43 protein-coding genes and 3 tRNA genes (1 of these 46 only partly in view) are annotated in these 44,835 nt (G+C 66.5%); 31 read left to right on the forward strand and 15 right to left on the reverse strand.

Going from position 1 to position 44,835, the window contains the following annotated elements:
• Positions 1–89 precede the first annotated feature (89 nt).
• The 4 genes from AC5JLE_RS09210 to AC5JLE_RS09225 all read left to right on the forward strand — a co-directional run bounded on the left by AC5JLE_RS09210 (position 90) and on the right by AC5JLE_RS09225 (position 4,442).
• Positions 90–1,226, forward strand: a complete 1,137-nt coding sequence (locus AC5JLE_RS09210) for an ABC transporter ATP-binding protein (protein ID WP_032960935.1) — start codon at positions 90–92, stop codon at positions 1,224–1,226.
• Positions 1,223–2,155 (forward strand): ABC transporter permease subunit, encoded by a 933-nt coding sequence (locus AC5JLE_RS09215; RefSeq protein ID WP_100449701.1) that lies wholly within the window; start codon positions 1,223–1,225, stop codon positions 2,153–2,155. The genes AC5JLE_RS09210 and AC5JLE_RS09215 overlap by 4 nt, the downstream gene beginning before the upstream one ends.
• The gene (locus tag AC5JLE_RS09220) at positions 2,152–2,994 is read left to right on the forward strand and encodes an ABC transporter permease subunit (RefSeq protein ID WP_005415928.1); all 843 of its coding nucleotides are present in this window, start codon (positions 2,152–2,154) and stop codon (positions 2,992–2,994) included. The genes AC5JLE_RS09215 and AC5JLE_RS09220 overlap by 4 nt, the downstream gene beginning before the upstream one ends.
• An 83-nt stretch (positions 2,995–3,077) precedes the next feature.
• On the forward strand, positions 3,078–4,442 hold the full coding sequence (locus tag AC5JLE_RS09225; protein ID WP_496065237.1) for an NAD-dependent succinate-semialdehyde dehydrogenase: 1,365 nt from the start codon (positions 3,078–3,080) through the stop codon (positions 4,440–4,442).
• 192 nt (positions 4,443–4,634) lie between these two features.
• Here the strand turns inward: AC5JLE_RS09225 and AC5JLE_RS09230 are convergent, their stop codons facing one another.
• From AC5JLE_RS09230 to AC5JLE_RS09260, 7 genes are all read right to left on the reverse strand, one after another.
• Entirely contained in the window at positions 4,635–5,657 is a 1,023-nt protein-coding gene (locus AC5JLE_RS09230; RefSeq protein ID WP_014646569.1) for a magnesium and cobalt transport protein CorA, read from the reverse strand.
• A gap of 6 nt (positions 5,658–5,663) precedes the next feature.
• Positions 5,664–6,923, reverse strand: a complete 1,260-nt coding sequence (locus tag AC5JLE_RS09235; RefSeq protein WP_496065238.1) for a lipoprotein N-acyltransferase Lnb domain-containing protein — start codon at positions 6,921–6,923, stop codon at positions 5,664–5,666.
• Complete coding sequence (locus AC5JLE_RS09240) at positions 6,920–7,801, reverse strand: CorC family transporter (protein ID WP_014036584.1); 882 nt, start codon at positions 7,799–7,801, stop codon at positions 6,920–6,922. The genes AC5JLE_RS09235 and AC5JLE_RS09240 overlap by 4 nt, the downstream gene beginning before the upstream one ends.
• Before the next feature lie 64 nt (positions 7,802–7,865).
• Positions 7,866–8,432 (reverse strand): hypothetical protein, encoded by a 567-nt coding sequence (locus tag AC5JLE_RS09245; RefSeq protein WP_414614163.1) that lies wholly within the window; start codon positions 8,430–8,432, stop codon positions 7,866–7,868.
• 77 nt (positions 8,433–8,509) lie between these two features.
• Complete coding sequence (locus AC5JLE_RS09250; RefSeq protein ID WP_496065239.1) at positions 8,510–9,085, reverse strand: hypothetical protein; 576 nt, start codon at positions 9,083–9,085, stop codon at positions 8,510–8,512.
• 77 nt (positions 9,086–9,162) lie between these two features.
• Positions 9,163–9,648: an rRNA maturation RNase YbeY gene (gene ybeY / locus AC5JLE_RS09255; RefSeq protein ID WP_014036587.1), complete on the reverse strand. Its 486-nt coding sequence runs from the start codon at positions 9,646–9,648 to the stop codon at positions 9,163–9,165.
• Positions 9,645–10,631, reverse strand: a complete 987-nt coding sequence (locus AC5JLE_RS09260) for a PhoH family protein (RefSeq protein WP_032960924.1) — start codon at positions 10,629–10,631, stop codon at positions 9,645–9,647. The genes ybeY and AC5JLE_RS09260 overlap by 4 nt, the downstream gene beginning before the upstream one ends.
• A gap of 523 nt (positions 10,632–11,154) precedes the next feature.
• On the opposite strand from AC5JLE_RS09260, the gene AC5JLE_RS09265 reads away from it, so the two are divergent.
• The 3 genes from AC5JLE_RS09265 to AC5JLE_RS09275 are packed head-to-tail and all read left to right on the forward strand — an operon-like array spanning position 11,155 to position 14,164.
• Positions 11,155–12,111 (forward strand): HlyD family secretion protein, encoded by a 957-nt coding sequence (locus AC5JLE_RS09265; RefSeq protein ID WP_496065240.1) that lies wholly within the window; start codon positions 11,155–11,157, stop codon positions 12,109–12,111.
• Between the two features lie 20 nt (positions 12,112–12,131).
• Positions 12,132–13,055 (forward strand): ABC transporter ATP-binding protein, encoded by a 924-nt coding sequence (locus AC5JLE_RS09270; protein ID WP_032960918.1) that lies wholly within the window; start codon positions 12,132–12,134, stop codon positions 13,053–13,055.
• Positions 13,052–14,164, forward strand: coding sequence for an ABC transporter permease (locus tag AC5JLE_RS09275; protein WP_032960915.1), 1,113 nt, complete (start codon positions 13,052–13,054; stop codon positions 14,162–14,164). The genes AC5JLE_RS09270 and AC5JLE_RS09275 overlap by 4 nt, the downstream gene beginning before the upstream one ends.
• 88 nt (positions 14,165–14,252) lie before the next feature.
• On the opposite strand, the gene miaB is transcribed toward AC5JLE_RS09275, so the two are convergent.
• Together miaB and AC5JLE_RS09285 are read right to left on the reverse strand one after the other, a co-directional pair.
• The gene (gene miaB / locus AC5JLE_RS09280; protein WP_262217283.1) at positions 14,253–15,671 is read right to left on the reverse strand and encodes a tRNA (N6-isopentenyl adenosine(37)-C2)-methylthiotransferase MiaB; all 1,419 of its coding nucleotides are present in this window, start codon (positions 15,669–15,671) and stop codon (positions 14,253–14,255) included.
• A 187-nt stretch (positions 15,672–15,858) separates the two neighbouring features.
• Positions 15,859–16,476 (reverse strand): glutathione S-transferase family protein, encoded by a 618-nt coding sequence (locus tag AC5JLE_RS09285; RefSeq protein ID WP_014646578.1) that lies wholly within the window; start codon positions 16,474–16,476, stop codon positions 15,859–15,861.
• A gap of 80 nt (positions 16,477–16,556) precedes the next feature.
• On the opposite strand from AC5JLE_RS09285, the gene AC5JLE_RS09290 reads away from it, so the two are divergent.
• The 7 genes from AC5JLE_RS09290 (at position 16,557) to AC5JLE_RS09320 (ending at position 22,605) form a co-directional block, all read left to right on the forward strand.
• Positions 16,557–17,525: a helix-turn-helix transcriptional regulator gene (locus AC5JLE_RS09290; RefSeq protein ID WP_100449708.1), complete on the forward strand. Its 969-nt coding sequence runs from the start codon at positions 16,557–16,559 to the stop codon at positions 17,523–17,525.
• A 46-nt stretch (positions 17,526–17,571) separates the two neighbouring features.
• Positions 17,572–18,477 (forward strand): lytic transglycosylase domain-containing protein, encoded by a 906-nt coding sequence (locus tag AC5JLE_RS09295; RefSeq protein ID WP_046429799.1) that lies wholly within the window; start codon positions 17,572–17,574, stop codon positions 18,475–18,477.
• 199 nt (positions 18,478–18,676) lie between these two features.
• On the forward strand, positions 18,677–19,297 hold the full coding sequence (petA, locus tag AC5JLE_RS09300) for a ubiquinol-cytochrome c reductase iron-sulfur subunit (protein WP_004151998.1): 621 nt from the start codon (positions 18,677–18,679) through the stop codon (positions 19,295–19,297).
• On the forward strand, positions 19,297–20,556 hold the full coding sequence (locus AC5JLE_RS09305; RefSeq protein ID WP_014646581.1) for a cytochrome b: 1,260 nt from the start codon (positions 19,297–19,299) through the stop codon (positions 20,554–20,556). The genes petA and AC5JLE_RS09305 overlap by 1 nt, the downstream gene beginning before the upstream one ends.
• On the forward strand, positions 20,549–21,298 hold the full coding sequence (locus AC5JLE_RS09310; protein ID WP_032960911.1) for a cytochrome c1: 750 nt from the start codon (positions 20,549–20,551) through the stop codon (positions 21,296–21,298). The genes AC5JLE_RS09305 and AC5JLE_RS09310 overlap by 8 nt, the downstream gene beginning before the upstream one ends.
• A gap of 134 nt (positions 21,299–21,432) precedes the next feature.
• Positions 21,433–22,068: a glutathione S-transferase N-terminal domain-containing protein gene (locus tag AC5JLE_RS09315; RefSeq protein WP_005408842.1), complete on the forward strand. Its 636-nt coding sequence runs from the start codon at positions 21,433–21,435 to the stop codon at positions 22,066–22,068.
• Positions 22,069–22,152: 84 nt separating this feature from the next.
• Entirely contained in the window at positions 22,153–22,605 is a 453-nt protein-coding gene (locus tag AC5JLE_RS09320; RefSeq protein ID WP_014646584.1) for a ClpXP protease specificity-enhancing factor, read from the forward strand.
• Positions 22,606–22,709: 104 nt separating this feature from the next.
• Here the strand turns inward: AC5JLE_RS09320 and AC5JLE_RS09325 are convergent, their stop codons facing one another.
• From AC5JLE_RS09325 to AC5JLE_RS09340, 4 genes are all read right to left on the reverse strand, one after another.
• Positions 22,710–23,060, reverse strand: a complete 351-nt coding sequence (locus tag AC5JLE_RS09325; protein WP_496065241.1) for a DUF3301 domain-containing protein — start codon at positions 23,058–23,060, stop codon at positions 22,710–22,712.
• 67 nt (positions 23,061–23,127) lie between these two features.
• Positions 23,128–24,129 (reverse strand): DUF2272 domain-containing protein, encoded by a 1,002-nt coding sequence (locus tag AC5JLE_RS09330; RefSeq protein ID WP_496065242.1) that lies wholly within the window; start codon positions 24,127–24,129, stop codon positions 23,128–23,130.
• Positions 24,130–24,309: 180 nt separating this feature from the next.
• A complete protein-coding gene (gene nadC, locus AC5JLE_RS09335) occupies positions 24,310–25,161 on the reverse strand; it encodes a carboxylating nicotinate-nucleotide diphosphorylase (RefSeq protein ID WP_014646586.1) in 852 nt (283 codons plus the stop codon).
• Positions 25,158–25,427 (reverse strand): Trm112 family protein, encoded by a 270-nt coding sequence (locus tag AC5JLE_RS09340; protein ID WP_014036599.1) that lies wholly within the window; start codon positions 25,425–25,427, stop codon positions 25,158–25,160. The genes nadC and AC5JLE_RS09340 overlap by 4 nt, the downstream gene beginning before the upstream one ends.
• A 58-nt stretch (positions 25,428–25,485) precedes the next feature.
• On the opposite strand from AC5JLE_RS09340, the gene purE reads away from it, so the two are divergent.
• The 3 genes from purE (at position 25,486) to AC5JLE_RS09355 (ending at position 27,588) form a co-directional block, all read left to right on the forward strand.
• Entirely contained in the window at positions 25,486–25,989 is a 504-nt protein-coding gene (purE, locus tag AC5JLE_RS09345; protein ID WP_005412808.1) for a 5-(carboxyamino)imidazole ribonucleotide mutase, read from the forward strand.
• Positions 25,986–27,134, forward strand: coding sequence for a 5-(carboxyamino)imidazole ribonucleotide synthase (locus AC5JLE_RS09350; protein ID WP_032960908.1), 1,149 nt, complete (start codon positions 25,986–25,988; stop codon positions 27,132–27,134). Before purE ends, AC5JLE_RS09350 begins: the two co-directional genes overlap by 4 nt.
• 112 nt (positions 27,135–27,246) lie before the next feature.
• Positions 27,247–27,588, forward strand: coding sequence for a carboxymuconolactone decarboxylase family protein (locus tag AC5JLE_RS09355; protein WP_004152082.1), 342 nt, complete (start codon positions 27,247–27,249; stop codon positions 27,586–27,588).
• Positions 27,589–27,663: 75 nt separating this feature from the next.
• On the opposite strand, the gene AC5JLE_RS09360 is transcribed toward AC5JLE_RS09355, so the two are convergent.
• Entirely contained in the window at positions 27,664–28,242 is a 579-nt protein-coding gene (locus tag AC5JLE_RS09360; protein ID WP_496065243.1) for a superoxide dismutase, read from the reverse strand.
• 120 nt (positions 28,243–28,362) lie between these two features.
• Between AC5JLE_RS09360 and grxD the strand changes: the two genes are divergently transcribed.
• From grxD to AC5JLE_RS09415, 11 genes are all read left to right on the forward strand, one after another.
• Complete coding sequence (grxD, locus tag AC5JLE_RS09365; RefSeq protein ID WP_005415957.1) at positions 28,363–28,683, forward strand: Grx4 family monothiol glutaredoxin; 321 nt, start codon at positions 28,363–28,365, stop codon at positions 28,681–28,683.
• Positions 28,680–29,456 (forward strand): SDR family NAD(P)-dependent oxidoreductase, encoded by a 777-nt coding sequence (locus tag AC5JLE_RS09370; protein ID WP_049419100.1) that lies wholly within the window; start codon positions 28,680–28,682, stop codon positions 29,454–29,456. The genes grxD and AC5JLE_RS09370 overlap by 4 nt, the downstream gene beginning before the upstream one ends.
• A 233-nt stretch (positions 29,457–29,689) precedes the next feature.
• Positions 29,690–32,908, forward strand: a complete 3,219-nt coding sequence (locus tag AC5JLE_RS09375) for a TonB-dependent receptor (protein ID WP_462458799.1) — start codon at positions 29,690–29,692, stop codon at positions 32,906–32,908.
• A 253-nt stretch (positions 32,909–33,161) separates the two neighbouring features.
• Positions 33,162–34,550 (forward strand): nucleotide 5'-monophosphate nucleosidase PpnN, encoded by a 1,389-nt coding sequence (gene ppnN, locus AC5JLE_RS09380; RefSeq protein ID WP_014036604.1) that lies wholly within the window; start codon positions 33,162–33,164, stop codon positions 34,548–34,550.
• 161 nt (positions 34,551–34,711) lie between these two features.
• Complete coding sequence (locus tag AC5JLE_RS09385; protein ID WP_496065245.1) at positions 34,712–35,227, forward strand: GspH/FimT family pseudopilin; 516 nt, start codon at positions 34,712–34,714, stop codon at positions 35,225–35,227.
• Positions 35,224–35,721, forward strand: a complete 498-nt coding sequence (pilV, locus tag AC5JLE_RS09390) for a type IV pilus modification protein PilV (protein WP_046429810.1) — start codon at positions 35,224–35,226, stop codon at positions 35,719–35,721. The genes AC5JLE_RS09385 and pilV overlap by 4 nt, the downstream gene beginning before the upstream one ends.
• Before the next feature lie 8 nt (positions 35,722–35,729).
• On the forward strand, positions 35,730–36,887 hold the full coding sequence (locus AC5JLE_RS09395; protein WP_049407947.1) for a PilW family protein: 1,158 nt from the start codon (positions 35,730–35,732) through the stop codon (positions 36,885–36,887).
• A 5-nt stretch (positions 36,888–36,892) separates the two neighbouring features.
• A complete protein-coding gene (locus tag AC5JLE_RS09400) occupies positions 36,893–37,414 on the forward strand; it encodes a pilus assembly PilX family protein (protein ID WP_046429812.1) in 522 nt (173 codons plus the stop codon).
• Positions 37,415–37,427: 13 nt separating this feature from the next.
• Positions 37,428–41,195: a pilus assembly protein gene (locus tag AC5JLE_RS09405; RefSeq protein ID WP_049407951.1), complete on the forward strand. Its 3,768-nt coding sequence runs from the start codon at positions 37,428–37,430 to the stop codon at positions 41,193–41,195.
• Positions 41,196–41,218: 23 nt separating this feature from the next.
• Positions 41,219–41,626, forward strand: coding sequence for a type IV pilin protein (locus AC5JLE_RS09410; RefSeq protein WP_014646597.1), 408 nt, complete (start codon positions 41,219–41,221; stop codon positions 41,624–41,626).
• Positions 41,627–41,673: 47 nt separating this feature from the next.
• Positions 41,674–41,750, forward strand: a tRNA-Asn gene (locus tag AC5JLE_RS09415).
• Between the two features lie 52 nt (positions 41,751–41,802).
• On the opposite strand, the gene AC5JLE_RS09420 is transcribed toward AC5JLE_RS09415, so the two are convergent.
• On the reverse strand, positions 41,803–42,348 hold the full coding sequence (locus tag AC5JLE_RS09420; protein ID WP_197556761.1) for a GspH/FimT family pseudopilin: 546 nt from the start codon (positions 42,346–42,348) through the stop codon (positions 41,803–41,805).
• 128 nt (positions 42,349–42,476) lie between these two features.
• On the opposite strand from AC5JLE_RS09420, the gene uvrB reads away from it, so the two are divergent.
• From uvrB to AC5JLE_RS09435, 3 genes are all read left to right on the forward strand, one after another.
• Entirely contained in the window at positions 42,477–44,501 is a 2,025-nt protein-coding gene (gene uvrB, locus AC5JLE_RS09425; protein WP_014646599.1) for an excinuclease ABC subunit UvrB, read from the forward strand.
• Between the two features lie 106 nt (positions 44,502–44,607).
• Positions 44,608–44,682 (forward strand) — tRNA-Val (locus AC5JLE_RS09430).
• Between the two features lie 98 nt (positions 44,683–44,780).
• Positions 44,781–44,835, forward strand: a tRNA-Val gene (locus AC5JLE_RS09435) (it continues 120 nt past the right edge of the window).

The following is a 44,835-nucleotide window of genomic DNA, read 5'->3' on the forward strand; positions in this document are numbered from 1 at the left end:
GGTGGGTGCCACCCGTCGCCGTCATATCCCCTGCAGCCCCCGGCCGTTAGAATGGCGGCCGCTGTCCACCGCCCGCTCCCGGAGCCCCCATGCCCGTTGAAGCCCAGCCGGTAGCCGCCGTCGTCGACACGACCGGTGCGCCCGGCTATCTCTCCATTCGTGATTTGCGCAAGGAATTCGACGGTTTCGTCGCCGTCGACGACGTCAATCTGGACGTGCGCAAGGGCGAGATCTTTGCCCTGCTCGGAGGCTCCGGCAGCGGCAAATCGACCCTGCTGCGCTGCCTGGGCGGCTTCGAGACGCCCACCAAGGGCAGCATCACCGTCGATGGCCAGCGCCTGGACGCGCTGCCGCCGTACCAGCGGCCGGTCAACATGATGTTCCAGTCCTATGCCCTGTTCCCGCACATGACGGTGGAGCAGAACATTGCCTTCGGCCTGAAGCAGGATGGCCTGGGCAAGGACGCGATCAGCAAGCGCGTCGGCGAGATGCTCGACCTGGTGCAGATGGGCCACCTGGGCAAGCGCAAGCCGCACCAGCTGTCCGGTGGCCAGCAGCAGCGCGTGGCGCTGGCGCGGTCGCTGGCCAAGGGGCCGAAGCTGCTGCTGCTGGACGAGCCGATGGGCGCACTGGACAAGAAGCTGCGCTCGCAGATGCAGCTGGAACTGGTCAGCATCATCGAGTCGTCGGGCGTGACCTGCGTGATGGTCACCCACGACCAGGAAGAAGCGATGACCATGGCCACCCGCATCGCGGTGATGGATGCCGGCTGGATCCAGCAGGTCGGCAAGCCGGACGAGGTCTACGAGCAGCCGGCCAACCGCTTCGTCGCCGAGTTCATCGGTTCGGTCAACCTGTTTGACGGGGTGATCGACGAGGACCTGCCCGAGTACGTGACCGTGCGCTCGCCGCTGTTCCCGGCACCGATCTACATCGCCCATGGCATCACCTGTTACGAAGGGCAGCCGGTCGCATTCGCGCTGCGCCCGGAGAAGGTGATGATCGGCAAGGACGAGCCGGATGGGCACACCAACAAAGCGCAGGGCGTGATCGAGGACATCGCCTATTTCGGCAGCCATTCGGTCTACCACGTGCGGCTGCCCAGCGGCGCCAAGGTGCTGGCCAATTTCGCCAATTCGCAGCGCTGGGCCAGCGATGGCCTGACCTGGGGCGACAGCGTGTGGGTGCACTGGCGCGACAACGACGGCGTGGTGCTGACCTCATGAGCGTCGCCGGCCTGAAGCGCTGGCGGCCGGGGCTGCGTGCCACGGTGATCGGCATTCCGTACCTGTGGCTGCTGCTGTTCTTCGCAGTGCCGTTCCTGATCGTGCTGATGATCAGCTTCTCGCTCAGCCGGGTCGGCTCGCCGCCGTATACCTGGCTGCTGCAGTACGCCGACGGCGGCTTCTCGCTGAAGCTGAACCTGGAGAACTACCTGGCGCTGTTCCGCGATTCGATCTATGCGCAGGCGTTCCTGAGCTCGATCAAGATCGCGGCGATCTCCACCTTCTTCACCCTGCTGATCGGCTATCCGATGGCCTATGCCATCGCGCGCCTGTCGCCGGCCGCACGCAACGTGGCGATGATGCTGGTGGTGCTGCCGTCGTGGACCTCGTTCCTGATCCGCGTGTATGCGTGGAAGGCAATCCTGGACCGCAATGGCCTGCTTGACCAGTTCCTGCAGTTCACTGGCCTGCAGACGCTGATGACGTCGATGGGGCTGCCGAAACTGCAGCTGATCGATACGCCGACCGCCGCCTATATCGGCATCGTCTACTGCTACCTGCCGTTCATGGTGCTGCCGCTGTACGCCAACCTGGTCAAGCATGACCACCGCCTGCTGGAAGCGGCCTACGACCTCGGCGCCAAGCCGTGGCAGGCGTTCCTGCGCATCACGTTGCCGCTGTCGAAGGCCGGCATCATCGCCGGCTGCATGCTGGTGATGATCCCGGCGGTGGGTGAGTTCGTGATCCCGGAAATGCTCGGTGGTTCGGAGACGCTGATGGTCGGCCGCCAGTTGTGGAACGAGTTCTTCAACAACCGCAACTGGCCGGGCGCTTCGGCGATGGCGGTGGCGATGATCCTGTTGCTGCTGGTGCCGATCCTGCTGTTCAACCGTTCCCAGCAGCGCCTGCTGGAAGGGAAGCAGGCATGAGCCCGCGTACCGCCAAGGGCCTGGGGCTGGGCGTGCTGCTGCTCGGCTTCGCCTTCCTGTACCTGCCGATCCTGTTGTTGATGTTCTACTCGTTCAACAGCTCGCGGCTGGCGATGGTCTGGGCCGGGTTCTCCACCCGCGCCTACAGCGACCTGTTCGCCGACCGCGCGCTGATGGACGCGATGTGGACCAGCCTGGTGGTGGCGTTCTGGACCGCCTGTACCGCCACCGTGCTGGGTACGCTGGCGGCGATGGTGATGACCCGCTTCAAGCGATTCCGTGGCAAGCCACTGTTCGGCGCGCTGGTGACCGCGCCGCTGGTGATGCCGGACGTGATCCTGGGCTTCTCGCTGATGGCGCTGCTGGCATCGATGGGCGCGATTCCCGGCTTCCCGGCGCGTGGCCTGGCCACCATCTGGATCGCGCACGTGACCTTCACCCTCTGCTTCGTCACCGTGGTGGTGTCCTCGCGGCTGCAGGAAATGGACCTGTCGCTGGAAGAAGCGGCGATGGACCTGGGCGCCAGCCGGTTGACCGTGTTCACCCGCATCACCCTGCCCATCATCGCGCCGGCGCTGGTGGCGGGTTGGCTGCTGGCCTTCACCCTGTCGCTGGATGACGTGGTGGTGGCCAGCTTCGTGGCCACGCCGGGCTCGACCACGCTGCCGATGAAGGTGTTCGCCTCGGTGCGCATGGGCATCAGCCCGAAGATCAACGCATTGGCCACGCTGCTGGTGTCGGCGGTGTCGATCGCTGCGGTGATCGGCTGGTACATCAATGCCCGCGCCGAGAAACGGCGCCAGCGCGACCTGCAGCTGGCGCGGCAGGACAACGGCTGAGCACACGGCCTGTCGACAGCGCCGGCAACACCCGGCTCACGGACAGCGGCGCACAATGGGGGTCTTCCAGATGGAGATCCCCCATGACCGTCGAGATAATCGACCCGGCCACCGGCCAGGTGACCTACCGCCATGAACTGATGGGCGCTGCTGACATCGAGCAGCGCCTGCAGGCCGCCGCCGATGCCTTCCCCGGCTGGGCCGATCGCTCGCTGCAGGATCGCGGCGCCGTCCTTCGCCAGATCGCCGCGCAGCTGCGCACGCGTCGCGACGACCTGCAGCAGGCGATGACCCATGAGATGGGCAAGCTCAAGGCCGAGGCGCTGGCCGAGGTCGACAAGTGCGCTGCCGCCTGCGAGTACTACGCCGACCACGCAGCCGACTATCTCAAGCCGCAGCTGATCGACACCGAAGCCCAGCGCAGCTACGTGCGTTACGAGCCGATCGGCTGCGTGTTCGCGGTGCTGCCATGGAATTTCCCGATCTGGCAGGTGTTCCGTTTCCTGGCCCCGGCGTTCATGGCCGGCAACGTGGCCCTGCTCAAGCACGCCAGCAACGTGCCGCAGTGCGCCGACCTGATCCTGGCGGTGTGTCGTGACGGAGGCCTGCCTGATGGCGTGTTCGACGTGCTGCACATTGACAACGACCAGGCTGCCGAGGTGCTGCGCGACGCACGGGTGAAGGCGGTGACGCTGACCGGCAGCGAACGGGCAGGGCGCTCGATCGCGTCCACTGCAGGCAGCCAGCTGAAGAAGTCGGTGATGGAGCTGGGTGGCAGCGATGCCTTCGTGGTACTCGACGATGCCGACCTCGACAAGGCCGTGGCGGCGGCGGTGAAGTCGCGTTTCGACAACAGCGGGCAGACCTGCATTGCGGCCAAGCGCTTCATCGTGGTCGATGCGGTGGCCGATGACTTCACCCGACGCTTCGTTGAAGCCGCGGGCCAGCGCCAGTATGGCGATCCCAGTGAGCGTGGCACCACGCTGGCGCCGATGGCCCGTGCCGATCTGCGCGACGAACTGCACAAGCAGGTGCAGGCCAGCGTCGCCAAGGGCGCGCGCGTTCTGGTCGGCGGCGAGCCCATTGCCGGCACCCATGCGGGCTATCCGGCGACCGTGCTCGATCAGGTCGGCCCAGGCATGCCTGCCTACGACGAGGAGCTGTTCGGGCCGGTGGCTGCGGTGATCCGGGTCAAGGATGAGGCCGAGGCGCTGCGCGTGGCCAACGACACCCGCTTCGGCCTGGGCGGCAGCGTGTGGACGCGCGACCCGGTGCGCGGCGAAGCCTTCGCGCAGCGCATGGAATGCGGCGCCGCGTTCGTCAACGCCATCGTCAAGAGCGACGCTCGGCTGCCGTTCGGTGGCAGCAAGCAGTCCGGCTTCGGCCGGGAGCTGGCCGACCACGGCATCCACGAGTTCATGAACATCAAGACCGTCTACGTGGCTTGATGCCGAACGGTAGTGCCGGCCACTGGCCGGCATTGCCCTGGTTGCCGGCCAGGGGCCGGCACTACCAGAAGCGGGGCATGTGCCACGACCAACGGTCGCGGCCTACCGGATTGCCGGGTATCGACGCCTCCCGTGCGTGGTGGGTATCGACACCCCCGTGCATGGTGGGTATCGACCGTTGGTCGATACGCGCTACAACCACTTCGCGCGCTTGAACAACCGGTACAGGCCCACGCACACACCGCCCACGCCGACAATCATCAGCGGATACGACCACGGCTGGCTCAGCTCGGGCATGTGGCTGAAGTTCATGCCGTACCAGCTGGTGATCAGCGTCGGCGCTGCCAGCAGTGCGGCCCATGCACCCAGGCGCTTGACCGTCTCGCCCTGCGCCAGCGTCACCAGCGACAGGTTCACGCTCAGTGCGGTGCCCAGCATCTCGCGCAGGGTGTCGATCACATCGCTGATGCGTACCGCGTGGTCATGCACGTCGCGCACGTAGAGCTTCACTTCATCGGGAATCAGGTCACCCTGGTAGCGGCGCAGCTGCGCCAGCACATCCTGCAGCGGTGCCACCGCCATCCGCATCTTGTTCAGTTCGCGCTTGAGCTCGTAAAGCCGTACCACCGTGCTGCGCTTGTAGCTGTCGGCAAAGATGTCCTTTTCCAGCAGGTCCAGGGTGTCGCGGAAGCGGTGCACGATCGGCAGGTAGTTGTCGACCACGAAGTCGGTCACCGCGTACAGGCAGTACGACGGGCCCATCTTCAGCAGCTGCGGTTCACGCTCGACCCGTGCACGCACCGGGGCGTAGGACAGCGAGGCGCCGTGGCGCACCGTCACCAGGAAACGCGGGCCGAGGAAGGCGTGGGTTTCGCCGTACTGGATGCGTTCGTCCACCATCTGCGCGGTGGTCACCACCACGAACAGCGAATTGCCGTAGGTCTCGACCTTGGGCCGCTGGTGCGCATTGCGCGCGTCCTCGATGGCCAGGTCGTGCAGGCAGAACTCTTCCTGCAGTTTCAGCAGCACATCGTCGTTGGGGTCGTACAGGCCGACCCAGACGAAGCCGTTGCCACTGGCAATGACATCGCTGATGGCATCCAGGCTGATGTCGTGGCGTTTGCCGTCGTCATCGTAGTGGACGCAGTTGATGACGCAGGCGGGGTTGGCCGAGGCAGGGGCGGAAGCGGAGGCGGGCAATGACATGCCCGCCATCGTGCGTCAGTGCCGTGTTTCGGACAAGTGAGGACGGCGCCCCAGTACCCATGCCAGCGCGACGTGGACGGGCAGCAGAAGCACGATCCACTGCACGTTGTACTGCGCCTGCAGGCTCAGCCAGTGCAGCACCAGCGCCGCCACGGCCTGCACCGCCAGCAGCCACAGCACGACCCTGAACATGCGGCCCGGCGCGCGCCGGCGCAGCAGCGCGATCGCGCCTGGCAGCAACAGCACGGCCAGTGGCGAAAGCAGCAGCAGGTTGCGGTTGGCCCAGGCGGCGTAGTGGGTGCTGAAGCCCCACAGGAACACCAGCAGGCTGCCGGCGATGGCACACAGCAGCCAGAACGGCAGGGCCAGCCCGGCAAGCAGGCGCGGCCGGCTGCGCAGCGCCAGCACGCCGCCGGCCACGACCAGCCCAAGCAGCAGCCACGGCCACCAACGGCGTGCGAACTCCTTCGGCTCCGGGTCGATGCGGTGCGGCAGCAGTTCCTGTTCGGACTGCACCAGCGGCCGGCCGTCGCTGTTGCGCGCCTGGCGCAGCGCGTCGGCCAGGCGCATCGGCACGAAGGCTTCCTGCCATCGCGACAGCGGCTGGTCGGCGAACGGCCCGAGGCCGACATCGAAGCCCAGCCACATCCATGGTGCCGGCGAGGCCAGGCGCACCGATTCACTGCGATAGGTGTTGCCACGCGAGCGCCCCGACAGCTGCGACTGCAGGCCGCCGCCGAGCGCCTTGTCCAGCGTGTCGCGCACCATCGTCGCGCAGTTGGCGGTGTAGTAATCGTAGTGGTAACGCGCGTTTTCCGGCTTGGCCCGCTCGGCCAGGCCGGCGGCCAGCGAGCGCGCCTGGTCCGGGCGCAGGTCCAGCCATTGCACGCTGGCGCCACGGCCGGTCTCGTCGTAGTACGACAGGTCCTGCTGCAGCGGCAGCGCCACCAGGTAGTACATCATGTCGCCGCGCACGAAGCGGCTGATGAAGTCGTCCTCGGACGGATCGAAGTAGCCGAAGTTGTACGAGGTCGCTTCGCCACTGAGCGGATCGATCACGACGATGGCGTCATGGCCGAAGCGCTCGAAGAACACGGTGCCCGGCTGCATGGTCACCACCCCGATGCGCGGGGCGGGAGCCTCGGCGCTGGTGGCGGGTGCAGCAGGTTCGGGTGCCGCCGGCTGCGCGAAGGCGGCCAGCGGCAGGGCCGTGGCCAGCACGCACAGTGCCAGCCACAGCCTCAGGCGCAGTGCCAGGAGGGCGCCGCGCTTCAAGCGTCGTCCTGCGCGTCCGGCGGCAGCACGGTCACGTGGAAGGCCTGGACCCGGCGCGCATCGGCGCGGGCCACGCGGAACATGAAGCGGTCCAGCGCCAGCTCGTCACCGACTTCCGGCAGGTGGCCCACGGCCTCGGTGACCAGGCCACCGATGGTGTCGTAGTCCTCGTCGGAGAAGGTAGCGCCGAAGCGTTCGTTGAAGTCGCCGATCGGGGTCAGCGCGTCGACCACGTACTGGCCGTCGGACTGGATGGCGATCTGCGCCGACGGATCCTCGGCCTCGTCATGCTCGTCGTCGATCTCGCCGACGATCTGTTCCAGCACGTCCTCGATGGTGACCAGGCCGGCGACACCGCCGTACTCGTCGACCACGATGGCCATGTGGTTGCGTGACAGGCGGAATTCCTTCAGCAGCACGTTGAGCTTCTTCGCCTCCGGGATCAGCACTGCCGGGCGCAGCAGCTCGCGCACGTTGGCCGGGCCGTTGTCGGCGACCACGCCGCGCAGCAGGTCCTTGGCCAGCAGGATGCCAAGGATGTCGTCCTTGTTCTCGCCGTGCACCGGGAAGCGCGAATGGCCGGATTCGACCACCTGCTTCATCAGTTCCAGGAAGGGCGCTTCGACCGGCAGCGAAACCATCTGCGAGCGCGAGATCATCACGTCGCCCACGGTCAGCTCGGCCACCGAAATGGCGCCTTCCATCATCTTCAGGGTATCGGCGGCGATCAGGCCCTCTTCCTGCGCGGTGTGCAGGACAGCGACCAGCTCGTCGCGGGTATGGGGTTCGCCGGAGAAGGCGGAGGTCAGGCGTTCAAGCCAGCCGCGCTTCTTTTCACTGGGCTCCTGTGCGGAGCTACTACTGTCGTCTTCTGACATCTCTGGAAAAAGGGCACCCGGCAAGCCGGGCGTTGGCCCAAGTCTAGCAGGATGTGGCGGCCTGTCAGTGACCGTCGCTGCCCGGTCCGGTGATCGGCGGCGGGGCCAGTTCAGGCCGGGCGGGGGCTTCTTCCTCGGGCAGGTCCAGGCTGTAGGTGCAGCCGGCCAGGGTTTTGCCGGGATGGGAGGCCACGGTGGAGACGCTGAGGATGATCGACTCGATCCGGGCCTCGCCGGTCTTCGGATCGGTCACGTCGCGGCTGACCAGCTCGCGGCCGGCCATGAACTTGCCGTCCTGGTCGTAGCCGGTCTCCAGCCCCAGCCGCCCGGCCAGCGGCCGCGGATCGGCCTGGTCGAGGATCGCCATGACGCTGGACCCGGCCACGGCGACCCGTTCGGTGCGGGCGCCGAACACGCTGATCGGCTGGGCCAGCCGGTACTCGCTCATGAACTGGTTGCCCTGCGGCAGCGGCTGCAGGCCGTGGGCGACGGCTTTCAGCGGATCAGCCAGCAGGGGCGCCAACGCGGCCTGCTCGGCCACGCCCTGGCGGCATTCAATCAGGGCCGGCAGGTCCAGGGCAGCGGCCGGGGCGGACACGGCGAGCAGCAGGGGCACGGCAATACGCAGCACGGGCACGGGATCCGCAACGGGAGGCAGGCCGGTGATCGTACCGGTCCCGGCCAGCCATCGCGAGCGCTCCAAGGCAATCAGGGCGGATACCGGCGCGTGGTCGCTGGGTACCAGCGCAGCCTGACCGGGTAGCCCAGTTGCACTTGCAAGTGGTCGCGCACGGCCGCCGCCGTCGCGCGGTTGGCCGGGGTATCCCGCAGCTCAACCTCCAGTTCCCCGGTCGTGACATCCAGGCTATAGCCGAACAGGTCGGGCAGCTGGGCCAGCAGCCAGTCCCGCTGTGCGTGCAGGCGGCGCTGCATCTCCGCTTCGGTCATCGCGGCGCCGGTGATGTAGCGCACGCGTTGTGGGCCATCCGCCCCTGGATGTGTCTCATCGGCCGCGGGTGCTGGGCCAGTCAGTCGAACGACGACGTTCCAACCTGCCGCGTTGTCCACCCAGGTTCCGGCGAGGCGTGCCGCGTGGCGCGCTTTCAAACGTTCCATCAATGCGTGCTGCTGCGCCTCGGCGACCGCCTGGCGGGCCGTCTGTTGGCTGACGTCAAAGAACGCCTGCACCTCGGCGACCTTGGCGGCAATGTCGGCGGCGCTGTCGCTGGCCGGGAACGGCGACGGTCGTTCCCGGCCGGGGTCGATGCCCGGGGCAGTGGTCACCTGCAGAAGAGCGGCGATGAGTGCGGGCAGCAGCGCGATGGGCGCGTCCTCCGTGAAGATCCCGGTGTGCGTGGGCCTCAGCGCTCGCCGGCGTAGGGGTCGGCGATGCCGAGCTCGGCCAGGATCTCGCGCTCCAGCTGTTCCATGGCGTCGGCTTCCTTGTCGTCCTCGTGGTCCCAGCCGAGCAGGTGCAGCACGCCGTGCACGGTCAGGTGTGCGTAGTGGGCGTTGAGCGCCTTGCCCTGTTCATCGGCCTCGCGGGCCACCACCGGTGCGCAGATCACCAGGTCGCCCAGCAGCGGAAACTTCACGCCCTTGGGCAGCCCTTCGGGCACTTCGGCCGGGAAGCTGAGCACGTTGGTCGCGTAATCCTTGCCGCGATAATGGCGGTTCAGTGACTGCCCTTCCTTGGCATCGACCACGCGGATGGCCAGGTCGGCTTCGCGGATGCGGCCTTTCAGCGCAGCAGCCACCCACTTGCGGAAGCTGACCGCCGCCGGCAGGCCGGTGCGCGGCAGGGCATAACTGACGGCGACGTCCAGTCGCACGGGACCACGGGTCATGGAGTTGCTCCAGGTTGGATCTGATGCAGGTCACGGCGATCGTAGGCGCTGACGATGCGCGCCACCAGCGGGTGGCGGACCACGTCGCGCGACTCGAAGAAGGTGAAGCTGACGCCCTCGACCTCGCGCAGCACGTCGATGGCATCGCGCAGGCCGGACTTCACGTGCTTGGGGAGATCGGTCTGGGTCAGGTCGCCGGTGACCACGGCGGTGGAACCGTAGCCGAGGCGGGTCAGGAACATCTTCATCTGCTCGATGGTGGTGTTCTGTGCTTCGTCCAGGATCACGAAGGCATCGTTGAGCGTGCGGCCACGCATGTAGGCCAGCGGCGCGATTTCGATGACGTTCTTTTCCAGCAGCTTGACCACCTTCTCCACGCCCATCATCTCGTAGAGGGCGTCGTACAGCGGTCGCAGGTAGGGGTCGACCTTCTGGCTCAGGTCACCGGGCAGGAAGCCCAGCTTCTCGCCGGCCTCCACCGCCGGGCGCACCAGGATCAGGCGCTGCACCCGTGATTCGTTCAGCGCTTCGACCGCGCTGGCCACGGCCAGGAAGGTCTTGCCGGTGCCGGCCGGGCCGATGCCGAAGTTGATGTCATGCGTGGCGATCTGGTGCAGGTAGCGGCCCTGGTTGGCACCGCGGCCGCGCACCGTGCCGCGCTTGACCTTGATCGCCACCTCCTGCGCTTCGTAGGAGCGTTCGGCGATCTGCTCGACGTTGGCCTGCGCCAGGCGCAGGTGGATGGCGTGGTTGTCGAAGGTGGTTTCGCCGGCTTCGGCGTACAGCGCTTCAACCAGCTTCTGCGCCTCGACGATGGCTTCGTTGGGCCCGCTGATGCGGAACACGAAACCGCGGTTGGCGATCTCCACGCCGAGCTTCAGCTCGATCTGGCGCAGGTGCCCATCGAAGGGGCCGCACAGGTTGGCCAACCGCTCGGTGTCTTCCGGCGACAGGGTGAAGTCTCGATGTTCGATGCTTTTCATTGCCTTGGGTGGGGCGGAAGCCTTCCACCGCAGTGTATTCAGGGAGGACAAGGGTAGCGCGCGCAGCGGGCGCGCGGCCAGCACGGGGTCGATACATGCTTTTCCACACCCGGTGTGGACGGGGGCTGCGGAAACCTGTGGATAGACCTCTACAGTGCTTGTGCCACAAGCGTCATGAGGGGGTGGTGAAAAAATCGTCACGGACCCGGGCGTGCCGGCACCCGCAGGACGGGCGGACCGGGAGGGAGGGCACGTCGCAGCGCGTGCCGAGAACTTCCCGGGCGCGCCGGCGTTCTTCGTGATCGCAGCGCAGGTTCCGCTGCCAGGCGAGCAACAGGATCCCGTGTTGCCGGTTTTCCACACCGGTTGTGGAATGATGCCGAATCAACCTGTGGATAGGTGGCGAGGAGCCTTGCAGCCAAAGGCTCGCCAACGCGTGGTGAAAAAACCGTCAGGGCTGATCGGAATCATAGAGGGTGCACGGGGCGGATGGCACCGTGGCGCCGTCGCAGGAGGGGATGGCATGGGCATCGGCAATGGGATGCGTGGAATCGGATTGGTGGGTATCGGCCTGCTGGCAGGGTGTGGGCAGGCACCGCCTGCAGCGCTCGGCACGCTGGAGTGGGACCGGATCACGGTGCCGGCGCCGGCGTCCGAAGTGATCGCCGCGGTGGAGGTGCGCGAGGGCCAGCAGGTCAAGGCCGGAGCAGTGCTGATGCAGCTCGACCCCGCCCGCGGCGACGCGCAGTTCGCCGCGGCGCAGGCCGACACGGTGCGCGCGCAGGCCCAGCTGGAAGAGCTGAAGATCGGCCCGCGCCAGGAACAGATCGCACAGGCCCAGGCGCAGCTGGCCGCGTTGCGCGCGCAGTCCGCCGAAGCCAGTGCCTACTACCGTCGGGTGCAACCGCTGGCACGCCAGCGCCTGATCGCCGCCGCCGAGCTGGACCGTGCACGGGCGGCTGCCGGCAATGCCGAGGCCAGCGTGCGGGCCGCCGAGCAGGTTTGGCTGGAACGGGTGCACGGCAGTCGCGCGCAGGACATCGCCCAGGGCCAGGCGGCCGCCGACGCCGCACAGGCGCAGCAGGTGGTGCAGGGCGTCAACCTGCAGAAGCTGCAGCTGCGCGCACCGCGCGATGGCGTGGTCGATGCCTTGCCCTACCGGCAGGGTGACCAGGCACCGATCGGGGCGCCGCTGGCGGTGATGCTGGTTGGCGAGCGCCCCTATGCACGCGTCTACCTGCCGCAGCCGCTGCGCCTGCAGGTCAAGGTCGGGCAGGCCGCGCAGGTACAGCTGGAAGGCGGCAGCACGGTGCTGAAGGGGCACGTGCGCTCAATCCGCAGCGAGCCCTCGTTCACCCCGTACTACGCACTGACCGGTGATGACGTCGAGCGCCTGAGCTATCTGGCCGAGATCGAAGTGGACACGGCCACCGACATGCAGAAGCTTCCGGCCGGACTGCCGGTGCAGGTGCGCTTCTGAACACCGGCGACGACATCGCGGTGCATGCGCAGGGCTTGACCCGCCGCTTCGGCGATCTTCTGGCCGTGGACAATGTCGACCTGACCGTGCCGCGCGGGCAGGTGTACGGCTTCCTGGGGCCGAATGGATCCGGAAAGTCGACCACCATCCGCATGCTGTGCGGCCTGCTGGAACCGAGCGCTGGGCAGATCGAGGTGCTGGGGCTGCAGGTTCCCGAGCAGGCCGAAGCACTGCGCCGGCGCATCGGCTACATGACCCAGCGCTTCTCGTTGTATGAGGACCTGTCGGTGCGCGAGAACCTGGAATTCCTCGCCGCCATCCAGGATCTGCCACGCGCGCAGGCCCGGCAGCGGGTCGACGAGCTGCTGCAGCAGTACCGTCTGCTGGACCGGCAGCCGCAGCTGGCCGGAACCCTCAGCGGTGGCCAGAAGCAGCGCCTCGCCCTGGCCGGCGCCGTCGTGCACGCGCCCGAGCTGCTGTTCCTGGACGAGCCGACCAGCGCGGTCGATCCGGAATCGCGCCGTGATTTCTGGGAAGCCCTGTTCGAACTTGCCGACGCCGGTACCACCGTGCTGGTGTCGACCCACTACATGGACGAGGCCGAGCGCTGCCACCGGCTGGCAATCCTGGACCGTGGTGCACTGGTTGCCGATGGCACGCCGTCTGAGCTGTGCGCACGGCTGGACGGCCGCACGTTGCAGGTCACGTCGTCGCAGCCGCGGCAGGCCAGCCGCGCACTGTCTGAGCTGCCCGGTGTGCTGAGCGTGGCGCAGATCGGCACCCAGCTGCGCGTGCTGTGCAATGAGGGCGCAGCGGACGTCGCAGTGCTGGCCCGTGCACTTGCCAACGCTGACCCGCAGGCCCGCATCGAGACAGTGGCGCCGAACCTGGAAGATGTGTTCGTGGCCGCCACCCGTGGCCGCGGCCGGGAGCCGGCGGCATGAACCTGCGCCGGCTGTGGGCGATCATGCTCAAGGAGCTGCGGCAGCTGCGCCGCGACCGCATCACGCTGGCGATGATCGTTGGCATTCCGGTGATGCAGCTGTTGCTGTTCGGCTATGCGATCAACCTCAACCTACGTCATCTCGATGCGGGTGTCGCCGATCAGGCCAACAGCGCCGCTTCGCGCGCGCTGGTGCAGGACATGGTGGCCACCGGCGTGATCACGCCGCGCAGCGAAGCCTACACGCCTGCCCAGCTGATGCAGGCGCTGCGCCGTGGCGAGATCAGTGTCGGCATCGTGGTGCCGGCCGACTTCGAGCGTCGCCGCTTCGATGGACGCGAGGCGGTGCAGGTGTTGGTCGATGGCAGCGACACCGTGGTGCAGAGCGCGGCGATCCAGCTGGCGCAGGTGCCGCTGGACACGCGCCCGACCAGCAACACCCGTCCCCTGCGCGAAGGCAGCATCGCCAGTGGTCCGGTCAGCGTGACCAGCTTCTACAACCCGCAGCGGCGCTCGGCGGTGAACATCGTACCGGGCCTGATCGGGGTGATCCTGACCATGACCCTGGTGATGTTCACGGCGGTAGCGGTGGTGCGCGAACGCGAGCGCGGCAACATGGAACTGCTGATCGCCACGCCGGTGTCGCGCAGCGAGCTGATGGTCGGCAAGGTGCTGCCCTATGCGGCCATCGGCCTGCTGCAGACCACGCTGGTGCTGGTGCTGGGCACCTGGCTGTTCCAGGTACCCATTCGCGGCAGCCTGCTGGACATCTATCTGGCCGCGGTGCTGCTGGTGCTGGCCAACCTGGCGCTGGGCCTGCTGATCTCCACGCGTGCGCGCTCGCAGTTCCAGGCGATGCAGATGACCCTGTTCCTGTTCCTGCCGTCGATCCTGCTGTCGGGCTTCATGTTCCCGTTCGCTGGCATGCCGCGGCCGGTGCAGTGGCTGGCCGAGGTGCTGCCGCTGACCCACTTCCTGCGCCTGGTGCGCGGCATCATGCTGCGCGGCGCCTCATTGTGGGAGCTGTGGCACGACGCGCTGGCGCTGCTGGCCTTCATCGTGGTGATGATGACCCTGGCCATCCTGCGTTTCCGCAAGCGCCTGGATTGAAGGCAGGGGGTCGGATCCCCGCAGGGGCTCCGACCCCAATTTATCGGGCCGGCGGGTCGGAGCCCCTTTGGGGCTCCGACCCGAAGATTCATTCCGCCACCACCCGCGCGCGCAGCGAATTGGTCAGCGCTTCGGTGATCACCACATCCACGAACTGGCCGATCAGGCGCGCCGGCGCCGGGAAGTTCACCGAACGCATGTTCTCGGTCTTGCCGGTCAGCTCGTTCGGGTTCTTGCGCGAGGGCCCTTCCACCAGCACGGTCTGCACGGTGCCGACCATCTTCTCGGAAATGCCGGTGGCATGCGCATTGATGCGCTCCTGCAGGCGCGACAGGCGCGCGTGCTTTTCGGCATCGCTGATCGTGTCCTCCAGGTCCGCGGCTGGCGTGCCCGGGCGCCGCGAATAGATGAAGGAGAAGCTGTGGTCGAAGCCGATGTCCTCGATCAGCTTCATGGTCTTCTCGAAGTCGGCATCGGTCTCGCCGGGGAAGCCGACGATGAAGTCCGAGCTGATCGAGATGTCCGGGCGCACCGCACGCAGCTTGCGGATCTTCGACTTGAATTCCAGCGCGGTGTAGCCGCGTTTCATCGCTGACAGCACGCGGTCGCTGCCGGCCTGTACCGGCAGGTGCAGGAAGTTGGCCAGCTGTGGCACGTCACGGAACGCATCGATCAGCGAATCGCTGAACTCCAGCGGATGCGAGGTGGTGAAGCGGATGCGGCCGACGCCATCGATCTCGGCGATGGTGCGGATCAGCAGGCCGAGGTCGGCGAACTCACCGTCACCATAGGGCCCGCGATACGCGTTGACGTTCTGCCCGAGCAGGTTGATCTCGCGCACGCCCTGTGCGGCCAGCTGCGCCACCTCCACCACCACGTCCTCGAACGGGCGGCTGACTTCGGTGCCGCGGGTGTAGGGCACCACGCAGAACGAGCAGTACTTGGAACAGCCTTCCATGATCGACACGAATGCCGAGGGACCTTCGGCGCGCGGCTCGGGCAGGCGATCGAACTTCTCGATCTCGGGGAAGCTGATGTCGACCTGCGGGCGCTTCTGCTCGCGGCGTGCACGGATCAGCTCCGGCAGCCGGTGCAGGGTCTGCGGGCCGAACACCAGGTCGACGAACGGCGCACGCTTGATGATCGCTTCGCCTTCCTGCGAGGCGACGCAGCCGCCGACGCCGATGATGACTTCACGGCCCTTGTTCTTCAGGCCCTTCCACACGCCCAGCTGGCTGAACACCTTCTCCTGCGCCTTCTCGCGGATGGAGCAGGTGTTGACCAGGATGACGTCGGCGTCCTCCGGGCTGTCGGTCAGTTCCAGGCCATCGCTGGCGGCAAGCACGTCGGCCATCTTGGCCGAGTCGTACTCGTTCATCTGGCAACCGTGGGTCTTGATGTACAGCTTGCCTTTCACCTGGTCGGGCTTGCGCGGACCAGCGGGCAGGGCAACGAGCGGGGTACCGCCCGGTGTGGTGGGCGGAAAGACGTCTGGCGTCCCGGTCATGGCGCTTAATCCATTCGGGTGGCGGGAAAGCGGGCAATTCTACCCGCATCCCACGCCAGCCGCCGCGCCCGTGCAACCGCGCCCATGCCCAGCGTGGCCATCACTGTAGAGCCGAGCCCGTGCTCGGCTGCCTTTGCAAGGCGGAGGAGCAGCCGAGCGTGGGCTCGGCTCTACAAGGGGGCGCTGCTTACGCCGCCAGTTCCGCATCGATCTGCCGCGAACGGTCGAAGGCGGTCATCGCGCTCATCCGTGCAATGTAATCAGCCGTGGCCGGTGCAGGCTGCACCAGGCCGAAGGCCGTGGTCCAGGCCAGCGCATTGCCCCACAGCACGTCGGCGGCGCTCATCGTCTCGCCGAGCAGGTAGGGGCCCTGCGCCAGCTGGGCCTCGATCACCTGCAGCACGGTCTCGGCGTCGTTATACGGCGACATCAGGCGCGGCGGCGGCTCGCGGTGCATCGCCTTGTCGATCATCGCCGGCTCGAAACAGGCGCCATAGAAGGCCATCCAGCGCAGGTAGGGCCCGCGCAGGGCGTCGCCGATCGGCGGTGCCAGGCCGGCCTCCGGATACAGGTCGGCCAGGTACAGATAGATCGCCACCTGCTCGGTCACCAGCGCACCGTTGTGGACGATCGCCGGCACCTTGCCCATCGGGTTGATGGCCAGGTAGGCCGGGGCCAGGTTGGCGCCCGCCTTCAGGTCCAGCACCTGCATGCGGTAGTCGGCACCCAGTGCTTCGAGCAGGGCCACGGCGCCGCTCGAGCGGGAACGGGCGGCGTGGTACAGGGTGATCTGGCGTGAATTCATGGCATTGCTCCTTGCGGTGGGTGGTGAACTGGAGGCCATCCTGAGGCACTATTGCGGACGACTTCTGTCCTCGATCCTTCATGCGCCACACCGCCCATCGACTGCTTCGCCTGATCGCCCTGCTGCAGGCCCGCCGCCAGTGGTCCGGGGCTGAACTCGCCGAGCGCATGGGCGTGGACCGGCGCAGCATCCGCCGTGACGTCGAGCGCCTGCGCGAGCTGGGTTATCCGGTCCGGGCCTCGTCCGGGGTTGGCGGCGGCTACCAGCTGGGGGCAGGGGCGCCGGTGCTGCCGATGCTGCTGGACGAGGAGGAGGCGACTACCCTGGCCATCGCCCTGCGCGCGGCCTCTGCGACCGTCGCCGGCATCGACGACACCGCGCGTGGCCTGTTGTCCAAGCTCGATCCGCTGGTGCCGACCCGTCGCCGCCAGCAGGCCGGCGAGGTGCATGCCGCCACCGCCACCCTGTCCGACCTTCCGTCCACCGACGCACGCCTGCTCGGGCGGCTGGCCCAGCACTGCCGGCAGGCGTCACGGCTGGCCTTCGAATACCGCAGTGCCCAGGAAGCGGTGACCCAGCGCGAGGTCGAGGCGCAGCACCTGGTCAACTACGGGCGGCGCTGGTACCTGCTGGCCTGGGACCTGGGCCGGCAGGACTGGCGCACCCTGCGCGTGGACCGGATGGGCGCGGTGCGCGAATGCGCCGAGCCGGGCATGCACCGCCGTACGCCCGCACCGCCAGATGTGATGGTGCGGCAGGCGGTCAGCCAGGCCCCGTTCGCCCTGCAGGCCATCGTCCGCCTGGCCGGCAGCCGCGCCGAGCTGGAATGCCGCATCCCGCCCTGGTGTGGTGTGCTGGAGGACGATGGGCCCGACCATTGCCTGCTGCGCATGGGCGCCGAGAGCCGCGGCATGATGCTGGCGCAGATCCTCAGCCTGGACCGGGTGCCGGTGGCGGTGTGGACCACGCCGCCGGGCCTGCGCGATGAACTGGCACAGCGCCTGGCCGGATTGGGGCAGGTGCTGGCTGTGCCGCCCGTCACAGGCTGAGCCGCGTCGCTTGGCAAGCCCCGGCGAAGCTGGGACACTCGCCGGCATGAAGGGGATACTGGGGACAACGGCGATCATCATCGCTGCGCTGACCGCTGCGCCGGCCAGCGCGGGCACCCTGTTCAAGTGCCAGGGCGCCGACGGGGTCACCAGCTATGTCAGCAAGCGCCTGGCCGGGGCCCGCTGCAGCGCCATCAGCTACAGCCGCGACCTCCGCCCGGCACCGCGCCCGGTGGTGGCCGCGCCGAAGCCGGCGCCGACCACCGTGGCCAGCATCGAGCGCAACCCGGTGGCGGTGGCGGCCAGCACTGCGGCGCCGGCGGCTGCGCCAGCCGCCGTGCCCGCGCCCCCGGTCGCCTCGCGCAGCGGGCGCATGGTCAGCGGCCAGGTCTATTCCTTCATGAAGGACGGCGTGCGCCACTACACCAGCGCGCGCCCGACCCAGGTCGCCAACCTCGGCCCGGTGCGCACCATCCGCTACAGTTTCATGGAGCGCTGCTACGCCTGTGGCGTCAACCCGCGCGTGGACTTCGGTTCGGTGCGGTTGAACACCACCGCGTTCCAGACCGAGATCAGCTCGGCCGCGCGCGAGTTCGGCGTCGACGAAGCCGTGGTGCGCGCCATCATCCACGCCGAGTCGGCCTACAACCCGACCGCGCTCAGCCGCGCCGGCGCGCAGGGCCTGATGCAGCTGATGCCGCCAACCGCGGCCCGTTTCGGAGTCAGCGATTCCTACGATGCCGGGCAGAACATCCGCGGTGGCGTGCAGTATCTTGCGTGGTTGTTGAAGCGTTTCAATGGCGACCTGACCCTGGCCGCGGCTGGCTACAACGCGGGCGAAGGCGCGGTTGACCGCCACGGTGGCGTGCCGCCCTACAGCGAGACCCAGTACTACGTGCGCCGGGTCGGGCAGCTGGCCGAGCGTTACCGCACCGCATTGACGCACCAGTAGTGCCGGCCGCTGGCCGGCAACCTTGGGCAATGGCCGGTACCGACCGGCCACTGGCTGGCAGCCCCGTAATCAATGTTGTTGCAATGCGTTGTGTGGCGCTCGACGGTTCCGCTACACTCGCCCATGATTCAATGCGGCTCTGGCCCCCACCGGATCCGCTGGCAGCCTTAAAGCTACCTAATCAATATCGGAGTGCCGGATGGCCAACGATGGGGTACACGATCCAGTCAACACCGGACGTCGGCGTTTTCTTTCTGCCACCACAGCCGTGGTGGGCGCCGTCGGCGTCGGATTCACCGCTGTTCCTTTCATCAAATCCTGGAACCCCAGTGCCCGTGCCAAGCTTGCCGGCGCACCGGTGGTGGCCGACATCAGCGCCCTGCAGGAAGGCCAACGCCTGATCGTGGAATGGCGTGGCCAGCCGATCTGGATCGTCAAGCGGTCCAAGGCGATCCTCGATGCACTGCACGGGCTCGATGGCCGCCTCAAGGACCCCGAGTCCGGCGAGAAGGACCAGCAGCCGGACTACGTGCTGAAGCAGAACCCCGAGCTGCGCTCGATCAAGCCGGACATTTCCGTGCTGGTCGGCCTGTGCACGCACCTGGGCTGTTCGCCGGAAATGGTCGCCGAGATCCGGCCTGAACCCTATGACCCGCAGTGGAAGGGCGGCTACTTCTGCCCCTGCCACAAGTCGCGCTTCGACATGTCCGGCCGCGTCTTCAAGGACGTGCCGGCGCCGATCAACCTGAAGGTGCCCGCGCACCATTACCAGGACGACAACACCATCATCATCGGTGTCGATCCGCAGGGGGCAGCCTGATGGCCAATATCCTCGCTCGTACCGCCAGCGGCGTGGCCGACTGGGTCAATGCCCGCGCGCCGGGCCTGATGCCGGTCTATCGCAAGCATGTCACCGAGTACTACGCGCCGAAGAACTTCAACATCTGGTACTACTTCGGTTCGCTGGCGCTGCTGGTGCTGGTCAACCAGATCGTCACCGGCATCTTCCTGACGATGCACTACAAGACCAACGCCGCCGAGGCGTTCGGCTCCATCGAATACATCATGCGTGATGTGGAGTGGGGCTGGCTGATCCGCTACATGCACTCCACCGGGGCCTCGCTGTTCTTCATCGTGGTCTACCTGCACATGTTCCGCGGCCTGCTGTACGGCAGTTACCAGAAGCCGCGCGAGCTGGTGTGGATCCTGGGCATGCTGATCTACCTGGTGCTGATGGCCGAAGCCTTCATGGGCTACGTGCTGCCGTGGGGGCAGATGTCGTTCTGGGGCGCCAAGGTGATCATTTCGCTGTTCGGCGCGATACCGGTGATCGGCAACGGCCTGACCGAGTGGATCATGGGCGACTACCTGCCCAGTGACGCCACGCTCAACCGCTTCTTCGCGCTGCACGTCATCGCACTGCCGCTGGTGCTGCTGTTGCTGGTGGTGCTGCACTTGGGCGCGCTGCACGAGGTGGGGTCGAACAACCCCGATGGCGTGGAGATCAAGAAGGGGCCCAAGGGCAACCGCTGGTCGCCGAACGCCCCGGCCGACGGCATTCCGTTCCATCCGTACTACACGCTCAAGGATGGCGTCGGTGCCGGCTTCCTGCTGATCATCGCCGCCTTCATCATCTTCTTCGCCCCCGGTTTCGGCGGCCTGTTCCTGGAGCACGACAACTTCACCGAAGCCAACCGCCTGGTGACCCCGGAACACATCAAGCCGGTCTGGTACTACACGCCGTACTACGCGATGTTGCGCGTGGTGCCGAACAAGCTGGGCGGCGTGCTGGTGATGTTCTCGGCCATCGCGATCCTGTTCTTGGTGCCGTGGCTGGACAAGGCGAAGGTGAAATCGGTGCGCTACCGCGGCTGGATCTCGAAGGTGATGCTGGGCGTGCTGGCGGTGTGCTTCGTGTGGCTGGGCGTGATTGGTTCCGGCCCGGGCACCGATGTGCACGAGACCTACATCGGGCGGGTGTTGACCTTCCTGTACTTCGCGTTCTTCATCACCATGCCGCTATGGACAAGGTTGGACAGGACCAAGCCGGTACCGGAGAGGGTGACCACGCATGACTGAGCGCTGGATGGTCCGGCTGGCCCTGGCGGCCACCCTGATGCTGGGCAGTTTCCTGGCCTCCGCCGCCGAAGGCGGCACCCCGCTGCTGCAGGCCGGCAACGACCTCGGTGACCGCGCCTCGCTGCAGCGCGGCGCGCAGCTGTACATGAACTACTGCTCCGGCTGCCACGCATTGAAGTACCTGCGCTATTCGCGGATGGCGCAGGACCTCGGCCTGACCGAGGAAGAGGTGATGAACAACCTCAACTTCACCGGCTCGGCGATCGGCGACCCGATCCCGGTGGCGATGCCCAAGGAGAACGCGGAGAAGTGGTTCGGCAAGATGCCGCCCGATCTCAGCCTGATCTCGCGCGTGCGGGGCAGTGACTGGGTCTACACCTATCTCAAGTCGTTCTATCTGGACAGCAGCCGCCCGCTGGGCTGGAACAACGCGCTGTTCGCCAATGCCTCCATGCCCAACCCGCTGTGGGAGATGCAGGGCCTGCAGCATGCGGTGCACGGCAAGGCGGAAGCGCCCGGCATGGACCCGCCGGTGACCGGCCTGAAAATCGAAACGCCCGGGTCGGTCGATGCCGGCCAGTACGATCAGGCCGTTCGGGACATCACCAACTTCCTCGAATACGCCGGTGAACCGGCCGCGCTCAAGCGCCAGCAGCTGGGCGTATGGGTGATCCTGTTCCTGGCCCTGCTGACTTTCCTGCTGTACCTGCTGAAGAAGGAATACTGGAAGGACGTCCACTGATTCTGCCGCCGGCCATCGCCCGGGCCTATTGGCTTTTGTGATGGTCGGTTGCACACTCGGGGTGGAGTCGACCGCTGGCACGGTGCCGGCGGCGCCGATGCGGCAGGCGGTCTCCTGTCGTGGGAGAGCCTTTGATGGCGGCGAGCGTACGCATGCGCAATACACTGACGCTGTTTTCCTCGAACGACGACGTACTGTGCCACCGGGTACGCCTGGTGCTGGCGGCCAAGGGGGTCACCTTCGACTTTGTCCCGGTCGATCCGCAGAACCCGCCTGAAGACCTGATCGATCTCAATCCGTACCACTCGGTGCCGACCCTGGTCGAGCGCGAGCTGGTGCTGTACGCCGCGTCGGTGGTCAGCGAATACCTGGACGAACGCTACCCGCATCCTCCGCTGATGCCGGTCGATCCGCTCTCGCGTGCGCGTATCCGCCTGGCCATGCTGCGCATCGAGCACGACTGGGTACCGCAGGTGCAGGCCATCCAGCTGGGCAACAAGACCCAGGCCGAGGCCGGCCGCAAGCGCCTGAAGGAACTGCTGACCGCCTCGCTGCCGCTGTTCAAGGCCAGCAAGTTCTTCCTCAATCCGGAAATGAGCCTGGCCGACTGTGCAATGGCACCGATCATCTGGCGCCTGCAGTCGCTGGACGTGCCGCTGCCGAAGGACGGCAAGGCGATCGAGGACTATGGCAACCGCATCTTCCGTCACCCGGGTTTCGTCCGCAGCCTGACCGACCAGGAAAAGAAGCTGCGCGATCTGCCGGTCTGATCCAACCTTGCGTAACCCGTCTGCACGCCGACCGGCGTGCAGGCGATCCGCCCCGGCGGGGCGCCGGGCGCGTACACTTCACGCATGACCGAAGACTTCTTCCACATGACCAGCCACCGCCCGTACCTGCTGCGGGCGCTGGTGGAATGGATCAACGACAACCAGCTGACCCCGCACATCCTGGTCGACGCCGGCGTCCCCGGCGTGCAGGTGCCGCCTTCGGCGGTCAAGGACGGCCGGGTCGTGCTCAACATCGCCGAACGCGCCGTCGTGCGGCTGATGATCGACAACGAAATGGTGAGCTTCTCGGCCCGCTTCTCCGGCACCAGCTACCCGGTGCAGGTACCGATCAGCGCCGTGCTGGCAGTCTATGCCCGCGAGACCGGGCAGGGCATGGCGCTGCCGGATGACATTCCGGGCAGCGAGACCGCGCCGACCAGTGACGAACTGCTGCACGAGGACGGCACGCCGCCGGACGATACGCCACCGGCCAGTCCGCCGCCCAAGGGCCGCCCGAACCTGCGCGTGGTCAAGTAACCATTCCGACGCCGCCCCGATGGGCGGCGTCTTCCTTTGCAGGTTTTACCGGTGGGTGCCGGAATTGTGTGGGTGCCGACCGTTGGTCGGCACACCTTCAGTTCTTACACATCCTCGGCATCCTCCACGTCCGGCCGGATCTGGCTGATCCGCGCGGCACCGGGGCCGGTGAACGAGATCAGCTGGTCGCCGCGCAGCACCATGCGGCCCACGTGGCGATCGATGCCATCGTAGGAATACTCGAACTTGAAGGTGCGCTCGAAACCGAGCCGTCCGCCCTCGCCACGCGACAGTCGCAGGCCGGTGGCATGTACCGCCTGATCCAGCCATTGCACGTCGGCAGCGCGGCAGGCATTGCGGCCCAGCTCGACCGCGCGCTCGGCGGCCGAACGCGCCGCATTCCAGAAGAAATAGATGATTCCGCCGGCAATCAGCAACAGCAGCAGGGTGGGCATGGCGTCAGCCGTCAGAGGTCGATCCCGCAAAGATGGCGGCGAACGCGCGCTGGATCAAGCGCTGCACTCACCGCCGTGGCTGCGGTTCGCTGGACATCGGTGATGCGGGCACGGTAGACGGCGCCGTCGCCGGCACCGTCTGCATCGGCGCGGCGGAGGGCGAAGGCATCACCAATGGAGCGGTCGCCGTCAGCTGCAGCAGCGCTGCCCAGTCCTGGCGGTTGAAGCTGCATTCGTCCTCGCGGCCCGGCGTGCAGCTGGGCTCGATGCCGGTGCTGTTGCGTTCGCGCGCCGGCGGCAGCTTGATCAACCCGGTGCGGTCCAGCGGCAGCAGTCGCATCGCCACCGTGTTCATCACGTTGCCGCCCACCAGGTACAGGGTCTGGTCGCCCCCCAGGTTGGCGGCCACCACTACTTCGCAATGTGATTTCCAGTGGCCCACCGAACCGTTGCCCAGTGCCTGCACCAGCCCACTGTAGCTGAGCGTGGTGCTGCGATCGCGCAGGAAGCACAGCAGGTCGCCCGGTGCGGGCTTTGCGGTCGCGGGATCGACCAGCCGGTACGGCACGCCCGAGGGTCCGCCCTGGTACGCGGCACGGATGTAGTCGATGTGGCGTGGCGACGCGTTGAAGCCGGGGACGCCGGACTGCACCATCACCCAGGAAATGAACGCGGCCGACCACGGGTTGTCGATCAGGAAGGTGCGGCAGTCGCTGTCGGTGTAGCGCGTGCCCAGTGGTGCCAGACAGCTGCTGGCGCCGACGATGCTGCCCATCGCGTTGAGCGTGCCGCTGTTGCGCCAGTAGCCGGCCACGCGCTGCCAGGCAATCAGCCCGTTGTCGGCCAGATGTTCGTTCTCGGCCTCGGTGACACTCAGGCTCGCCGCGCGGCCATCGCGATCGATGAAAGGCCGGAACCAGAGCCGGTGTTCATTGCAGGCAGTATTGCGGATGGCCACCGCCAATGGGCTCAGGCCGAAACGCGGTGGCACATCGCAGGCTTCGGCCGCCGCTGCGGACAGGGGGGCCGCGGCCAGCAGCAGACAAGCAGGCAAGAGCATCCGGCGCATGCGCGGCTCCTGTGGGGGATGCCGGCAGCGTCGCAGAGGCGGCCGTAGCCGAGCCGTGAAGGCGTCCCGGGTCGTGTAGAGCCGAGCCCATGCTCGGCTCATCGCGCGAAGCGCGCGCAGGGCGTGCCGCAAATCGACAAGCAGCCGAGCGTAGGCTCGGCTCTACAAGTCCTGCAGGCCTCAGCCCGGCGGTGGGCCGAGCTTCAACGACAGATCGATGGCCTGCACGTGCTTGGTCAGGCCGCCGATGGAGATGCAGTCGACGCCATCCTCGGCGATCGAGCGCAGGCCACCCAGGCCGACGCTGCCGGACACTTCCAGCGGAATGCGGCCGGCCGTGATGCGTACCGCCTCGCGGCGCAGGTCGGGGCTGAAGTCGTCCAGCAGGATGCGTTCGCAACCGGCGTCGAGCGCCTGGCGCAGCTGCGCCAGATCCTCGACCTCGACCACCAGCGGCAGCGCAGGCCACTGCCGGCGTGCGCCCGCCACGGCGTCGGCCAGTGAGCCGGCAGCGCGGATGTGGTTCTCCTTCAGCATCACCGTGTCGTACAGGCCGAAACGATGGTTCTCGCCACCGCCGCAGCGCACCGCGTACTTCTGCGCCAGGCGCAGGCCGGGCAGGGTCTTGCGGGTGTCAAGGATGCGCGTGCCGGTACCGGCCACCGCCGCCACGTAGCGGGCGGTGGTGGTTGCCGTACCGGACAGCGTCTGCAGGAAGTTGAGCGAGGTGCGTTCGGCGCTGACCAGGCTGCGGCTGCGCCCATGCAGCAGGGCCAGCACGGTGCCTGCGGTGACCGCGTCGCCGTCGGAAACCTGCCATTCGATGCGTACGTCCGGGTCGAGCGCGCGGTGGGTGGCGTCGAACCAGGGGCGGCCGGCGATCACCCCGTCCTGCTTGCACAGCAGGTAGGCGCTGTCGGCCTGGTCGGGCAGCAGGGCGGCGGTGACATCACCGCTGCCCAGGTCCTCGGCCAGTGCACGCGCGACATCGGCGGCGACAACGGCCGCATCCGGCGTCGGCAGCGTGCTCATGCGGTCGGGAAATCGGCGATCTGGGCGGTCGGGATGGCTTCCTCGGCCAGCAGCACCGGGATGCCGTCGTCGACGCGGAAGACCTGCTTGCGGTCGCGGGTGACCAGCGCTTCGCGCAGCGGCTGCGCCAGCGGGTTGCCATCGGCCTTGTTCACCGCGCCGGCGGAAATGGCCTTGTTGAGGGCTTCCAGGCCCTTGCCATCCAGCAGGGACAGGGGCTGGCGGGTGTCAGGCGACACCAGCAGGTCGAGCAGCTTGCGATCCATGGTTCTTCGTCTTGCGTGGAAGATGGCTAGAATACGTCTTTAAGGCAGGTGACGGCCAATGACCCCCAACCCGATCGCGCCGCTTGTCGGCATCGTCATGGGTTCCCGTTCCGACTGGGAAACCATGCAGCACGCCGCCCAGAAGCTTGAAGCTCTGGGTGTTCCGTTCGAAGTGAAGGTGGTGTCCGCGCATCGGACGCCGGATGTGTTGTTCAGTTACGCCGAGCAGGCGGGCCCGCGTGGCCTGCGCGCGATCATCGCCGGTGCCGGCGGGGCCGCCCACCTGCCGGGCATGATCGCCGCCAAGACCGCCGTGCCGGTGCTGGGCGTGCCGGTGCAGTCCAAGGCCCTCAACGGCATGGATTCGCTGCTGTCGATCGTGCAGATGCCGGCCGGTATCCCGGTCGCCACCTTCGCCATCGGCAATGCCGGCGCGTCCAACGCGGCGCTGTTCGCCGCCGCGATGCTGGCCAGCGACCAGCCGGCGATCGGCCAGGCGCTCGACGCCTTCCGTGCACGCCAGACCGAAGACGTGATGGCCCACGACGATCCGCGCCAATGAGCCTGACCGTCGGCATCCTGGGCGGCGGCCAGCTCGCCCGCATGATGGTCCTGGCCGGTGCGCCGCTGGGGCTGCGCTTCGAACTGTATGACCCGGCGGCCGACGCCTGCAGCGGCCCGCTGGCGCCGCTCACCGTCGGTGCCTTCGACGACCGCCAGGCGCTGGCGGACTTCGCTGCCAAGGTCGATGTGGTCACCTTCGATTTCGAGAATGTGCCCGCCGACAGTGCACAGTTCCTGGCCGACCGCGTGCCGGTCTACCCGCCGCCGGCCGCGCTGGCGGTGGCCCAGGACCGGTTGAGCGAGAAGACCCTGTTCCAGCAGCTGGGTATTCCGCTGCCGGCCTTCGCTGATATCCGCAGCCGTGACGAGCTGGCGGCGAAAGCCGTCGAATTCGGCCTGCCGTGCATCCTCAAGACCCGCCGCCTGGGCTACGACGGCAAGGGCCAGTTCCGCCTGCGCAGCGAAGCCGACATTGATGCCGCCTGGGATGCGCTGGGTGCACAGGTCGAGCGCACCGGACTGATCCTGGAGGGCTTCGTGGCCTTCCAGCGCGAGGTCAGCGTGGTGGCCGTGCGTGGCCGCGATGGCAGTTTCGAAGCCTGGCCGATCACCGGCAACTGGCATGTCGACGGCGTGCTGTCGGCCAGCGTGGCCCCGGCCGTGCTGTCCGCCGCCGAGCAGCAGGCAGCCATCGGCTATGCACGCCGTGTCGCCGAACACCTGCAGTACGTCGGCGTGTTCGCGCTGGAACTGTTCTGCCGCGATGGCGAGCTGCTGGCCAACGAGATGGCGCCACGCGTGCACAACTCCGGGCACTGGACCATCGAAGGCAGCGAGACCTCGCAGTTCGAGAACCACCTGCGCGCCGTGCTGGGCCTGCCGCTGGGCAGCACCCGCATGCTCGGCCATGCCTGCATGCTGAATTGGCTGGGCCGGATGCCCGACCCGTTGCCGGTGCTGGCCCAGGCCAGTGGCCACTGGCATGACTATGGCAAGGAGTCGCGCGAAGGCCGCAAGGTCGGCCATGCCACGTTGCGCGATGACGATGCCGCAGCACTGGCCGACGCGTTGGACCAGGTGGGCCTGGAACTGGACCGCCAGGCCCAGGTGGCACCGGCGGTGCACGCGCTGCGCAACCGCTGAGTCCGGTAGTGCCGGCCGCAGGCCGGCAGTGCAACGGTGTGGCGCACCGGTGCAGCCATCGGCGCAACATTCCCGGTGGTAGCGTGGAGCTCCTTTCACAGGAGTCACGACCATGCTCGACTGGAATGCCTACCGCAAGGAACTGAAGGGCCGCATCGGCGAGATCGGCAAGCTCTCGCCGGATACGGTCAAGGGCTACGCCACCCTGGCCAATGCCGGTGCCCAGACCAACCACCTGGATGCCAAGACCCGGGAGCTGATCGCGCTGGCGGTGGCGGTGACCACCCGTTGTGACGGCTGCATCACCGTGCACGTGGACGCGGCGCTGAAGCATGGCGCCAGTCGCGAGGAAATCGCCGAGGCGCTGGGCGTGGCGGTCTCGCTCAACGCCGGCGCCGCGCTGGTGTACTCGGCGCGGGTGATGGATGCGGTGGCCGCGCACGAGAGCGCGTGAAGCTTCATCTGTAGAGCCGAGCCCATGCTCGGCTGCTGTCCGGCCAGCCGAGCATGGGCTCGGCTCTACAGGGGGTCAGCGCAGCTGGCTCTCGGCGAATTCCCAGTTGACCATCTGCCAGAATGCGTCCAGGTAACGCGCGCGGTCATTCTGGTAGTCGGTGTAGTACGCGTGCTCCCACACGTCGCAGCACAGCAGCGGGGTGCTGTCGCCGGTCAGGGGCGTGCCGGCGTTGCGGGTGGCCTGGATGCCCAGCTGGCCGCCCGGGTGCTGCACCAGCCACACCCAGCCCGAGCCGAACAGGCCCAGTGCAGCGCGGTTGAATTCCTCGCGCAGGCGCTGCGCGTCACCGAACTGGCGCTTGACCAGCTCGCCCAGCCGGCCCTGCGGTTCGCCGCCGCCGCGCGGGCGCAGGCACTGCCAGTAGAAGCCGTGGTTCCAGGCCTGGGCGGCCGCATCGAACAGCGTGCCCTGGGCATGGCGCACGATCTCTTCAAGCGACGCCTCCTCCCACTCGGTGCCGAGGGTGCCGGCGTTGACCGCGTCGACATAGGCGCGGTGGTGGCGGCCGTGATGCAGTTCCATGGTCTGCGCGGACAGGTGGGGCTGCAGGGAGCCGGAGAGGTAGGGCAGGGCGGGTAATTCGACGGGCATGTGCAGGTTCGTGGCCAGGGGACGGCGGCAGCCTGTTCCATCCGCTTACAATGGCGGCTACCGTGGGCAGTCTAGCCGACCATCACGGTCGGGTTGTCCGGCGAAGCAAGGAGTGTGGTTGTGGCGGTAATGCAGCAAATCCAGGCCGAGGTCGATCGTTACCCGCTCGTGCTGTTCATGAAGGGCACCCCGCAGTACCCGATGTGCGGCTTTTCCAGCCGCGCCGTGCAGGCGTTGATGGCTGCCGGCGCCGTCACCCTGCGCACCGTCAACGTGCTCGAAGAACCGGAGATCCGCGCCAACCTGCCGCGCTTCTCCAACCTGCCGACCTTCCCGCAGCTGTTCATCAACGGCGAGTTGATCGGCGGCTGCGACATCGTCATGGAACTGTTTGAATCCGGCGAGCTCAAGCGCATCGTCGAAGAGGCGACCCAGGGATGAGTGCCTGGCCGTCGACGTCACCGACTGACGGGGCGCTCGATGGCCGCCCCTTGCAGGACCGCGTGGTGCTGGTTGCCGGTGCCGGCGGCGGGCTGGGCAGTGCGGCGGCGATTGCCGCTGCGGCGGCCGGGGCTACGGTGGTCCTGCTGGGGCGCAAGCCGCGCCGGCTGGACCGGGTCTATGCCCAGGTCCAGGCGGTCGGCCCGGAACCCCTGCTGTACCCGATGGACCTGGAGGGTGCCGGCCCCGATGACTATGCCGAACTGGCCCAGGCCCTGCAGCGTGAGCTGGGGCGGCTGGATGGCCTGCTGGTCTGCGCCGCGCATTTCCCCGGCCTGACCCCGTTCGAGCTGGCCGACCCGGCCAGTTTCGCCCGCGCGGTCCATGTCACCCTGACCGCCCCGGCCTGGCTGGCCCAGGCCTGCCTGCCGCTGCTGCGGCAGCGCGAGGATGCTGCCCTGGTCTTCGCGGTCGATGCCCCCGAACGGGTGGGGCAGGCCTACTGGGGCGGGTATGGCGTGGCCCAGCACGGCCTGCGTGGCCTGATCGGCAGCCTGCACGATGAGCTGGGTCGCAGCCCGGTCCGGGTCAGTGGCCTGTACCCGGGGCCCCTGCGCACGGCACTGCGCGCCCGCGCCTATTCCGTCGATCAGGACCCGGCTGCGCAAGGGCCCGAAGCGGCCGCCGCTGCGGCCGTCATCCTGTTGTCCCCGGCCGGCCATGCCTGGCGGGGGACGATTCTCGATGCCAGCGAGGCAGTTCCCCGCGAGTGAGCCCCGGGGAAAGGCGGAGTGAAGAACCCGTCACGATTGCGTTGCGAACCGGTGCCGTTTGTCGCACAACCGTCACATTGATGGCGTAGCGTGTTAATCTAGTGTTAACCGTTATGGCTGCCTTCAGCCAAGCGGTAGGGAACCCCAGATAACTCTCCGACCAGCCACCCGCAGGGCTGTTTGGATGCGCTTTTTTTTCCGCCATCGCCAACTCGCATCGAGGCTACCGAAAAATGACCCACCCACTCCGGATGTCCAAGCTTACCCTTGGTCTCGTGGCTGCACTTGCTGCCGCTCCCGCCTTCGCCCAGACCACCACTGCCGGTGTCGGCGGCCAGGTCGTGACCAGCGGCGGCCAGCCCGTCGCCGGTGCTGAAGTCACCATCACCCACACCGAGTCGGGCACGGTTTCGCGCGCTACTACCGACGCGGCGGGTCGCTACAACGCGCGCGGCCTGCGCGTGGGTGGTCCCTACACCATCACCATCACCAAGCCGGGTGAAGGCACCAAGACCGAAGATGGTGTGTACCTGGGCGTGAACCAGACCGGCACCATCAATGCCATCCTGACCGGTGACGTGGCCAAGGCCACCAACCTGGACACCGTGCAGGTCACCGCTGTCGGCGGCGGCTCGGAGGTGTTCAGTGCCACCAAGATGGGCTCGGGCACCAACATCAGCCAGGAGCAGATCGAGATTGCGCCGTCCATCGGCGGCAACATCCAGGATCTGATGCGCCTGGATCCGCGCGTCACCTTCATCGATCGCGCCTCGGGCTCGATCTCGGCCGGTGGCCAGAACCCGCGCTACAACTCGATCAACATCGACGGCGTCTCGGCCAGCGACACCTTCGGCCTGGAAGGCAACAACATGCCGACCCGCCGCCAGCCGGTCGCGATGGAAGCCATCGAAGCGCTGGACATCAACCTGTCCAACTACGACGTCAGCATCGCTGGCGCTGCCGGTGCCACCGTCAATGCGGTGACCAAGTCCGGTACCAATGAATTCCACGGTTCGGTGTACGGCACCTACCGTGACGGTGACTGGTTCGGCAAGAACCCGGAAGGCAAGAAGTTCAACGGCTTCAATGACGAAAAGACCTACGGCATGACCCTGGGCGGCCCGATCGTCAAGGACAAGCTGTTCTTCTTCGCCAACTACGAGAAGTTCAAGCAGTCCGCGCCGGGCGCCGATCTGTCCAGCACCGCGCTGGGCAAGGCCAATGCCGACTACAGCATGGCTGACGTGACCCGTGCCCAGGAAATCGCCAAGGGTTATGGCTTCGATGCCGGCGGTATCGAAAGCAACGGCAACACGGATCTGGAAGAGTACGCGCTGAAGCTCGACTGGAACATCAACGAGAACCACCGCGCCAACATCCGTTACAGCAAGCTCGAGCAGAGCAAGCTGCGCATCAACGGCATGGGCTCGACCTCGCAGGCTTCGCTGAGCTCTTACTGGTACCAGCACGTCAAGACCAACGAGAGCTACGTCGCCCAGGTCTTCAGCGACTGGACCGACACCTTCTCGACCGAGTTGAAGGCTTCGTACCGCGAGTACTCGGCCGTCCGCGAGGTGCCGACCAATGCCCCGAGCATCCGCATCTACTTCCCGCGCGGTGGCGATGTGACCACGCCGGAAGGCGACTCGCTGTTCCTGGGTACCGAGACCAACTCGCAGAACAACGTGCTGGAAACCAAGGCGTGGAACTACTACGCCGCCGGTACGCTGACCTTGGGTGACCACGACCTGAAGTTCGGTGGTTCGTACGACACCAACGATGTCTACAACTACTTTGGCGCTGGCTCGTGGGGTGCTTACACCTTCTATGGCCTGGACAATTTCGCCAAGGGGCAGTGGCAGACCTACCAGCTGAACAAGGAAAAGAGCGCGAACTCGATCGCGGCTGACTACAAGTACAGCAACCTGGCCCTGTTCGTGCAGGACACCTGGTACGTCAACAGCAACCTGACCCTGACCATGGGTCTGCGTGGCGACCGGCCGAAGGTGAGCCCGGCGCCGGCGTACAACCAGAAGGCGCAGACTGTCTTCGGTTATGACAATAGTGCGGTGTTCCCGAGCAAGTTCCTGATCCAGCCGCGCTTCGGCTTCAACTACACCTTCGACACCGAGCGCCCGACACAGCTGCGCGGCGGCATCGGCCTGTTCCAGGGTGATGCACCGCAGGTGTGGATCAGCAACAGCTACTCCACCACCGGCTTCAACTACGACTCGTACAACATCAGCCGCTACAACGGCCAGAAGTTCAATCCGGACAAGGACAACCAGCCGGTCCCGACCACTCCGGGCAGCGCGCTGCAGAACGTCAACTTCGTCGGCCGCGACTTCAAGCTGCCGTCGCTGTACAAGGCCAACCTGGCCTTCGATCACGAGCTGCCTTGGTACGGCATGGTCGCCTCGGCCGAGCTGCTGGTCACCAAGGTCAAGGATGGCCTGTACTACCAGCACCTGAACCTGGGCAAGGGCCGTCAGGTCGGTGCCGATGGTCGCGTGAACTACTACGTGCCTTCGGCTGACGGCAGGGCGTGGGGCACCAACGATGCGCGTAATGGTTATGCCGCACAGGGCTTCAACAACGTCTACCTGATCGACAACACCGATCAGGGCCGCACCTCGCAGTTCACCGTCTCGCTGAGCAAGCCGTGGAGCGCGAGCAGCGACTGGTCCTGGAACCTGGGCTACACCTACACCGATGCCAAGGAAGTGGGTAGCCTGACCAGCTCCACCGCCAGCTCGGGCTGGGGCTACCAGTACGCCTTCAATGCCAACGAGGAAATGCTGAACACCTCGCGCTACCAGATCCGAGACCGCCTGTCGGGCTCGCTGAACTGGAAGCACAAGTTCTTCGGCGACTACGAGACCAAGGTGGGTCTGGTGTACGAAGGCCGCAGCGGCCGCCCGTACAGCTACATCTATGTGAACGACGCCAACGGCGACGGCCGTTCGGGCAACGACCTGTTCTACGTGCCGCGTCGCGGCGAGGTCCTGTTCGGTACCCTGTCCAACAACGGCAAGTTCACCGCCGATGCGGCGATGGAGAAGTCGTTCTTCGACTGGCTGGCGGCCAACCCGCAGCTGGCCAAGTACGAAGGCCAAGTGGCTCCGGCCAACCAGTTCCGTACCGGCTGGATCAACACCTTCGACATCCGTATCAGCCAGCAGCTGCCGGGCTTCATGAAGGGCCACAAGTCGGAGATCTGGCTGGACATCCAGAACGTCGGCAACATGCTCAACAAGAAGTGGGGCAACATCTACGACTACGGCTTCTACGCCAACGCTCGTGTTGCCAGCCTGCAGGGCCTGTACAACGGCAAGTACGTCTACAACTACCGTGGCGCGGACCTGCCGAGCGTCGCCAACTCCGATGCTGACGGCTTCGACGTCGGTGTCTCGCAGTGGTCGATGCAGCTGGGCTTCCGCTACCAGTTCTGATGCACTGACGTAGCGCTGCTGTAAACGGAAACGGCCGGGGAAACCCGGCCGTTTTCCGTTCAGGCGAAAGTCCTTGCGGGGCGCTGGGCAACGGCGTAGCATCTGGAAATGTGCGCGGCGTCAACGCCGCCCAGGCGGTCCCGGACAGGCGAACGCGGGCAGCACACATCCAACGGTCGGGCTTCCCGGCCGTTTTGCTTTTTAAGGGGGCGGCAGTACAGTCGGAAACCTTGAAGGAAGCGAAAAATTGGATATGACCACGAACGAAAAATCAGCCCGTGCACTGCCGGTGCAGGATGCGCGGATCTACCCGCGCGGTGGGCTGGATGTGCTGTCGCGGGCCGAGGTCGCACGCCTGCGCGATGCCTCCGCCGGCGGCATGCATGAGCTGCTGCGCCGCTGCGCGCTGGCTGTGCTGACCAGCGGCAGCGCTTCGGACGATCCGCGCGCGGCGCGCGACCTCTACCCTGATTTCGACATCCAGGTGGCGCAGCAGGATCGCGGCGTGCGCATCGACCTGGTCAACGCACCGGCGATGGCCTTCGTCGACGGCGAGATCATCCGCGGTGTCGCCGAACTGCTGTTCGCCGTCGTGCGCGACCTGGCCTACATGGCCATCGAGATGGGCCCGGCCTACGCGGCCGAGCTGGAGTCGTCCGAGGGCATCACCAACGCGGTGTTCGGCCTGCTGCGCAATGCGCGCATCCTCAACCCGGGCGATCCGAACCTGGTGGTGTGCTGGGGCGGCCATTCGATCTCGCGCGACGAGTACCTGTACACCAAGCAGGTGGGTTACGAGCTGGGCCTGCGCGGCCTGGACATCTGCACCGGCTGCGGTCCGGGTGCGATGAAGGGCCCGATGAAGGGCGCCACCATCGCCCATGCCAAGCAGCGCCGTACCGTGACGCGCTACATCGGCCTCACCGAGCCGGGCATCATCGCGGCCGAGTCGCCGAACCCGATCGTCAACCACCTGGTGATCATGCCGGACATCGAGAAGCGCCTTGAGGCCTTCGTCCGCATCGGCCACGGCATCATCGTGTTCGCCGGTGGCGTCGGCACTGCCGAAGAGATCCTGTACCTGCTCGGCATCCTGCTGCGCGAGGAGAACAAGGACCTGCCGTTCCCGCTGATCCTTACGGGCCCGACCGTGGCGGCGCCGTACTTCGAGCAGATCGACCGCTTCATCCGCCTGACCCTGGGTGATGAGGCTGCCGAGCGCTACGAGATCATCATCGGTGACCCGGTCGCGGTGGCCAAGAAGATGGCCAACGGCATCAAGCGCGTGCGCGAGCACCGCCTGGCGCAGAAGGACTCGTTCTTCTTCAACTGGTCGATCGAGATCCCGTGGGAGTACCAGCAGCCGTTCGTGCCGACCCACGAGGCGATGGCCGCGCTGGACCTGCACCACGGGCGTGCGCCGCACGCGCTGGCGGCCGATCTGCGCCGGGCGTTCTCGGGCATCGTCGCCGGCAACGTGAAGGAGGACGGCATGCGCCGCATCGAGCAGTTCGGGCCGTTCCAGATCCACGGGGATCCGGACATGATGCAGGCGCTGGATGCGCTGCTGCGCGCCTTCGTCGAGCAGCGCCGGATGAAGATCTCCGGCGAATACCAGCCCTGCTACCAGGTGCTGGCCTGAACCCGGGCCGGCGCGATGGGGATCGCGCCGGCACGGGCAGGGGAGGGCGGGTCGTCAAGCCTTTGACGCCCGTCGCCCCGGATTGACCGTTCATCCTGCCGCCGCTTGCCGGTGGCGGGACGATGGCCCATCGTGGCCACCAACACGCTGGGGAGCGTCCAATGTCTTTGCGCCGGCAAAACGGTTTCACGCTGGTTGAACTGATGGTCACGCTGGCCGTCTTCGTGATCCTGGCGTCGATCGCCTATCCGAGCTTCCGCGGGATGATCCGCTCGAACCGGCTGGCGACCGCCAACAATGAACTGATCGCGCTGGCCAACCTGGCCCGCAGCGAAGGCATCCGCAACAGCAACGGTGGCGGTGTCTGTGGCAGCGCCGATGGCAAGGCCTGTGATGGCGACTGGTCCAAGGGTGTGCTGGCCTGGTCGGACCTGGATGGCGACGGCCAGATGGGCAGCAATGACGTCGCGCTGCGCTTTTCTCAGGGCAATCCGCAGCTGAGCGTAGTCGGCCCACCGGGCGCGGTCATCGCCTTCGACGGGCGCGGCCGGCGCAGGGCGGTCGCTGATCAGACCCTGGTGCTGTCGCCGGATGCGTGCAAGGCCGGTGAATCGAAAAGCACGTTGACGATCAACCAATCCGGCCAGGTCCGGGTGACCAGGGGAGCCTGCTCATGAGCCGCCGCAACCTGGCCCGCCCGCGCTCGTCGCAGGGTGGCTTCAGCCTGATCGAAGTGATGGTGGCGGTGCTGATCCTGGCGTTCGGGCTGCTGGGCTTTGCCTTGCTGCAGACCACCAACGTCCGCTTCGTGCAGAGCGCAAACTACCGCACCCAGGCGACCAACCTGGCCAACGACCTGATCGAGCTGATGCGCGCCCAGCGCACCGATACCCTGGCCGGTGGGGCCTATTCCTCGGCCTCGTTCTCGGCCGGCTCGGTGAAGCCCAGCGGCGTCTGCGCCTGGCCGACCGGCGCTGCCGTGACGCCGAAGACGAACGTGGCGCGATGGCAGTGCGAGGTCGCGCGCACGCTGGGCGAGAAGGCCAGCGCGCAGGTGACCTTCGTGCAGAGCACCGGCCAGGTCACCGTGGCCATCAGCTGGGGTGACCAGCGCTGGGATCCGAAGGATCCCGACAGCCTTACCACCTTCGGCCTGACGACCTTCCTGTGAACGCGCCCATGAGTCCAATTTCGCGAGCCCGAGGCCTGTCGCTGATCGAACTGATGATCGCCATGGTCATCGGCCTGGTCCTGATGCTGGGCGTCACCCAGATCTTCATCGCCTCGCGTGCGGCGTCGCGGCTGTCCGAAGGCGCGGCCCGTACCCAGGAGAACGCGCGCTTCGCGCTGGATTTCCTGCAGCGTGACCTGCGCATGGCCGGCCACTTCGGCTGCGTCAACGACCAGGCCCACGTGGTCAAGAACACCGGCGATGTCGGCTATCACCTGGGCATCAGCTCGGGCAGTGGCGACCCGCAGGATTTCTCGGTTCCGGTGCAGGGGTATGAGGCAGCAGGTACGGCGCCGGGCGCCACGCTGACGCTGGGCCGTGCGTGGAGCGCGGCGCAGTCGGTACCGAAGAGCATCACCAACCTCAAGCCGGCGCCGTTGCCTGGCAGCGACATCCTTGTGCTGCGCCTGATGAGTCCGGAAGGGGCCGTGGTGACCGGCATCTCCGTGGCCGCGGGTGCGACCACGCTGACCGTCTCCAGTGATGGCATGGCCCGACTGAAGGCCAACGCCGCAGGTACGCCGACGGTCTTCGGCATAGCCGACTGCACCCGTGCCGACGTCTTCCCCGCCACCATCAGCGGTTCGACCTTGAAGGTGGACAAGGTCGACCTGAGCAACTATTCGATCAACAACGCGATGACCATGCTGTATCGCGCCGATGGCATGGCGTACTACATCGCGACCAATCCCAATGGCGAGCCGGCGCTTTACCGGGCACGCGCGAATGGCGCCGGCGGCTACGCCGATGGCGAGGAGCTGGTGGAAGGCATCGAGAACATGCAGTTCCTGTACGGACTGGATGCCACCCCGGATATCGCCCTGCCCACGCCGCCGACCGGTCGCATCGTCGACCAGCGCGTGGCCAGTGCGGTCAGTACCGGTACCGATGCCACCGCCGCAGGGCAGTGGCGCCGCGTCGGCATGGTGCAGGTCGGCCTGCTGGCGCGCAGTCCGCAGCGTGCGTCGGCCGAAGCGCCGGGCAGTGCGGCCACGTATCCGGCCATCCTCGGGGTGGGCTTTGCCCCGGCCGATCCTTACGACCAGCGCCATCGTGGCGCCTATGAAGCGTCCGTTGCGCTGCGCAACCGCTTGTTCGGGAACTGACGACCATGCGCACTCATCCTTCCTCCCGACGCCGTCCCTTCGTTGCCCAGGCACGACAGCAGGGTGCCGTTCTCTATGTCGCGCTGATCATGCTGGTGCTGCTGGCCCTGCTGGGCGTGATCGGCATGCAGGTGGCCGGCATGCAGGAACGCATGGCGGCCGGCTACCGGGCGACCAACATGGCGCTCCAGAACGCGGAAGGCGCGGCACGCAGCGCCGAGAACGCCGTGGAGAACATCGCCAACCGCAAGGATGCCGGCGCCAATCCGGCCGTGGCCTCCTCCGACATCAACCAGCAGTGCGATGACGGCTTCGACCCCTCGGCCTGGGTCGCGAAAACCAAGCTGGGCAGCAAGCCGGCCATCTATGTCCGTGAGATCCAGGGCTGCATCCAGGGGGAGGGTGCGCTGGACATGGGCAAGTCGGTGGAGAAGCCGACGCCGGTCTACCAGATCACGACCTATGCCGGTGATACCACCAGTGATGCGACGTCGCGTGCGGCGATCGATACCGTATTCAAGCTGTGAGGGTGGGGAGCCCATGAACACTCGCAACCGCAGGATCCTGGCAGGCGTTGGCCTTGCCGTCTTGGCCGCTGGCGGCTATCTGGCGCATACCTTGTTTGCCGCACAGGCGCAGGGCGTGCTGGCACAGGAGCCGATGAACGTGCAGACGCGCGCGACACCGGCGTTCATCATGGCGGTGGACGATTCGGGTTCGATGAACTTCGAACGCATGTTCCCCGGTGGTGACGGCCGCATGCGCTGGAACAGCAACACCAACAGCTTCTTCAACAACGATGGAAGCTTCTTCAGCGTGGGCTCGGCGTGCGCCAGCAACTCGGTGGACTGTTACCTCTACCTGTATCCGCACGCGGAGTTCAACAAGGAATACTCGCCAGGCCGCGCCATTCCGCCGCTGGATATCTACGGCTTCGCGCGTTCGCATGTCTACAACGCCAGTTACTTCAACCCGGCAGTGACCTATCGGCCGTGGACCAATGCCGATGGCACGCTGTGGGCAGATGCCTCGATCACCCAGACCCGCGCCGATCCCCGGTCCGGCCAGCGCGGCTACAACGCCGTGTACAACATGACCGTCAATCGGGCCGACACGTCGGAAAAGTTCCAGTTCGTCAACGGTATGCGGATTCCCGACCTTTCCGGTACCGGCAATGAATACTATGTCGACAGCTGGTGGGATGGTGGATGGAAGACCGCCGCGATCAGCAACACCGGCAATACCACATACTCCATCAGTTATTTTCCGGCGACCTTCTACCTGCCGGCTGCAGCGCCTGCACCGGACGGATACAAGACCGACGACGCCAGTCGCCCGGTGATTACCGGTGCCTGTGGTCCGGGCTGCAACCTGCGTCGCTACCAGATCAAGCCGGGCAATTACTCGAGTCCGGCCGCCTACAACGCCGCGATCCAGAATTTCGCCAACTGGTTCCAGTATCACCGCAACCGCGTGCTGGCCATCGTCGGTTCGTCGACCGCCGCCCTGGTGAGCGTGGATACGATGCGGGTGGGCTACTTCACCATCAACAAGCTCAGCAACGCGACCATGTATGACATGGTCACCAACCGAGCTGACCTCTACAAGCAGATTTATGCGCTGACGGCCAACGGCGGCACGCCCAACCGTCGCGCGGTGGAGTATCTCGTCGACCAGTTCCGTCGTACCGACGCCGATGCCCCCGTGCAGCTGGCTTGCCAGCGTAATGGCGGCATGCTGTTCACCGATGGCTACACCAACTCCGGCAATGCACCGAGCGCGTCCTTCGGTGACGCCGACTCGGTGAACTCGACCCACCTGCCGTCCATTCCGTTCTCCGACGGCTACAGCAATACCATCGCCGACATCGCCGCGGCGGCTTATGCAGGCGCCCGGACCCCCCTGCGCACCGGGACCAGCTTCCCGGCGGGGCAGGTGCCGGTCAGTGACAAGTGCAGCTCCCTGGACAAGAGCAGCCCGGACTGGAAGCGCCTGGACTGCCAGACCGACCTGCACATGAACTTCTACGGCGTGACCCTGGGCGCGCAGGGCAAGATCTACGGCGTCAACCAGGCCGCAACCGCCGATCCGTACAAGACGGCGCCGAACTGGGCCGGCAATGGCAATCCGCTGGACGTCGATGACGGTACCGTCATCGATGAGCTGTGGCATGCGGCCGTCAACAGCCGTGGCGAATTCATCAACGCGCAGACCCCGGCGGACGTCACCGAGGCCATGCGTCGGGTGCTGTCCTCGATCAGTGGTGGTGCGTCGCCTTCAGGCACGATCGGTATCAGTGGTGCGCGCATCGGCACCGGCTCACTGGCGGTCACCCCACGCTATGACATCACCAACAGCGGCACCGACTGGTCGAGCAAGCTGACTGCGGCCAGCGTCAAGGTCAACGCCGACCAGGTCGCGGAGCTCACCGAGGTGTGGGAAGCCTCCAGCCGCCTGACGTCGTCCGGCCGCCGGATCGTGGCCAACAAGCTGGGTTCGCCGGTGGACTTCAACAGTGCCCGTATCAGCCTGCAGGATCTGTGCAGCAAACCCGACGGCAAGTACGCGTCGATGCTGGTCTGCTCCACCGACAAGCTGACGACGATCAAGGCCGATCTGGCCAGTGCCATCAACTATCTCAGTGCCGACAGCTCCACCGAGGTCCGCAACGGCGGCAAGTATCGTGACCGGACCACGCCGCTGGGTGACATCGTCAATTCGGCGCCGGTGGTCAGCTCGCCGCTGGACGACTACGGGTACCGCCAGCTCGGCGGCACCTACGCCAAGAGCTACACCGACTACCTGGCGACCAAGGCCAAGTCCCAGCGGTACATGGTCTATGTCGGTGCCAATGACGGCATGCTGCACGCCTTCGATGGCGGCATGAAGGCCGATGCCAAGCAGGACGGCACCGGCGGCACGGAGAGCTTTGCCTACATCCCGGCCACCGCGCTGGGGCACATGGCCAACCTGCTGTTCCCCTACAAGTCCGATACGGCCGACCAGACCTTCCGCCACCGCTATTACGTCGATGGCCCGATTGCCGTGGCCGATACCTACAACGGCACCGCGTGGCAGACCAGCCTGGTGGGCACCACGGGTGCAGGTGGCCGTTCGGTGTTCGCGCTGGACGTCACCACGCCGGGCAGCTTCGGCACCGGCAACGTGCTGTGGGAAATCAGCGACATCAACGCGTCGCTGAGGGACGAGGTGCGCAACAACATCGGATTCGTGCTGGGCAAGCCGGTGATCGTGCCGGTGAAGAGCGGCACCGGCGTCGCCTGGAAGGCGATCTTCGGCAATGGGTACGGCAGCGCCAATGGCAAGGCGGTGCTGTTCGTGGTCGACATGGCCAGTGGCGACATCCGGATGATCGAAGCCGTCGAGGGTACGTCAGGCGCCGGCATCTCCGGGAGCAACGGACTGGGCAATGTTGTGGTTGTCGATCGCTGGACCGGTACCAACCAGGATGCGCGCGGCCGTGATGGACTGGCCGACACCGTCTATGCCGCCGATCAGCGTGGCGCCGTGTGGAAGTTCGACCTGACCAGCAGTGCGAACACCACGCTGACCGTGCCGATGTTCACCAGCCAGGTTGCCCAGGACTCCTCCACCAAGACCTACCGCCAGCCGATCACCGGTGGCATGACTGCTGCCACCGGTCCTTCGGGCGGCGTGATGCTCTATTTCGGCACCGGCAGCTTCTCCTTCACCAGCGACAAGGATGACAAGGCGCAGCAGGCGCTGTACGCCGTGAACGATCTGTCGGGGAAGACGGTGACCTCGACGGTGACCGCTGCCAACCTGGTTCCGTACACGGCCGCGGCCGCCACTGCAGGCGTTGATGAACGCAAGATCACGGCGGGGACGGCCCCGGCAAATGCCCGGGGCTGGATGATCCAGCTGCCTGCCGGCAATGGCGAGCGTGCGGTGGGCAACCCGATCCTGGTCAGTGGCATCGTCTTCATGCCGACCTACGTGCCCAACATGCAGTCGGTAGGCTGTTCGACCAGCGGTTCGAACTGGCTGTTCGGGCTGTCGTCGATCAGCGGCTTGCCGATGTTGGAGAACGTGCGCTATGGCTCGCCGACCGGCAGCCGGCCCGGGGCAGCGACCGCCGCCATCGCGTTGAAGACCGGAGGAACTGCGCCGGTCCGTGACGTTTCGCTGTCGGTGCTGCCGCGTCCGACGGACAACAAGGCGCCGCCCGGAGGCAGCTCCTGCTGGATGGCCGTCGGCGCGGCGGGCAGCCAGTCGCTGTATCTGCCTTACCCTTGCGGTCGCCAGTCCTGGCGCCAGCTCCAGTAACCCCAGTGCGAGGATCCACGCTCATGCTGCACACTCACATGCCTCGCCGCGCGGCTGGCTTTACGCTGATCGAATTGATGATCGTGGTGATCGTCATCGGCATCCTGGCGGCGATCGCCATTCCGTCCTATCAGGAATACGTGCGCCGATCGCATCGTGCCGTGGTGAAGGCGGACCTGGCTGAGTACGCACAGCGCGCCGAGCGCTACCACACCAGCAACAACTCCTACACCGGCTACGCGCTGCCGACCAAGGTGTCGCCCCGTGATGGCGGTACCGTGCGCTACAACCTGGACTACAAGGGGGATGGCACCAGCTTCACCATCACCGCCACCCCGCAGGGCACGCAGGCCAAGGACAGCTGCGGCACGATGAGCGTGGACCAGGCCAACCGCAAGACGGCCGACGGTGGCGTTGCCAGCTGCTGGTGAAACAGGTGTTGATCTTCCTGTAATCGACCAGTACAATGCGCCTCCCCGCCCGAATAGCTCAGCCGGTTAGAGCACTTGACTGTTAATCAGGGGGTCGTTGGTTCGAGTCCAACTTCGGGCGCCAGACACTGCAAAAGCCGCGAGAAATCGCGGCTTTTGCTTTTCTGCGCAGGCAGTCAGCAGGGCGTATCGCGGTCCACGCGTTCACTTCGCACGCGGCCGCCATTGTTGACGATCAACGCACCGTGCAGCCGGTTGCCCGCGCAGATGCGCAGGGTCAGGTTGGCCCCTGGGCTGCGTCCGTCTGCCTGGAAGAACAGCTGGGGCCGCCCGCTGCTGGCCTGGGCAAGGATCGATATGTCCGAGCGCCCGGTGTGATGGTTCAGGATCGCCTCCCGCGACGTTGGCTCCCCGCGCTGGTCGCCACTGCGGTAGATGATCCAGCCGGCGCTCCAGTCGTCGCTGCAGTGCAGGCCGTCGATACTGGCGCAGAGGCCGATCAGCTCGCGTCTGCGCAATGCCTCGCTGCGCGCGCCGGCCAGGCTGGCGTGCAGGGTCAGTTGTAGTGCATCGGCGCGTTGCCGCAGCAGCAAAGGCTGCAGCGCCGGCCAGGACGCCGCCAGCAGCACCGCCAGCACGGCGATGACCACCAGCAGTTCGGTCAGGTGCACGCCCCGCGCAGAGCGGGGGCCGAGGGGGCAGGGGGCATGGGTCGGGTGCATGCATCCAGCCTCCGCGCCCGGCTGCGCGGCCGCCATCGGGAATCCCCGTGGCGGGCTGCCCGGCCACCCCTCAGCCAGCCGTCACCCCTAGCCCCGTATACTCATCCTTCCCGGGAACTGGCAACACCATGAGCGACAGTTTTGAACTTGTCTCGCCGTATTCGCCGGCGGGCGACCAGCCCGATGCCATCGCGAAGCTGACCAGCAACTTCGAGGCCGGCATCGCCAAGCAGACCCTGCTGGGCGTGACCGGCTCGGGCAAGACCTACACCATCGCCAACGTCATCCAGAACATTCAGAAGCCGACGCTGATCATGGCGCCGAACAAGACGCTGGCGGCGCAGCTGTATGGCGAATTCAAGGCGTTCTTCCCGCACAACGCGGTGGAGTATTTCGTCAGCTATTACGACTACTACCAGCCGGAAGCCTACGTGCCGTCGTCGGACACCTTCATCGAGAAGGACAGTTCGATCAATGAACATATCGAGCAGATGCGGCTGGCCGCGACCAAGACCCTGCTGTCGCGCCCGGACGCGATCGTGGTGGCGACGGTGTCGGCGATCTATGGCCTGGGCGCGCCGGAAGACTACCTGTCGCTGCGCCTGATCCTGTCCAAGGGCGAGCGCATCGACCAGCGCGACCTGATCAACCACCTGACCCAGCTGCAGTACACGCGCAATGAGTACGAACTGCAGCGCGGCACCTTCCGCGTGCGCGGTGAAGTGATCGACGTGTTCCCGGCCGAGTCGGACAGTGAAGCGCTGCGCCTCGAGCTGTTCGATGGCGAGGTCGAGAAGATCACCCTGTTCGATCCGCTGACCGGCGAGACGCTGCGCAACATGCAGCGCTTCACCGTGTATCCGAAGACCCACTATGCGACCACGCGCGAACGCGTGCTGGCGGCGATCGAGACGATCAAGGTGGAGCTGAAGGAGCGGCTGGAGCAGCTGTACGCGCAGAACAAGCTGGTGGAGGCGCAGCGTTTGGCGCAGCGCACCCAGTTCGACCTGGAGATGATGGCCGAGGTCGGTTACTGCAACGGCATCGAGAACTACTCCCGGCACCTGACCGGCAAGGCCGCCGGCGAGCCGCCGCCGACCCTGTTCGACTACCTGCCGGCCGATGCGCTGCTGGTCATCGACGAATCGCATGTGACCATTCCGCAGATCGGCGCCATGTTCAAGGGCGATCGCTCGCGCAAGGAAACCCTGGTCGAGTTCGGCTTCCGCCTGCCGTCCGCGCTGGACAATCGTCCGCTGCGTTTCGAGGAATGGGAGGAGCGTTGCCCGCGCAGCATCTACGTGTCGGCCACGCCGGGTCCGTATGAATACCGCGAGGCCGGAGACGAGATCACCGAACTGGTGGTGCGCCCGACCGGCCTGATCGACCCGGTGGTGGAGATCCGGCCGGTGGGTACCCAGGTCGACGACCTGATGAGCGAGGCCAACGCGCGCATCAAGGCGGGCGACCGCGTGCTGGTCACCACGCTGACCAAGCGCATGGCTGAAAACCTCACTGAATACCTCACCGAGCATGGCATCCGCGTGCGTTACCTGCACTCGGACGTGGACACGGTCGAGCGTGTGGAGATCATCCGCGACCTGCGCCTGGGCAAGTTCGACGTGCTGGTCGGCATCAACCTGCTGCGCGAAGGCCTGGACATGCCCGAGGTATCGCTGGTGGCGATCCTCGATGCCGACAAGGAGGGTTTCCTGCGCTCCACCGGCTCGCTGATCCAGACCATCGGCCGCGCCGCCCGCAACGTGCGCGGCAAGGCGATCCTGTATGCCGACCGGATCACCCGTTCGATGCAGGCGGCGATCGATGAAACCGACCGCCGCCGCGCCAAGCAGGTCGAGTACAACGAAGAACATGGCATCGTGCCGCGTTCGGTGGCGCGCCCGATCGTCGACGTCCTGGAGGGCGCGCGTTCGGACGCCGCGGAGAAGGAAGCCAAGAAGGGCAAGGGCAAGGGCCGGGCGGGCGTGGCCGAAGAGGCGACCGACTATCGTTCGCTGTCGCCGGCGCAGCTGGCTGTCCGTCTCAAGGCGCTGGAACAGCAGATGTACCAGCACGCCAAGGATCTGGAATTCGAGGATGCCGCGCGCGTGCGTGACCAGATCCGCCAGCTGAAGGAAGCCAGCCTGGGCTGAACGCGGCAGTGCAGCATCATCTTCACAAAAGTGTTGCGCTTCCTTGCCGGCATCCGTAATATACGCGGCCTGCACCGACGCAATCGCGGAAATGCAGAAGCAAAACGGGCGGTTAGCTCAGCGGTAGAGCACTACCTTGACATGGTAGGGGTCACAGGTTCGAACCCTGTACCGCCCACCACGAAGTCCTCGCAAAAGGGCTCTCGTGAACTGCAAAGCCCGGCCCTGGCGCCGGGTTTTTACGTAACAAGGCCAGCCTTCGGGCGGCAAGAACAAGATGGGCGGTTAGCTCAGCGGTAGAGCACTACCTTGACATGGTAGGGGTCACAGGTTC

This window comes from Stenotrophomonas sp. (assembly GCF_059505245.1).

Bases quoted from the DNA above. Each gene is read 5' to 3' on its own strand.
- AC5JLE_RS09330 (WP_496065242.1), bottom strand. From the start codon at position 24,129: ATGCGCCGGATGCTCTTGCCTGCTTGTCTGCTGCTGGCCGCGGCCCCC.
- petA (WP_004151998.1), top strand. From the start codon at position 18,677: ATGGCCAACGATGGGGTACACGATCCAGTCAACACCGGACGTCGGCGT.
- AC5JLE_RS09215 (WP_100449701.1), top strand. From the start codon at position 1,223: ATGAGCGTCGCCGGCCTGAAGCGCTGGCGGCCGGGGCTGCGTGCCACG.
- AC5JLE_RS09355 (WP_004152082.1), top strand. From the start codon at position 27,247: ATGCTCGACTGGAATGCCTACCGCAAGGAACTGAAGGGCCGCATCGGC.
- AC5JLE_RS09275 (WP_032960915.1), top strand. From the start codon at position 13,052: ATGAACCTGCGCCGGCTGTGGGCGATCATGCTCAAGGAGCTGCGGCAG.
- AC5JLE_RS09295 (WP_046429799.1), top strand. From the start codon at position 17,572: ATGAAGGGGATACTGGGGACAACGGCGATCATCATCGCTGCGCTGACC.
- AC5JLE_RS09405 (WP_049407951.1), top strand. From the start codon at position 37,428: ATGAACACTCGCAACCGCAGGATCCTGGCAGGCGTTGGCCTTGCCGTC.
- AC5JLE_RS09340 (WP_014036599.1), bottom strand. From the start codon at position 25,427: ATGGATCGCAAGCTGCTCGACCTGCTGGTGTCGCCTGACACCCGCCAG.
- miaB (WP_262217283.1), bottom strand. From the start codon at position 15,671: ATGACCGGGACGCCAGACGTCTTTCCGCCCACCACACCGGGCGGTACC.
- AC5JLE_RS09305 (WP_014646581.1), top strand. From the start codon at position 19,297: ATGGCCAATATCCTCGCTCGTACCGCCAGCGGCGTGGCCGACTGGGTC.
- AC5JLE_RS09220 (WP_005415928.1), top strand. From the start codon at position 2,152: ATGAGCCCGCGTACCGCCAAGGGCCTGGGGCTGGGCGTGCTGCTGCTC.
- nadC (WP_014646586.1), bottom strand. From the start codon at position 25,161: ATGAGCACGCTGCCGACGCCGGATGCGGCCGTTGTCGCCGCCGATGTC.
- AC5JLE_RS09385 (WP_496065245.1), top strand. From the start codon at position 34,712: ATGTCTTTGCGCCGGCAAAACGGTTTCACGCTGGTTGAACTGATGGTC.
- AC5JLE_RS09315 (WP_005408842.1), top strand. From the start codon at position 21,433: ATGGCGGCGAGCGTACGCATGCGCAATACACTGACGCTGTTTTCCTCG.
- purE (WP_005412808.1), top strand. From the start codon at position 25,486: ATGACCCCCAACCCGATCGCGCCGCTTGTCGGCATCGTCATGGGTTCC.
- AC5JLE_RS09420 (WP_197556761.1), bottom strand. From the start codon at position 42,348: ATGCACCCGACCCATGCCCCCTGCCCCCTCGGCCCCCGCTCTGCGCGG.
- pilV (WP_046429810.1), top strand. From the start codon at position 35,224: ATGAGCCGCCGCAACCTGGCCCGCCCGCGCTCGTCGCAGGGTGGCTTC.
- ybeY (WP_014036587.1), bottom strand. From the start codon at position 9,648: ATGACCCGTGGTCCCGTGCGACTGGACGTCGCCGTCAGTTATGCCCTG.
- AC5JLE_RS09370 (WP_049419100.1), top strand. From the start codon at position 28,680: ATGAGTGCCTGGCCGTCGACGTCACCGACTGACGGGGCGCTCGATGGC.
- AC5JLE_RS09285 (WP_014646578.1), bottom strand. From the start codon at position 16,476: ATGAATTCACGCCAGATCACCCTGTACCACGCCGCCCGTTCCCGCTCG.
- AC5JLE_RS09350 (WP_032960908.1), top strand. From the start codon at position 25,986: ATGAGCCTGACCGTCGGCATCCTGGGCGGCGGCCAGCTCGCCCGCATG.
- AC5JLE_RS09225 (WP_496065237.1), top strand. From the start codon at position 3,078: ATGACCGTCGAGATAATCGACCCGGCCACCGGCCAGGTGACCTACCGC.
- AC5JLE_RS09240 (WP_014036584.1), bottom strand. From the start codon at position 7,801: ATGTCAGAAGACGACAGTAGTAGCTCCGCACAGGAGCCCAGTGAAAAG.
- AC5JLE_RS09260 (WP_032960924.1), bottom strand. From the start codon at position 10,631: ATGAAAAGCATCGAACATCGAGACTTCACCCTGTCGCCGGAAGACACC.
- AC5JLE_RS09230 (WP_014646569.1), bottom strand. From the start codon at position 5,657: ATGGCGGGCATGTCATTGCCCGCCTCCGCTTCCGCCCCTGCCTCGGCC.
- ppnN (WP_014036604.1), top strand. From the start codon at position 33,162: ATGACCACGAACGAAAAATCAGCCCGTGCACTGCCGGTGCAGGATGCG.
- AC5JLE_RS09320 (WP_014646584.1), top strand. From the start codon at position 22,153: ATGACCGAAGACTTCTTCCACATGACCAGCCACCGCCCGTACCTGCTG.
- AC5JLE_RS09325 (WP_496065241.1), bottom strand. From the start codon at position 23,060: ATGCCCACCCTGCTGCTGTTGCTGATTGCCGGCGGAATCATCTATTTC.
- AC5JLE_RS09400 (WP_046429812.1), top strand. From the start codon at position 36,893: ATGCGCACTCATCCTTCCTCCCGACGCCGTCCCTTCGTTGCCCAGGCA.
- AC5JLE_RS09290 (WP_100449708.1), top strand. From the start codon at position 16,557: ATGCGCCACACCGCCCATCGACTGCTTCGCCTGATCGCCCTGCTGCAG.
- AC5JLE_RS09210 (WP_032960935.1), top strand. From the start codon at position 90: ATGCCCGTTGAAGCCCAGCCGGTAGCCGCCGTCGTCGACACGACCGGT.
- AC5JLE_RS09395 (WP_049407947.1), top strand. From the start codon at position 35,730: ATGAGTCCAATTTCGCGAGCCCGAGGCCTGTCGCTGATCGAACTGATG.
- uvrB (WP_014646599.1), top strand. From the start codon at position 42,477: ATGAGCGACAGTTTTGAACTTGTCTCGCCGTATTCGCCGGCGGGCGAC.
- AC5JLE_RS09375 (WP_462458799.1), top strand. From the start codon at position 29,690: ATGACCCACCCACTCCGGATGTCCAAGCTTACCCTTGGTCTCGTGGCT.
- AC5JLE_RS09410 (WP_014646597.1), top strand. From the start codon at position 41,219: ATGCTGCACACTCACATGCCTCGCCGCGCGGCTGGCTTTACGCTGATC.
- AC5JLE_RS09360 (WP_496065243.1), bottom strand. From the start codon at position 28,242: ATGCCCGTCGAATTACCCGCCCTGCCCTACCTCTCCGGCTCCCTGCAG.
- AC5JLE_RS09310 (WP_032960911.1), top strand. From the start codon at position 20,549: ATGACTGAGCGCTGGATGGTCCGGCTGGCCCTGGCGGCCACCCTGATG.
- AC5JLE_RS09265 (WP_496065240.1), top strand. From the start codon at position 11,155: ATGGGCATCGGCAATGGGATGCGTGGAATCGGATTGGTGGGTATCGGC.